Below are 56,122 nucleotides of genomic sequence, written 5' to 3' on the forward strand. Positions count from 1 at the left end.
AATAGAAAGCAATGAATTCATCAATAGTAAAAATTGGGTGAAAGGAAAATTCAATTGGCAGGAAGGATATGGCGTATTTTCTTATTCCCAATCTCATATTGATGCGGTCATCAAATATGTTTTAAATCAAGAAGCCCACCATCAGAAAAAAACATTCAAACAAGAATATCACGAATTGTTAGAGAAGTTCGAAATACCATTTGAAGAGAGATTTTTATTTGATTTTATTGAATAGTCGCTTGATTAAAGGAGGCACCTACCTTTGGTCTAATTAAGAGTATTTTTTATAAATATTGTTATTGTTTGAAACGGGGGGTCTGGGGGGTGTTAAAAACTAAAAACTTTGTGAATAACGTTATGATAAAGGGCAGGGTGAACTTGAGCTCCTACTAAGTTTACAGAACTATGCTCCGTATTAGTCCCTGCCCTTTATGATTGCCCAAGGCCCAACTAGAATACTAACCTTGCTACAACAAAGGTTTTTTCGGCAAAAGGCAATCTTTATAAACTTAAATTATAAACGTATGAGAAAGTGGAATGTTATTCTGGGGGTGGATGTGTCGAAGTTGACACTGGACGTAAGTAGTTACGAGCTTGGGCAGCACATCAAAATCGACAATTGTTCTGCGGGGTTCAAGGTATTTCAGAAGTGGTGTAAAACTCATAACATCGATTTGCAAGAAACCCTGATAGTGATGGAATACACGGGTGGTTATGAATACAGGTTCATTCAATTTTGCGAGGCTTTTTCTATTTCATATTGCAGGGTGCCTGGACTTGAAATAAAAAACTCCATGGGTATGACCAGGGGGAAAAGTGATGAGGCCGACTCCTTTCGTATCAGCAAATATGGTGAACAAAGGATAAAAGACATTGAGCCTTCAAGGCCGTTGGATAAAACCATCCTGATACTTAAACAGCTCTTATCTTTTCGTAAACGATTGGTACGGGAAAATGCGGGCTTGCAAAGCACATTAAGCGAGCGCCAGCACATGTACGAGATAAAGACAGCCGATACAATTACCCGTGTTAGTAAGGCAAAAATGAAATCAAACACGGTGTACATAAACCAGGTGGAGAAACAGATAATGGAAATAGTTAAAGCCAATGACGCTATGTTGTTAAACTACCGGATAATAACCAGCATCAAGGGCATCGGTAAAATAAATGCATGGATGACCATCGCTTATACCGAAAACTTTACCAGTTTCCCGGATGCAAGAACGTACGCAGTGTATGTGGGTGTGCTTCCATTTGGTCATAAATCGGGAACAAGTGTCAAAGGCCGCACAAGGGTCAGTAAACTTGCAAATAAGGAACTGAAACAGGAGTTGAATCAAGCTGCAAAAACAGCGATAGCGCATGACCTTGAACTCAAAGCATATGCCGAAAGAAAGTTCAAAAACAAATGCTATCCACTGGTATTAAACAATGTTAAATTCAAGCTGATCCTCCGAATGTTCTCCTTAGTAAAAAGAGGTGAAATGTATGTGGATAACTACAAACGATCAGCCTGAAAAAAAGCAATTTTAAATTAATTTGGATATATGGTAAACCTAGAATACGGAGTGGACTTGTATTACGCTTTAAAGACTTTAACTCCATAGGAGTTCCCTGTTTATAGAAAATGTTCGTGAATGTTTTTTGGGCTCCATAGGTGCCTCCTAAATTATTCGCCAAATAGATAATCACAAAAAAAGCCCGTCCTGAAATTCAGAACGGGCTTCGTTATATATGATGGATTTTAATTACTTAACTTCTTCGAAGTCAACATCAGTAACAGTATCAGAGCTTCCGCCTTGAGCATGTTCACCTGCTCCGGCGCCATCAGCACCTGGTTGTGCCTGACCTGAGTCTGCGGCAGCTTTGTACATCTCTTCAGATGCAGTGGCCCATGCAGCATTCAGTTCAGTTTGAGCAGTTTCAATTGCATCAAGATTCTTAGAGGCATAAGCTTCTTTCAGCTTCTTCAAACCTTCTTCAATAGGTGCTTTCTTATCAGCTGATATCTTGTCACCATATTCTTTCAGTTGCTTTTCAGTTGTAAAGATCAGGGCATCAGCAGAGTTCAGTTTTTCAACTTCTTCTTTTGCCTTTTTGTCAGCCTCAGCATTAGCTTCAGCTTCGTCCTTCATCTTCTTGATCTCAGCATCAGTTAAGCCTGATGAAGCTTCGATACGGATCTTCTGTTCCTTACCTGTAGCTTTATCTTTAGCAGCTACGTGTAATATACCGTTAGCGTCTATATCAAAAGTAACTTCAATTTGTGGTACTCCGCGTGGTGCTGGTGGTAAACCATCCAGGTGGAAACGACCTATAGTGCGGTTTTGTGCAGCCATCGGGCGTTCACCTTGCAAAATGTGTATCTCCACAGAAGGCTGACTATCAGATGCAGTAGAGAACACTTCCGATTTCTTGGTTGGGATAGTAGTGTTGGCCTCGATCAGCTTGGTCATTACACCACCCATAGTTTCAATACCTAATGAAAGCGGGGTAACATCCAGTAACAATACGTCTTTTACTTCGCCGGTTAATACACCACCTTGTATAGCAGCACCTATAGCAACTACCTCATCAGGGTTAACACCTTTTGACGGTGCTTTACCGAAGAATTTCTCAACAGCTTCCTGTATAGCAGGGATACGTGTAGAACCACCTACTAAGATGATCTCGTCGATATCAGAGATGCTTAAACCTGCACTTTTCAATGCTGATTTACAAGGCTCAATGGTACGTTTTATTAAACTGTCAGACAGTTGCTCAAATTTAGAACGGGTTAATGTTTTAACCAGGTGCTTAGGCATACCGTCAGCAGCAGTAATATATGGCAAATTGATCTCAGTTTGCGGACTGCTTGAAAGCTCGATTTTAGCTTTTTCAGCAGAATCTTTTAAACGTTGTAAAGCCATTGGGTCTTTACGCAGGTCAATGCCTTCATCACTCTTAAATTCGTCAGCTAACCAGTCGATAATTACGTGGTCAAAGTCGTCACCACCAAGGTGAGTATCACCATCGGTTGATTTTACTTCGAATACGCCATCACCTAATTCCAGTACTGACACGTCATGCGTACCACCACCGCAGTCAAACACAACGATCTTCATATCCTTGTGCGCTTTGTCCAGACCGTAAGCCAGGGCAGCAGCAGTAGGCTCGTTAATGATACGACGAACTTTTAAACCAGCAATTTCACCGGCCTCTTTAGTAGCCTGGCGTTGTGCATCGTTAAAATAAGCCGGAACGGTAATAACCGCTTCGGTAACTTCTGTACCTAAGAAATCCTCAGCAGTTTTCTTCATTTTCTGAAGGATCATCGCTGATATCTCTTGAGGAGTATATTTACGGTCATCAATTTCAACACGCGGTGTATTGTTATCACCTTTAACTACCTTGTAAGGTACGCGTGCCGCTTCCTTGCTAACCTCGCTAAACTGGTTGCCCATAAAGCGCTTGATAGAATAAATTGTTTTTGTAGGGTTGGTAATAGCCTGACGCTTGGCAGGGTCACCCACCTTACGCTCGCCGTTGTCAACAAACGCTACAACAGAGGGCGTAGTACGTTTACCCTCGCTGTTGGCAATAACTACAGGCTCGTTACCTTCCATTACTGCAACGCAAGAGTTCGTTGTTCCTAAGTCGATTCCAATTATTTTAGACATATATGATTGATTTTTCCTTTTTTAATATTTTAACCTACCCATTAATAACAAGGCTTATGCCAATATCAATTTGGCAGAAAAACGGGCTTTATGACATTCAAATTGGATATTATTTCGTCAGAAAAGTGAATAGTATTAGTGACAGGTTGGCAGAAAAGGAGGTGAGTGGTGAGGAGTGAATGGTGAGTAGCAGTGGCAGTTGATAGTAGCAATAAAAGGAAGGGGCTGTCACACTGAGGCACTCGAAGTGCGGTGCGCAGAGGCCAGTTAACGCTGAACTTGGTTTTGGGCGTTGCACCGTTTACCCTGCCCCAAGCCTACCACACACGGATGCCAGGCTTTCCACTCATACTACACAAGCATTAGCCACGAGGGCAGGTATCCGTTGCAATCCCTAACGCGAAGAGAAGTGCGTGTCATCCTGCGTTTAAAGCAACCAAAGCCTGAATTACAATAATAAGGCACAACGATCCATAAACAACAATGTCTTTTCTGACTATGGCGTTAGCGAGGATCACCAGGAAGAATATACCTGAAATTATAACGAAGAATAAATCATCGCAAGCTACTGCCTTGCCCATAGCAATCCTCCCCAGTCCATCGAGGTGGTCTTTTATTATCTTATGAAAGTGCACTCGTATTTTTAAAGTATCATAACATAGCCAGGTAAATAAGATATAACAAATGATAGATATCGGGTATTTCTTGAAAAACTGAAAAGTTGCTTTCATGTGAGGCTAATTGGTACCATTAATACAATTTATGAAGGAACGTAACCCTACTGTTCCGTCCGTCCGATATTTGAACTGCTAACTGATGGACGAAGTGGACAGGGATTGCTTATCCCCGTTTATAAACCTGATAGACCACCTCATGAAAAATAGGCATAGCCCGATGACCAGCATAACGAGCCCGTTGGCAAGGAAATACTCGGCATTTGATTTAAATAGCAGACCGAGTTTTAGGAAGATATGTTTTAAGTAATCCCATCCAAGTAAATCAAACCATTTCAGGAGTGCTATCAGTACAAAAGCAATCACCGAATTGAGCCAATACCACTTATGTTTTATTGACAGTACCAACGAGATGATAAACCCTGTTAAAAGTCCAGCATCCGCACTAAAACTAAACCAAATTGCATTATAAAATATTCTACGTTGAACTGCACTTGATCTAATATTTCTAACTTCCTTAAAAAATTCAGGATCGTGCAGTACGCTAAGTTGTTGAAACGCATAAATAAAAAACCAACAGGCTATAAAGTGTATCACCATCAGTCGCCAGTTTAGTTTGGATAGGATATTGGATAAGGCCATTGTGAGTGTTTGGTAAGGTAAATATAATCATTTTTCACACTCGCCTGTCACAAATGGTAACTTACAACAGGGAAACCGCTTTTAAAACTCCTATCAGCAGAAGGAGCCAAAGTTCACCCTGCCTTTTATAATAACGTTTTCCACAAAGTTTTTAGTTTTTAACACCCCCCAGACCCCCCATTTCAAACAATAATAATATTGCAGGATTGGCTTTATTAGACCAAAGATAGGAGCACCCTGTTTGTAGAATCAATTGAGAATAAGATTAGGCTCCATAGGTGCCTCCTGTTTAAAAGCGATTTCCCTGTAGCCGACAGGTGTTCGTTCGGTTTCTGAACCGCAACAGAATGAAACAAAGTGAAACACTTACATTATGTCATAGTAATCGGCATGACTTAGATATAGATACAAACAAAAACGCCCCATCCGACTCAGGCGGACAGGGCGTTTTTAATATTCTAACTGAAAAGGTTTAATTATTCGCCTTTTTCAGCGTTTTCTTCGTTAGCAGCTGGTGCTTCAGGAGTTTCTTTAACTTCTGGTGCAGCTTCAGCTTTTGGTTCTTCAACGGCTACTTCAGCAGCAGTTTCAGCTTTAGGTGCAGCAGCAGCTTTACCTTTAGCAGCAGAACCACCACGACGACGGGTTGCTTTCTTCTCAGTTTTAGCAGCTTCTTTACCGTAAACAGTATTGTAATCTACTAATTCTATCAGTGCCATTTCCGCGTTGTCACCTAAACGGTTTTCCATTTTGATGATACGGGTATAACCACCCGGACGGTTAGCAATCTTCTCAGCCACTTCGCGGAACAGGATGGTTACTGTTTCCTTGTCCTGTAAGTAACTGAATACTGTACGGCGTGAGTGAGTGGTATCGTTTTTAGCTTTGGTTAGTATAGGCTCAACATATACGCGTAAAGCTTTTGCTTTAGCCAAAGTGGTTGTAATACGCTTGTGTAAAATAAGCGATGAAGCCATGTTTGCCAGCATCGCCTTGCGGTGGCTGTCAGTACGGCCTAAATGGTTAATTTTTTTTCCGTGTCTCATTGTTTTTTAATTTTTGCACGTGCATACCGTCAGGCGACCTACCTCAGTCAAGCCCGGGAATTATGCCCTCGCTCATTTTTAATTATAGATTTGAGATGTGAGATATGAGATTTGAGATTAGTTCTCTTACTCATGCCTGGTTATCCCGGTTTGTTGTTTTTAAGATTTCAGATGTGATGATCGAAACACTGTCTCATATCTCACATCTAAAATCTCATATCTAATTTATTCTTCGTCTAACTTAAATTTCGACAGGTTCATACCAAAAGATAATCCTTTTGATTTAACCAGGTCCTGAATTTCAGTCAGTGATTTTTTACCGAAGTTTCTGAATTTTAGCATGTCTGCTACATCGTATGAAACCAGGTCGGCCAGGCTGCGGATATCAGCAGCTTTAAGGCAATTTAATGCACGTACAGAAAGATCAAGGTCAACCAGTTCAGTTTTCAGGATCTTACGCATGTGTAAGATTTCTTCGTCAACTTCTTTAGTTTCTTCCTTAGCCTGAGCTTCCAGCATCATGTTCTCATCGCTGAACAACATAAAGTGTTGGATTAAGATCTTGGCTGCTTCTTTCAAAGCATCTTCAGGGTGTATAGAACCATCAGTAGCAATATCCAGCACTAATTTTTCATAGTCGGTTTTTTGCTCAACACGATAGTTTTCTATAGTGTATTTTACGTTTTTGATAGGTGTGTAGATAGAATCGATAGCTATCACGCCTACATTAGCATCAGGGTTTTTGTTTTCTTCGCTTGCAATGTAGCCACGACCTTTGTTGATGGTGAGCTCAATTTCAAGTGTTACTGATGAATCCATATTGCAGATCACAAGATCTGGGTTCAAAACAGTAAAGTTATTTGAGAACTTGGTAATGTCGCCGGCAGTAAAAGCGTCCTGACCGTTAACGATCACGAATACTTTTTCTGAATCACCGGAATCACCTGATTTTTTCAAACGAACTTGCTTCAAGTTCAGAATGATCTCGGTAACGTCCTCAACAACACCCTTGATGGTTGAAAACTCATGATTTACTCCTGAAAAACGTACAGAAGTAATAGCATAACCCTCCAGGGATGAAAGTAAGATACGACGTAAAGCATTACCAATGGTTATACCGAAGCCTGGTTCTAATGGACGAAATTCGAACGTACCATCAAAATCGTTCGCTTTTTGCATGATAACCTTGTCTGGTTTTTGAAATGCTAAAATTGCCATTTATATCCTTTGTTTATTGTTTACTTGTTAATAGATTTGAGATGTGAGATATCAGATTTGAGACTTTACCGCCTCTTCTTCAAACCCTTATCTTAAACCATTTTTTTCTTGTGTATGTTTGAAAATGAGATGTGAGATTTTGACTTTCGTCTCAAATCTCACATCTAAAATCTCAAATCTTATTTAGAGTACAACTCGACGATCAGGTTTTCCTTGATGTTTTCAGGAATCTCATCGCGGTTTGGATAGTTCAGGAATTTGCCTGTTAAATTAGCAGCATCCCATTCTAACCAGCTGTATTTATTAATCTTTCTGCCTGCAACCGAATTGCTTATTGCTTCCAATGATTTTGATTTCTCACGAACTGAGATCACATCACCTGCTTTTAAGCTGTATGATGCAATGTTTACTACTTCTCCGTTTACATTGATGTGTTTGTGGCCTACTAACTGGCGTGCTGCTGAACGTGTTGGTGCAATACCTAAACGGAAAACTGCATTGTCTAAACGAGCTTCTAAGAATTTAAGCAAGTTTTCGCCGGTGATACCTTCTTTAGCTGATGCACGGTGAAACAGGTTTTCGAACTGACGTTCTAATACACCATAAGTGTATTTTACTTTTTGTTTCTCCATCAACTGAACCGCGTACTCTGATTGCTTGCCTCTTCTTTTTGAGACACCATGCATACCCGGTGGATAATTTTTTCTTTCTAACGCCTTATCCGGACCGAAGATCGGCTCGCGGAACCTACGCGCAATTTTTGATTTTGGACCTGTATATCTAGCCATTTTGTGTGTTTTAAAGTATCACGCAGCCTGTAGCTGATGAATCTTAGCTTTAAAAATTTGGGTTAATTAAACTCTTCTTCTTTTTGAAGGACGACAGCCATTGTGAGGAAGCGGTGTAATATCCTGAATGGTAGTCACTTCAATACCTGTAGTTTGTAAAGTACGGATAGCTGATTCACGACCAGCACCTGGACCTTTTACAAATACTTCAACTTTACGTAAGCCTAAATCATAAGCTACTTTGCCGCAATCGGCAGCAGCTTGTCCAGCAGCATACGGGGTGTTCTTTTTAGAACCTTTGAAACCCATTTTACCTGCTGAAGACCATGATATAGCCTGACCGTTTTTGTTGGTAAGGGTAATGATGATATTGTTAAAAGTAGCATTCACATGTGCTTCGCCAACCGACTCAACAACTACAACGCGCTTTTTGGTAACTTTTTTAGCTTTAGCCATCTTTTTTTGAGGTTTGAGATATGAGATTTGAGATGTGAGACTTAAGCCTCATTTCAAATACATCAATATCCTTTTTTATCTTCTTATCTTAATTGATTTAAGATGATCGACCGAATATGCTTCTCATATCTCAAATCTAACATCTCAAATCTATTTACTATTTAGTAGCTTTTTTCTTATTAGCAACAGTCTTACGTTTTCCTTTACGGGTACGTGAGTTGTTTTTAGTACGCTGACCACGCAAAGGCAATCCTTTACGGTGGCGGGTACCACGGTAGCAACCTATATCCATTAAACGTTTGATGTTCAACTGCACTTCTGAACGCAGCGCGCCCTCAACTTTGATCTGATCGTTAATGATACCACGAATAGCAGTTAACTGCTCATCGTTCCAATCCTGTACTTTGGTATTAAGATCAATTCCAGCCTGGTTCAATATATCCTGAGCTGTAGAGCGACCTATTCCGTAGATATAAGTAAGTCCGATCTCTCCGCGTTTGTTTTTTGGTAAATCAATACCTGAAATCCTTGCCATATTTTTCCTTTGTTTTTAAGTAACGTCGAACGGCGGCTACCGTTGTACGAATCGTTACAATATTTTTAATTACCCCTGACGTTGTTTATACTTAGGGTTCTTTTTGTTGATCACATAAAGTTTCCCTTTACGACGGATGATCTTGCAATCAGCGCTGCGTTTTTTAATGGATGCTCTAACTTTCATCTCTTTGTTATTTATATCTATAGGTTATTCTACCCTTACTTAAATCATACGGACTCATTTCCAGTTTTACTCTGTCGCCAGGTAAAATTTTGATATAATGCATGCGCATTTTACCGGATATGTGTGCAATAATCTCATGACCATTTTCCAGTTCAACCCTGAACATCGCATTTGATAATGCCTCCCGAATCGTTCCGTCCTGCTCAATCGAAGATTGTTTCGCCATATTTTACTGATTATTACTTTATTATCCGCTTTAAAACCGGGTTGCAAAATTAAATAAATTTTTTCTAATTATTTACTTTTTCTTTCAAAACTTCTTCAATATATGAAAACGTCGAAAGTATGTCTGCTTTGCCCTTGTTTATAGCTATAGTATGCTCATAATGTGCCGATGGTTTCTTATCAACAGTTGATACTGTCCAGCCATCGTTCCAAAACTTCACTCCCGCACGCCCTGCGTTGATCATTGGCTCAATAGCGATCACCATTCCTTCTTCCAGTTTAGTGCCCGATCCGCGTTTACCGTAGTTAGGTACTTCTGGCTTTTCGTGAAGGTGTAAACCAACACCATGTCCCACCAATTCCTTTACTACACCAAAACCATGCTTTTCAGCATGCTCCTGTACTGCAAAACCAATATCGCCAATACGCTGACCAGCTACTGCTTTCTCAATACCGAGGTAAAGGCATTCTTTAGTAACACGCATCAATGTTTGAGTCATCTCATCCACTTCGCCTATAGCAAAGGTATAAGCCGAGTCGCCGTAGTATTTGTTTAATACAACACCACAGTCAACCGATACGAGGTCACCTTCCACCAACACATGCTGTCCCGGAAATCCGTGTACGATCTGGTCATTTAAAGATATGCACAGTGAGTACGGAAACCCATTATAGTTTAGAAATGCCGGTATCCCTCCGTTATCACGGATAAAGGTTTCGGCAAGCTTATTTAATTCAATAGTTTTTACACCGGGCGCAATAACTTTTGCTATTTCAGCCAATGTTTCTGAAACAAGTAAAGAACTTTTTCTTATGAGTTCTATCTCTTCGACAGACTTATAGAGGATCTTTGACATGTTATTAAATTAGATAACCGGCGGTGTCGTCCCAGCCGACGCCGGTATGCCCGTACGTCCTGTTATACGACCAGTCTTCATCAAACCGTCGTAATGACGCATCAGCAAATGGCTTTCTATTTGTTGTAATGTATCTAAAACCACACCCACCAGGATGATCAGTGATGTACCACCAAAAAACCTTGCGAAAATATTGGTAACACCAACCATTGTTGCAAATGCGGGTATTATCGCAATTATTGCCAGGAATATCGATCCGGGTAAAGTAATTCTTGATATCACACCGTCTATGTATTCTGCAGTTGACTTGCCTGGTTTAACACCCGGTATAAAGCCACCGTTCTTTTTCATATCGTCAGCCATCTGGTTAGGATTAACCGTAATAGCTGTATAGAAATAAGTAAATACAATGATCAGTACCCCAAACAGTAAGTTATGTTCCCATGAATTGTAATTAGCCAAAGCCATTACTACGGGATTGGTTGCTGATGAAGGGAAAAACTGTGGGATAGTAGCCGGAATAAACATCAAAGCTTGTGCAAATATGATAGGCATTACACCTGCTGCATTCACTTTTAACGGAATATACTGACGAACACCACCGTATTGTTTATTACCTACTATACGTTTAGCATATTGTACAGCAATCTTCCTTGTACCCTGAACAATCAGGATAGTAAACATAACTACACCAATAAGTGCTAAAATTTCAACGATGAAAGTGATCAAACCACCTTGTCCACCATTACGTTTTTCAAATTCAGCTATAAACGCAGTGGGCAACTGAGCGATGATACCCACCATGATGATCAGTGAAATACCATTACCAATACCTTTGTCAGTGATTTTTTCACCCAGCCACATTACGAATAATGTACCTGCAGTTAATACAAAAATTGCTAATATGTTAAACGCAGCAACACCCATAACCGGGCTGATCTGCTCAGGAGTAATCTGTGAACGTACATAACCAATAGCCTGTAACGCTGTAATACCTATAGTCAGGTAGCGCGTCCATTGGTTTAGTTTGTTACGACCACTTTCACCTTCTTTTTGCAGTTTGGCAAAATAAGGTACCGCAATACCCAATAATTGCACAACGATGGAAGCCGAAATGTACGGCATTACACCTAACGCAAAAATAGAAGCACGTGAAAACGAACCCCCTGCAAACATATTCAACAACCCTACCAGCCCCTCTTTTCCCTGCGGCGTCTTTAGAGAAGCATAGTTTACACCGGGTAAAACCACGTATGATCCTACGCGATATATTAAAAGAAATAAGAGTGTGTTAGTAATACGCACTCTTAAATCATCAATTTTCCAAATATTGGAAAGTGTAGTGAATAATTTCTTCATTGAAATTTACAACTTTACGATAGTACCACCTGCTGCTTCAATAGCTTTTTGCGCAGTAGCAGAAAATGCATGTGCTTTAACTTCCAGTTTAGCTTTCAGTTCGCCACGGCCTAATATTTTTACCAGGTCGTTTCTTGAAACCAAACCATGTTCTTTCAAAGTTGCAAAATCTACCGCAGAAACTTTGTGTTCTTCGGCTAATTTTTGTAAAGCGTCAAGATTTACACTTACATACTCCACACGGTTAGGGTTTTTGAAACCTACCTTAGGAACACGACGCTGTAAAGGCATCTGACCGCCTTCAAAGCCGATCTTTGCACTTGTACCTGAACGTGAACCAGCGCCTTTGTGACCACGGGTTGACGTTCCACCACGGCCTGAACCAGTACCACGGCCAATTCTTTTTCTATTTTTAGTAGAACCTTCTGCAGGTTTAAGATTACTTAAATTCATGATATTAAATATTTTCTACCGCTACCAAATGATTAACTTTACGTACCATACCGATGATAGCAGGGGTAGCTTCTACCTCAACACTCTGGTTGATTCTCTTTAAGCCCAAAGCCTCAACAGTTTTTTTCTGGCGCTCACTTCTATCGATCACGCTCTTAATCTGGGTTATTTTGATTTTTGCCATGATGATTACCCGTTAAATACCTTTCCTAATTCAATTCCGCGGTGTTGTGCTACAGTAACAGCGTCACGCAGTTGCGCTAATGCTGATACAGTTGCTTTAACCACGTTGTGTGGGTTTGATGAACCTTTTGATTTTGCCAATACGTTGTGTACACCTGCTGACTCCAATACGGCACGCATTGCACCGCCGGCTATAACACCTGTACCATTTGCAGCTGGTTTAATGAAAACAAAACCACCTGAAAATTTACCTATTTGCTCGTGAGGTATAGTACCATTAATGATAGGCACTTTTACCAGGTTCTTCTTAGCATCATCGATACCTTTAGCAATTGCTTCAGTTACTTCTTTTGCTTTACCTAAACCGTAACCAACTACACCGTTCTCATCACCTACTACCACAATGGCAGAAAAGCTGAATGTACGGCCACCTTTGGTTACTTTGGCTACACGCTGTATGCTCACCAGGCGATCTTTTAATTCGATCTCGCTGGTTTTTACTCTTTTTATGTTGATTGTTGACATCTCTCTTTCCGATTAAAAGTTTAAACCGCCTTCACGTGCACCTTCAGCCAATGATTTAACACGGCCATGATATAAGTAACCGTTTCTATCAAAAACCACATCTTTGATACCTGCAGCAACTGCTTTTGCAGCAACCGCTTTGCCTACAGCAATTGATTGTTCTGATTTGTTGCCTGTAGCTGCAAAATCTTTTGATAAAGATGAAGCTGATACGATAGTTTTACCTGTTACATCGTCAATGATCTGGGCATAAATACCTTTGTTGCTCCTGTACACTGACAAGCGCGGACGCTCTGAAGATCCCGAAATACGTTTTCTGATCCCCTTTTTAATTCTGTCTCTTCTTGATAATTTACCTGTCATGACGATTATTTTTTAGATGCTGATTTACCTGCTTTTCTTCTCAATACTTCGCCAACAAACTTGATACCTTTACCTTTGTAAGGCTCCGGTGCACGTAACGAGCGTATTTTTGCTGCTACCTGGCCAATCAGTTGTTTATCTATAGATTCTAAGATAATGGTTGGGTTTTTACCCTTTTCAGCAGTGGTTGTAACTTTAATTTCTTTTGGCAGTTCAAACACGTAATGGTGTGAGTAACCTAAAACCAGGTCAAGTGTATTGCCGGTGTTGGTAGCGCGGTAACCCACACCAACTAATTCCTGCTCTAACTTGTAACCCTGGGTTACGCCAACTACCATGTTATTTAAAAGCGCACGGTATAAACCATGTAATGCTTTATGACGTTTTTGTTCGGAAGGACGTTTTACAACAAGATTTCCTTCTTCCTGTTCAACAATGATATCACTGTCAACAGCCTGGTGCAATTCGCCTTTAGGTCCTTTAACAGTAACAACATTTGCGTCGCTTACTGTAATAGTTACTCCCGAAGGTAATGCTATAGGTGCTTTTCCTATTCTTGACATTGGTTAATTTCTCCTTTACTGATTAATAAACGTAGCACAATACCTCACCGCCAATATTTTGCTGGCGTGCCTCTTTATCGGTCATTACACCTCTTGAGGTTGATAGGATAGCGATACCTAAACCATTTAATACACGTGGCAAATTTGCCGTACCTGCGTATTTTCTCAAACCTGGTTTACTGATGCGCGAAATGCTGCGGATAGCAGGGATTTTAGTTATCGGATGGTATTTCAAAGCTACCTTAATAGTACCTTGAGGACCATTGTCTTCAAACTTAAAATTGGCAATGTAACCTTTGTCGAAAAGCACTTTCGTGATTTCCTTTTTCAGATTTGATGCAGGAATTTCAACAACCCTATGGTTGGCTTTAATAGCATTCCTTACTCTTGTAAGATAATCTGCGATTGGATCTGTATTCATTATTTATTGTTTATGATGGTGGTATCCGTAGACCTGCCATCGGTTCGTATTCTTTGTTGTACGTAATACGTTTAACGTTATACGTTTCTCTCTCCTGATGAACGTATAACGTATCACGTCAAACGTTCAACGTAAATTACCAGCTTGCTTTCTTTACGCCCGGTATCTTGCCTGCCAACGCCATATCACGGAATGTTACACGTGAGATGCCGAACTGGCGCATATAACCACGGGGACGACCAGTTAATTTGCAACGGTTGTGCAATTTTACCGGTGATGAAGCTTTAGGCAATTTGTCTAATGCTTCGTAATCGCCAGCGGCTTTAAGGGCTGCTCTTTTTTCAGCGTATTTAGCTACTAATTTAGCGCGTTTTACTTCACGTGCTTTTACACCTTCTTTAGCCATTATTTATTCTGATTTTTAAATGGTAAACCAAATTCTTTCAGCAACTCCAATGCTTCAACATCATTTGTTGCAGAGGTTACAAAGGTAATATCCATACCTTGTATCTTGTTGATCTTATCAATGTTGATCTCAGGGAAAATGATCTGCTCGGTAATACCCAGCGTATAGTTTCCTCTTCCGTCAAAACCTTTATCGTTAATGCCTTTGAAATCACGGATACGTGGTAAAGCAACAGCAATTAAACGGTCAAGGAATTCATACATTGTATTATCACGTAAAGTTACACGTACACCTACCGGCATATTTTTACGCAATTTGAAGTTTGAAATATCCTTCTTTGATTTTGATGAAACTGCCTGCTGACCAGTAATAGTAGTTAACTCATTGATGGTGTTTTCGATCAATTTCTTGTCCGTAGTAGCACCGCCAACACCCTGGTTGATTGCAATTTTCTCAAGTTTAGGAACCTGCATTACACTTTTGTACTGAAATTTATCTTTCAGCGCAGTGCGTATCTCGTCCTTATATTTTGACTTTAGTCTTGGTATGTACGTTTTTGCAGTTGCCATTACTTAATTTCCTCCCCTGATTTTTTTGCTACTCTTACCAATTTGCCTGCAGCATTTTTAGCTCTGCCCACGCGGGTGGCTTTTCCTGATTTAGGATCAACCAGCATCAGGTTTGAAATGTGTATAGCAGCTTCTTGTTTTACGATACCGCCATTAGGGCTGGTAGCGTTTGGCTTTGTATGTTTTGATACCATATTGGCACCTTCAACAATAACGCGGCTCTTTTCAATTATTACTTCTAATACTTTACCCTGTGATCCTTTTGAATCACCTGCAATAACCTGTACCAGGTCGCCCTTGCGGATCTTTAATTTTGCAGGTTTTGCATTTTGTTTCTTTTCCATGTTACAATACCTCCGGAGCTAATGATACAATTTTCATAAATTGTTTCTCGCGCAACTCTCTTGCAACAGGGCCAAAGATACGTGTACCTCTTGGCTCGTCCTGGTTATTTAACAAAACGGCTGCGTTGTCGTCGAAACGGATATATGAACCGTCTTTTCTACGAATTTCTTTCTTGGTTCTAACCACTACGGCTTTTGATACAGTACCCTTTTTAATGTTGCCTGAAGGCAAAGCACTCTTTACGGTAACTACTATCTTATCACCGATAGAAGCATATCTTTTGCCGGTACCGCCTAACACACGGATCACTAAAACTTCTTTAGCACCGCTGTTGTCGGCTACGTTTAATCTTGATTCCTGTTGTACCATAGTTATTTAGCCCTTTCTACTATTTGAACTAATCTCCAATTTTTGTTTTTGCTCAACGGACGGGTTTCCATAATCAATACGGTATCGCCAACACCACAAGTGTTAGCTTCGTCATGAGCCATAAATTTGGTAGTTTTCTTAACGAACTTACCATAGATCGGGTGTTTCACTTTCCGCTCAACAGCAACCACAATAGATTTATCCATCTTATTGCTGACTACCAGGCCGGTACGTGTTTTTCTTAAATTTCTTTCCATTTCGATGCTTAAAAAATTTATTTACTTTCAGAAGCAGGCGCAGCTTTGCGCTTTGTTAATTCAGTATTTAAACGAGCAATATCCTTGCGTACTTTACTGATACGGGTTGGATTCTCAATGGCCGAAACTGCATGGGCAAATTTAAGCTTGGTAAGGTTAGCCCTCTCCTCGCCTACTCTTGCGGTCAACTCTTCAGTCGTTAGCTCTAAAATTTCTGAGTTCTTCATTTTCTTATATTAGTTTTTGAGTTTTTAGTTCCAAGCCCACTATATCAACTGATAACTGCAAACTCAAAACTGCTAACTTAATTTATGCCTCTACGTAATCTCTACGTGTTACAAACCGGGTCTGAACCGGTAATTTTTGAGCTGCCAGGCGTAATGCCTCTTTAGCAACTTCCAGTGGCACACCTTCGGCTTCAAAGATGATCCTTCCGGGGCGTACTACCGCAACCCAGTATTCCGGAGCACCTTTACCTTTACCCATACGTACTTCTGCTGGTTTTTTGGTTACAGGTTTGTCAGGGAATATCCTGATCCACACCTGGCCTTCACGTTTCATAAAACGTGTTACAGCAATACGTGCAGCCTCGATCTGGCGGCTGGTAATCCAGGCCGACTCGAGTGATTTTACACCGAAAGAACCAAATGATAGTTCAGCACCACGAGTGGCCATCCCTTTCATTCTGCCTTTTTGCATTTTTCTGAACTTCGTTCTTTTTGGCTGTAGCATTGTATTTTAAGCTTTGAGATTTGAGATTTGAGATTTGAGACCCGGAATATTTACCTACAATCTCCTATCAAAATCTTTTATCTTATTAATTTATCACTTAACTTTTTAAGTCGAGATGAAAAGACAGTTCTCATATCTCACATCTCAAATCTATTATCTATTAAATTATCTTCTGCCTGGTCCACCTGGACGATTAGCACCGCCGCCGCCACCACGATTTTGACCAGGACCGCCACCAGGACGATTTTGACCACCACCGCGATTTTGACCACCACCGGCACCACCTTGGTTACCACCTCTTCTGTCATTGCTTCTGCGCTCACCACCACGTTCGCCGCCTCTTTCGTTGCCACGACCGCCAAATGATGCAGAACCTTCCGGACGGCCACCTTTACCGCTTGCGCTGCTTGTACCACCAATGTTTGGAGATAAATCGCGTTTGCCATAAACTTCGCCTTTGCAGATCCATACTTTAACACCGATCTTACCATAAGTAGTAAGCGCTTCTGCTAATGCATAGTCAATATCTGCGCGGAATGTATGCAGAGGAATTCTTCCTTCTTTATATTGTTCTGTACGTGCCATTTCAGCACCGCCTAAACGGCCTGATGTCATTACTTTTATTCCTTCAGCACCCATTCTCATGGTTGAAGCAATAGTAGTTTTCATTGCACGACGGAAAGAGATACGAGCCTCAAGCTGTTTAGCTATACCTTCAGCAACTAATTGTGCATCCAGTTCAGGACGTTTGATCTCGAAGATGTTGATCTGAACATCTTTTTTGGTCAGTTTCTTTAACTCTTCTTTGATCTTATCAACTTCCTGGCCGCCTTTACCGATCACAATACCCGGACGGGCAGTGTGGATAGTTACGGTAATGCGTTTCAATGTACGCTCGATAACTACTTTAGATATACCGCCTTTAGCGATACGTACTGAAATATACTTGCGGATCTTCTCGTCTTCAACTAATTTATCGGCATAATGATTGCCACCGAACCAATTAGAATCCCAACCTCTGATGATTCCTAATCTGTTACCTATTGGATGTGCTTTCTGTCCCATTTAAATTAATTGTTATCGTTTTTACTATCCACAATAAGAGTTACATGGTTTGAGCGTTTGCGGATACGATATCCACGGCCCTGTGGAGCAGGACGCAGTCTTTTTAACTGACGGCCACCACCTACTGATACCTCTTTTACAAATAAAGCGCTGTCTTCAACACGTTTGCCTTCATTTTTTGCTTCCCAGTTTTTAATCGCTGATAGCAATAATTTTTCAACACGTATAGCAGCTTCCTTATTGGTATATTTCAAAATGTACAATGCTTTTTCAACATTCTCACCACGGATAAGGTCAACCACCAAACGCATTTTGCGCGGTGAAGTAGGGCAGTTTTGTAACTTAGCAGCAGAAGCTCCTCCTTGCTGAGCTTTTTCCTGCTCTTTGCGTTGTCTGATTAATACAGACTTTTTGATTTTTGTTGTTGCTTCCATTACTTGTTATTTTTTCTTCTCTGCGTGACCACGGAATGTACGGGTCGGCGCAAATTCGCCCAACTTATGACCAACCATGTTTTCTGTAACGTACACAGGAATAAACTTATTCCCATTATGTACTGCGAATGTATGACCAACGAAATCAGGAGAGATCATGGAACGACGTGACCACGTTTTTACTACTGATTTCTTATTAGAATCATTCAGCGTCACAACCTTTTTCTCAAGGTTATGATCTATATAAGGTCCTTTTTTAATTGAACGAGCCATTATTTCTTCCTTCTTTCAATGATGTAACGATCAGATGTTTTCTTTTTGTCACGGGTTTTGAAGCCTTTAGCTAAAATCCCTTTACGTGAACGTGGGTGACCACCTGAGGCCCTTCCCTCACCACCACCCATAGGGTGATCTACCGGGTTCATGGCAACACCACGAACTCTTGGGCGACGGCCTAACCAGCGTTTTCTACCAGCTTTACCTAATACCGCGTTAGCTCTTTCGCCATTTGAAACGGTACCGATAGTTGCCAAACAAGTTGACAGTATCATACGTGTTTCGCCTGATGGCAATTTGATGATAGCATATTTGCCATCACGTGCCGAAAGCTGGGCATAAGTACCTGCACTGCGTGCGATAGTACCACCCTGGCCAGGGTTCAATTCAATGTTATGAATGATAGAACCCAACGGGATATTCTTTAGTGGTAAAGTATTACCAACTTCAGGAGCTGCTGTTTCGCCTGATACCACAGTTTGTCCAACTGTTAAGCCTTCAGGAGCGATCATATATCTTTTCTCACCATCAGCAAAATGTAACAGTGCTATACGTGCTGAACGGTTAGGATCATACTCGATAGTAGCTACTTTTGCAGGGATATCAAATTTATTACGTTTGAAATCGATCAACCTGTATGCTTGTTTGTGACCACCACCCATGTAGCGCATGGTCATCTTACCGCTGTTGTTACGTCCGCCCGATCTTTTGTTGGATGAAACAACCAACGACTTTTCAGGGACGTTTGTTGTGATATCCGAACTATCAGTGTCAATCCTGAAGCGGGTACCCGGAGTAACCGGTTTAAATCTTTTAACTGCCATGTCTGTTTTTATATATTGCTATAAAAATCTATTGTTTCACCGTCTTTCAACGTAATGATCGCTTTCTTATAAGTAGCTGAGCGGCCAGAAACGGCGCCTGCCTTAGTATTGCGACTCTTAAGTTTTCCAACGTATCTCATGGTGTTTACTGCGGTAACATTAACACCATACATTTTCTCAATTGCACCCTTGATCTGGATCTTGTTGGCTCTGGGATCAACTTTGAAAGCATAACGGTTCAGCTTCTCGGTTAATTGAGTTACTTTTTCAGTAAGTAAGGGTTTCTTTAAAATTTCCATAATTACTTAGCTAATGCTTCCTCCAAAGTTTTAACAGCGCCTGTAGTTAATAACAATGTACCTGCGTTTAACACATCATAAGTGTTTAACTGGTCAACTGTGATCACCTTTGATTTCTTCAGGTTTCTGCTTGATAAATACACATTTTCATTTGCAGTGCCTAATACTAATAATGTTTTCACATCGGTAACATTCAGGTCTGCAACCAGCTTAATATAGTTTTTGGTTTTGATCGAGTCGAAACTGAAATCTTCCAATACCACAATGCTGTTATCTTTAGCTTTATATGATAAAGCTGATTTACGGGCCAGTGATTTAAGCTTCTTGTTTAACTTGAAGCTGTAATCGCGGGGCTGAGGACCGAAAACACGACCACCACCATTAAACAATGGTGATTTGATGCTACCGGCACGGGCGCCGCCTGTACCTTTTTGTTTATATAATTTGCGGGTAGAACCTGCAATTTCATTACGCTGTTTTGCTTTGTGTGTACCTTGACGCTGGTTAGCCAGGTATTGTTTCACATCAAGGTAGATAGCGTGATCATTGGGCTCGATACCGAATACGGAGTCAGAAAGCTGCACCTTGGCACCTGTTTCTTTACCTGATACGTTTAATACTTTAACTTCCATCTTATTTATCGACTATTACCAATGAACCCTTAGCTCCTGGGATGGAACCCTTAACTACCATCAGGTTTTGCTCCGGATAAACTTTCAAAACCTCTAAGTTTTGAACTTTAACACGAACATTACCCGTTTGACCGGCCATACGCATACCTTTAAATACACGTGAAGGCCATGATGAAGCACCCAATGAACCTGGTGCACGTAAACGATTGTGCTGACCGTGAGTTTGCATACCCACACCACCAAAACCGTGACGTTTTACCACACCCTGAAAACCTTTACCCTTTGAAGTACCTACCACATCAACAAAATCTCCGGCAGCGAAAATATCTACAGTGATGGTATCACCAAGTGTTTTTTCGTCAACGAAAGTTTTGAATTCAACCAACTTACGTTTTGGCGTAGTGTTAGCTTTTTGGAAGTGACCTTTTAAGGGAGCAGGGGTGTTCTTTTCTTTTTTCTCACCATACGCTAGCTGAACTGCAGCGTAGCCGTCTGTTTCGACAGAACGAACTTGTGTTACCACACAAGGGCCAGCTTCGATTACCGTGCAAGGAATGTTTTTCCCTGTTTCATCGAAAATGCTGGTCATTCCTACTTTTTTACCAATAATTCCTGACATTTTCTTATTTTGTTTGTGTCCATCGAAGCAGTAGGGCCTCGTTCAAGACATATTATTCCCCGTTAAGGGACGGCAAAGATAGATATTTTAGATTAATTCTCAAATAGATAACAAGTTATTTTTTTATAAATATTTTGGAGGAGGATTTTGGTTGATTGAGAGAGCGGTTGATTGGGTTGGATTGAGTTTAATAGCCCCTAATGCTCAATTAGGAGTATATTCTAAATTACCTTTAGCTAAATTATGTAGAGCACAAAGTATTTGTAAATTTTCTAATACTGTTTCTCCGCCCTTTGACCAAGGAATTATATGATCAAAATGTATATCATTACCAGTCACTGTAATTCCACAAAGCCTACATTTATTCCCATCCCTCATCAGTATCTGAACTTTTAACCTTTCATTTGGAACTCTTTTGGTTTTGTGTTTAAAAACAATTTCATTTTCTTGTACAGTTTCTAAGGCATCTTCGACATTAACCTTTTCCTGATCAGAACCCGTTTCGGAATTAACATATTCAACAAAAGCCTCAAGCGCCTTTCTCCAAGTTCCAAATTTAGCCTCATATTGATAAGTAGAATATCTTGAAATAGGACCTACCATATCTCTATGTTGGTTGCTTTCCAATCTTTGACCACACAGTTTCCATGTCTTTAAATAAGTCCTCTTCAGAAACTTCTCGCTGATGAACCAAATTTAGTCCGGCTTTTTCTATTGCCTTATTCCAACTTCCGAATCGAGCGCTTATTGTTGCTGATCTATATTTCCCCTCATTATTATCATATCCTCTTGATGAAAGCTTAGTAATTCCCAATTTTCCAGCAACCCTGGTTAAATCCTCTAACAATTCCTGATCTGGGATATTCCTATTGAAATCTTTTAGTTGATATTTCATCCGTAATAGATTGGGTTAAGCATTGGATAAATTTAGGCATTAAAAATACAAAGACTTCCGAAGTTTTGAAAACTTCGAAAGTCTGGTGATATAAAAAATTTCAGGTGTTTCTTATCTTGAAATTTTTTCTTCCTAATTGAGTATATTTGTCTTAGATAATAAGGATATAAATGGACACTTTGCTCATACAGATTACTAATCAAAATGCGTATAGCTTATTAAATGAGCTGGAAAAGTTGCATTTGATCAAAGTCCTGAAAAAAGAAAGCACTTCTACTCAAAAACTCTCCGAAAAATTTGCGGGCAAATTACCGGCAGACGCTGCAAAGAAATTACAGAATCATATAACGCAAAGCCGCGCCGAATGGGATATGTAATTGATCGTAATGCTAAGTCATTAAAAACTATTGATCTCTGGCTGATATAGTTTACTACAACTTATGGTTGGTATTATCCCCGATCATCCGCAAAGTGGTGCGGTAAAAAACATCCGCCACAAGCTAAAATTAGTTCATCTGTACAAAAACCTAATGTAATGTCCATTAAAAGTAAACTTGCCAGGTTCGAAAAAAAAGCGCTTATAGAAATTATTTCTGATCTGTACAAAAAAAACAAATCCGTACAAGAGTATCTTGACTTTTATATTAACCCCGACGAAGGCGGATTATTGGAAAAATACCGGGTTAAGGTCTATGAAGCATTTTATCCAAAGCGAGGATTTGATTACAGTCTTAGTAAAGGAAAACAGAGCATTAGCGATTTTAAAAAACTTGACCCCTCAACTGAATTATTGATCGATCTCATGCTTTTTTATGTTGAAACTGGTATAAAGTTTACAAATGAATTTGGTGATATGAATGAGACCTTTTATAATAGCATTGAAAGCACTTTTGCCAAGGCATTGAAAATCACATACGACGAAGGTTTGCCAGGTTTGTTTGAACAGCGTTGCCTGCAGATTCTTGAAGACACCCAACACATAGGCTGGGGATTAAATGATGGGCTGTCTGAAATATTTTACAAATTCTATTAATGCTTCGCGCCCATTCAAGTGTCCACCTTTGAATGCAAGCAATGGTGAGCGTCTACAATCAACGTCAATAAATAACTCACGCCTGTTTTAAAATAAAAAGACTTCGGAAGTTTTAAAAACTTTGGAAGTCTGGTAATCCCAATTAAAAATAAAATTACTGTCTAAAACTCATTCAGCAATTCCTGTATTGTTTTGCCTTTCACTTTATCTACCTGATGCAACTTAACCCATTTGATAGATTCCTCAAGGTCTTTTAATATTTGCTTTTCCTTGGAAGTAAAGGTTTTCTTTTTCATCTATACGCCAATCTATCTAAGAAGCATGGCCAATAGGATCAAACGGTATCCGACGAATACCATGTACCCGTCCGCTATGTTTTACCTTCCATATATCGTAGGCTTTCTGCATATCAAGCCAAAATTCGGCGCTTACCCCAAAAGCATCTTCCAGGCGTACTGCCATCTCTGCAGAAATTGCGGCCCCTTCGTTCACAACTTCCGATAGTTGTTTACGGCTTACCTGGAGATTCTCAGCCGTTTTGGTAATGGGCAGTTTCATCTCTTTTAAAATATCTTCCCTCAGAATTGCACCCGGATGAACCGGCGGCATATTACTTTCCATTTTCTTTTTCCTTCAGTGCCTTAACTATGCGGCGTATTTAGCCAGTGACTATACTATTTGATGCCTTTAATTCGAAATAATACTTCCTCTTCAGCTATGCTGCTCAATTCGGATTTATCATAGATTGATACAAGGAAAATCTCTTCATTAACAAATTTCACATAAGTAATAATCCTGGCGCCACCAGATTTGCCTTTGTTCTTTGCAGAAATGCTCATCCGGATTTTATAGCAATTATTGCCAATAGATTCACCTGACTGGGGATTCTCCTTTAGAACTTTGGTGACTTTATGAAAATCGTTTTGTAGTGAGATGTATTTTTTAAAGAGTTTTTTAAACTCTCTCTCAAAAAATGGTGTAGTAACAATACTATAGCTCATTTAAAAACTGGTCAATAGTTTTTGCTTTCACCTTTCCCCGCTGATGCAGGTTAACAAATTCAACCGCTTCCTCTAATCCTTTTAAATACTCTTTTTCTTTTCGGGATAACTTCTCCGGTTTCTTATCTAACTCTTTTGAATTTGTTTTGATCACTTTCCCACCCAATTGTTCAACCAGGTCAGTTAGCGTTTTTTGAACTTTTTCCGGTATTTCAATCGTGAGCGTTGTCATATAACAAAATTAAGTAATTAATTTCTTATATTCATCCATCATATTAACTGATCATGAAAGCAATCTTTAAACTCTCCGCGCTTGTTATTCTATTGTCCATATTTTTCAGTTGTAAACCCAAACCACATGATCCGCTTGCAGGTGCCAGTCGTAAGGATAAGAATGGTTGGATCTATGTCCACCTGGAAGGCTCACCGCATGATATTGGCTACCAGCATGGATATTTGGTAGCAAAAGAGATCGATACCTTAATAAAGGTGTTTCAATTTTACCTTCCACATACCACCAATAAAAACTGGGCATGGTACCGCGAGGCAGCAGGAAGGTTTATGTGGAATAAGATCGATACCGAATATCAGCAGGAGTTAATTGGTATGTCGCAAGGCTTGAGGGCGAAAGGTATGAATTATGATTCACTTGATCTGGTCGTGTTGAATGCGAATATCGACCTGTCCTCTTACTACTTGCCGCAATTGATGAACAAAACCAAACCGGGCAGCGGAGATAATCGTGCCCCGGGCAATTGCAGTGCCTTTATTGCAAACGGTCGCTATACCAAAGATGGCAAAATTGTAATTGCACATAACAATTGGACAGACTACATCGAAGGTGAGCGATGGAATGTAATCGCCGATATTAAACCTGCCAAAGGAAATCATATGCTGATGGATTGCGCACCCGGCTTTATTCACAGTGGCGACGATTTTGTGATCACCAGCAGCGGTATACTCATTACTGAAACTACTATAACACAATTTAAAGGATTCGATACTACTAAAACCCCCGAGTTTGTTCGCGCCCGCAAAGCGGCTCAGTATGCCAATAGTATTGATGATGTCGTAAAGATCATGACCGCAGACAATAACGGCGGTTATGCAAACGACTGGCTTATCGGCGACACCAAAACCAACGAGGTGGCAAAACTGGAACTGGGACTAAAAGATTATAAGGTATGGCGATCAAAGGATACCGCTATTATCGGTTCTAACTTCCCGATCGATCCTAAACTGATAAAAGAAGAGACAACATTCGATGTAAATGACAAAACCAGTTCACCCAATGCCCGCCGCTTGCGGATGGAAAAACTGGTAGCTGCTGATTACAAGGGCAAACTGGATGCAAATACCGGAAAGACCATTGAGGGTGATACGTACAGCGCTATAGATAACAAAAATGTGCTGGACCGTTGTGTAATAGACGGGCACATAGATCAGGACCCAAGGGGTGAACCTGCCTGGAACGAAGGCCCATACTGGCCAATGGGTGCTGTACAAGGTAAGGTAACCACAACCGATTTAGCCCAAAAAATGCAATTCTGGGCACATATGGGACATCCGTCAGGAGATGATTTTCTGGCTAAACCTTATTTTGCCAAACATCCTGAATATAATTGGATGAGCCCGTATTTGCGTGATATGAAAGCTTATCCGTGGACGTTGTTTAGCGCGAAATAGCCTATACTTATCTTTACTTTGGAGGAGTTTAATGAGAGCATTTAATGAAATAAGCATTTTTGATGCGGGTGACAGGCTCAAGACTAGCTTAAAAAGTGAAATTGAAACAAAATCCAAAGAATTTATACTAGGAGTAGACGAGCAAGAATTCAAAGACTTCTTATATGCAAAATATAAATTAGAACCATTAACAGTATATTTTGAAAGTGAAGCTACAGATAAACCTGTTATTTCGAAAGAATCACGTGAAGGTCGCTACCCCGGGGAAAAATATCAGGTAGATACTTATCAATTCAATATTAATTATTCGTTTTCTGGTTCGGCAGCAATTTTCAGAATACACCCGAGTAGATGGGAAATGACATCATATGATATCAGTGTAAATGAATCAACACAAAAGGTATCACTGAGCTTTAAATTATACAATCAAAGTCCTGAAGAATTTTTTAAGGAAAAGGAAGCAGCAAAAAATAAAGCTTTTGCAAATTTGGATAATGCAAATAGAGATGCCGAAGGCTGGAATTATGGACTTAATATTTTGATCAACGGTTATTTTTCAGATCAAAAACTCAAGTTCCAAAAAGAAAATGATTTTTTCGCTGCAATAAATATTCCGATCGACAAAGGAACTCAATCAATATTTACGCCGCCGCTAATTAAAAAAAGGGAGATACCTCAACCGATCGTTAGTAAAAGTCAACAATTCGCACCAGAGCCTACAATGAGTAATTCCATGTATGACGACATATTAAAAATCATATATGACTCGGGGAAAAGCATGGAACGTAAGCCGTCTTTGTATATTGGAAAGGATGAAGAAGGTTTAAGAGATCAATTCTTGTTTATATTAGAAACAAGATACGATGCTGTTACAGCTACTGGTGAAACTTTTAACAGGAGTGGTAAAACTGATATTATTCTTAAATATTCAAAAGATGGGTCTAATTTATTTGTAGCAGAGTGTAAATTTTGGCACGGCTTCAAATTGTTTCTTGATACAATTTCACAGCTTTTTGATAGATATTTAACTTGGCGAGATTCAAAGGTAGCGGTTATAATTTTCGTTCAAAATAACGATTTTACAAGTGTCCTTAAAAATATCGCTGCTGAAATCAGAAATCATCCATATTATTTAAAAAGTAACGGTCAGAAGGGTGAAAGTTCATTTAGCTATATTTTTAGACTACAACAAGATCCTGCTAAACATGTCTTGTTAGAAGTAATGGCATTTCATTACGACAAAATTCCTTAATCTCATTCACTCATCAGCCTTCTGATCAATTCAGCACTTTGCGTTTTGCCTTCTTCAAGCCTGTCTTTGAAAAAGGCTTGTACGTCATTAAAATGCTTTTTGTAGCCTTCCATATCACCGTAACCGATAATGGCCGACCATTCTCTTACTGCCGAATGAAATTCCAGATCATCACCACGGATGGTTTTATCGTACAAAGCGGCTTCGATAGATTCCTCTAACAGTTCCTCATTTTTAAATAAGTACTCAGCAATACCCAAACGTAAACGAAAAGGTGGGGTCTGTGCGATCAGGTTATCATAAGGGTTTACGCCCAAATGGTACCAGGCATCGACCATACTTAATATACTCAAATGTGAGTTTGGTTTTTGTAATTCATGATTCTGCGAAAGCGAAAACTCCTTCATCACCTTATCGCTCAACATAATCGGCTTACGGCTTTCATGAAAAACAAAATCACGTGCACGGTATAGCCGATCCCTAAAGGCTTTTCCTTCTTCCTTTATCATCAGCTTAAATAATTCGGATTCTGATACGGCATAACGCTTTACCTGCTGGCGCGCGTAAGGATTCAAAATAGCAAGTCCTGCATACACGTGTGCTTTATAACTGAATATACGTAGGGTAGTCAATATCTTCACATTGTCTATCCCACCTACATAAGAGCCGTTTTCCCAGGGAAAAAAACCTGCTTCTTTCCAGGCGGTTCCCATACTCTCGAAACCTACATGAGTTACAGCTTGTGTATCGGCAACTATCTTATCGTGCTCATGGTAATTAGGTATCTCTACAATATCGGTTTGCACAGCAGTAAACAGATCAAACATGCGCTGATAAGCTGCCTCATCTGCACGATGTTTAATCAGGATAAGCTTCTGCCCTTTTGGCTCAAAACCCGGTCCGTGCATGGCATGGAAGGTGATTATCTGTGCGTCTGCAGGAAGGTACTTTTCAAATAAGGCTATCTCAGGGTGTTTAACCGAAGTCTGGCCAGCCACTATGGCTCCATATTTGGTTGACGGGCCATAAGCAGCCACCACCTCTTCAAGACGGTCAGCCTCAACAGAATAAATAATAAGGTCATTGGCACGGGCTACATCACCCCCATTGTCCATTATCTTTATGCCGAGCGGGTCAAGTTCTTCTTCCAGCTTAGCCCTGTTTGACGGAAGATCGCAGCCACAAACCGTATAACCTGCTTTGGCAAAGGCCTTTGCGTATAGGCGTCCCATATCGCCCAATCCAATAATACCGATATTCATTCCGCTAATATAGGTATGAGGAGACAATTATAACTAAGGCTTGATATTCCATTAATCATATTCATTTACATTTTTCTTTAATTTAGCATATCCTTTATTCATCAAAATCAGTATAAAGACAATAAAAACATTTTTGCACAGGTTAATTAATTATTAATTAACTTAACAGTCTAATTTAATTACGAATGATGAAGCGTTTATTACCCGGTTATCTATTTTTCTTTTTATTAATTTTTTTGTGTGCAGTAACGCCTGCAAAAGCACAGGATTCTACAAAAACTGCTGCTTCAGAAAAACCGATCGAAAAAAAGGCCGAACCCGAAAAGGCAGCCGTTGTAAACACGGCTACACCACCGGTATCAAGACCAGTTATTCGCTATCATAAAGCTCAATCTACAATTCCACAACAAACTCCGGCGAACAATGATTCTGCAAGCTTGAAAGATCAAATAGACCCAACACAATTAAATGCTAAAAGCCTCAATGGTCAGTATCTATATTTATTGACCAAAACCTATCATTATCAGCAACCTCTTATCACTGCGTTCTGGAGGAGTGTAAGTGACTCGATAAAGCTGATACGCAGCCAGGCAAAGGGCACGCAAGCCGGCGCAAACCATACAGTAGATAGTCTAAAAGCATCTGTACGTGCAAAAGAGCGAACCTTAACAGAGGCTATTGCAAAAAATGATTCAATCAGCTTGCTTGGTATCGATATGTCTAAAGGTACTTACAGTTTGATAATGATTTGTATCATAGTAGGTTTAGCGGTTGCATTGGCAATTGTAATGGGAACAATTGCAAAGCACAAGTACGAAGCCAAACACCGCACTGAGTTGTATGAAGAAATTGAAGAGGATTATCGCAACTTCAAGGCCAAAGCAAACGAAAAAGAAAAGAAACTGGCTCGCGAACTGCAAACCGAACGCAATAAACTGGACGAGTTGCTAGGCCGAGGGTAACCGTTGATTTGTGGTGATTAGTGGATTTCGCTGATCTTATTAAACGATATAAATAACAAAAAACCATCTTTTAGGGATGGTTTTTTGTTATTTACACTTTACTCTGTACATTAAAAGAGTTACTCCGTTCTTAGGCTCTTTACTGGGTTAGCAATTGCCGCTTTTATAGCTTGTATACTCACTGTCATCAATGTGATCATCAAAGCCCCTATACATGATGCTACAAATATCCACCAGGAAACAGTTGTATGGTATTGATAACCTTTGAGCCATCCGCTCAGGAAATACCATGATAACGGCGTGGCAATAATACATGATATGATCACCAGTTTTACAAAATCTTTAGAAAGCATTCTCCATAAATTAAATACGGATGCGCCTAATACTTTGCGAACACCTATTTCTTTGGTACGTTGCTCAGCCACAAATGAAGCCAGTCCAAATAAACCTAATGACGAAATGAATATTGCAAGCACAGCAAATATCGATGCCAGCTTGCCAATGCGCTCTTCATCTGAGAATTTTTTGGCGTATTCTTCATCTGTGAAGCGATAGTCAAAAGGACTGGCGGGATTGTACTTTTTGAAAACTCCGCCTATTTTAGTCAGTGCTCCCTGCAACTGAGCAGTTGGCTTTATCTTTATCGTGATAATATTTGCCCAATTGTAGTCTACAAAAAAGATAGTAGGCTGCACCGGCATGTACGGGGATTGCATGACCATATTGTCGATTACACCAACAACAGTGTATGCTTTTTTATCTTTGCGAATTATCTTACCTATCGGATCCTTAAAACCTGTCAGTTGAACGGCACTCTGGTTCAGTACCATAGCGCTTGTATCGCTTGCGAAATCTCTTGAAAAGTCGCGCCCCTGTCGTATGTGCCAACCGATGGTCTTACCAAAATCCCTGGTGACAGCTATGGTCCCAAAAAGCGGGTTGGTTCCCGGTTCTTTTCCATCCCATTCATATCCAATCTGATTGCTATAAACCCCAGTGGTCGGGCTTGATGACTCGGCCATGTTCTCTACTACACCGGTATTGATCAGATCATTCCTTATCGCATCATAATGCCCGTATAGATCAGGCGTGCTCATATCAATCGAGATCAGCCCTTCACGCGAATATCCCACAGGGCGGTTTTTAGCATATTGTATCTGTCTGAAAACGATCAGCGTACCAATAATTAACGTTACCGATATCGTGAACTGCAATACCACAAGTACCTGGCGTGGCAAAGCAGCAAAACGTCCAACTCGAAAAGTGCCCTTTAAAACTTTTACCGTATTAAATCCTGACAAATAAAACGCAGGATAACTGCCCGATACAAAACCGGTGAAAGCCGTAAAGAGGATAATTACCAGCCAGAATATCCCGTTAGACCAAGGGATGGACATTGATTTATCGGCTATAACATTGAAGAAAGGCAATGTGGCAAGCACTATTACTACTGCAAATACCAGTGCCAGGCCAGCCATCAATACTGATTCGCTAAGGAATTGAACAATGAGCTGCTTCCGTACCGAGCCTATAGCTTTACGAATCCCTACCTCTTTGGCACGTTTTTCAGACCGCGCTGTGCTTAAATTCATAAAGTTGATGCAAGCCAGCAACAATACGAACACTCCGATAATACCAAAAAGCCAAACATACTGGATTCGTCCACCCTTGATTTTGCCGTTCTCAAAATCGCTGTACAGCCGCCATTTATCCATAGGGTGCAGCAATAGATGTTCATTACCTTCTTCCTTCTTCACATATTTCTGCGAGATGAGTTCGATCTTAGCAGATGTTTTGGTCATATCTACATTGTCATTCATCTGCAAAAAGATCTGAAAACTATGGTTATCCCACTGAGTTGAGGCACGCTTCAACCAGGTCTCAGTGCTCATGTATTTATCCCAGGACAAGAGAAAATGTGTGTCATTAAATGATGAGTTTTTAGGAATATCCCTGTAAACACCGGCCACCTTAAAATCATATTTATTGTTCATCCGAACCGTTTTACCAACCACCTCATCGTTGCCAAAAAGCGCGATGGCCAGTGAATGATCTATCAGCGCAGACGAGGGGTCGGCCAATCCTTTCAAATTACCGCTCAGTTGCTCCAGGCCCATCATTACAGGGAATTCGGGCTGAACCCACATACCGGATTTAGCCATTTTTTTTTCGCCTGTGCCAACAATGAACCCGAAGTTCCATGAGGTGAGGGTTACGTATTTAAAATCAGAGGCATATTTATTGCGAAGTTCCCACCCAAGCGGGATAGCCATGGCCTGACCCGTTCCCGTCTCGTTATTAAAAGTTTGGGTAATCATTACCTGTGCTATCTTTTTGTGGTTTGCATGATAATGATCAAATGTCAGTTCGTCGTACATCCAGAAACCTATCAGCATGGCTACTGCCATACCGCAAGCGAGCCCCAGCACATTAATAGAAGAATAAACTTTATTCTTAAGCAAATTGCGCCAGGCGATTTTGAAGTAATTTTTAAGCATCTTTTTATCCGGTTTAGATAAAAGACGCCTGGAATTTTTAATCGTTGCAGGAAAAATGCAAAAAAGGCCAATCTTTTTCAAACTGGCCGTTTACTAATAACTTATAAAATAGGCTGTTGCCTATTATCCTAAAAGAAGAGAATATCTATTCTTTGCTCTTTAATCTCATAAAACATCGAACAATTTTTGTGAACAACTGCTTTTCGTATGTTTTCATTATTGCTTACGGTTTGAAAAATCAAAGGAGACCTACTTATCACATCTACAACATCGTAAACACGCCTCCTAAAATTCAAAAGCTCGCGCTCACCCCACCTCTTTAAAATTTGATTTCCTATCGAATCAAACGTATCGTCCGCTTCATCAGTAAAGACTACATCAAATTGCATTGGTTATGCTGCGGGATATTTCTTTTTGAATTCTTCGAATGTTATAAATCGCCCTGTAGCAGCATCTTCCTGGCCACGCTTTATTCCTTCAAGAACCTGCTCGGGTAGAGATTCATCTTCTTTTTCGAAATGTATATCCAATGCTTCTAAAAAAGCTTTCACAACTTTTTCCTGTTCCGCCGTAGGATGTATCACATAAGTACTCATAACTCAAATATAAGTAATTTCAACAAAAAGGCCAATCTTTTCAGACTGGCCTCTTTAATATGATCTTCCGGTACTATCAGACTTTGATTTATCAATTTATGATACTCTTCTTTTGTTGTTCTGGACTTTCACTCGTCACATTTAGTTCAAATAAAAAGTTTTTGTAAAGGTCTTTATCAAAAGGCATAATTTTACTATCAGGCTTCCCATCAAAAAGTATAAAAAATTGCAGTCCAATTGTATATTCGCCAGAAGGCAATGATAATGCCTGAGAATAACTCCTTATTGCTTTCAAAACCTCTGAGTCACATTCGCTTGTAAGATGCCTAACAAAATGAATATCATCAATCATTTTATTTTTATTTAACTTAAAACAAATAATCATTCTACCTTGCGTATAAGCTTTGAGCTCAGTCGCGGGATATTTGATATTTTTTAATAAATAAGTCCGCAGAGACTCAATTGTGGAATCTATTTTTGGGGATTCTTTTTGTGAATATGCTTTTATAGAAAAAAATGATGCGACAATGATTATGTATACCGACTTCATATTGTCATAAAGGTTCAAGATAAAGGTTCAAGATACGGCTAGTAGTTTATAAAATTAAAAACATTTTACCGTATAACAAAAAAAGCCACTCTTTACAGAATGGCTTTTTGTAATATCTGATCTTCCGGTACTATCACACCTTGATCTCAACTTCAACACCGCTTGGCAATTCAAGCTTCATTAAAGCATCAACAGTTTTTGAGTTTGAACTGTAGATATCCAATAATCTCTTGTAAGAGCATAACTGGAATTGCTCACGTGCCTTTTTGTTTACGTGCGGTGAACGCAATACGGTAAACACTTTCTTTTCAGTTGGCAGCGGAAGCGGTCCGCTAACTACAGCGCCCGTAGGCTTTACTGTTTTTACGATCTTCTCAGCTGATTTATCAACCAGGTTGTAATCGTACGATTTTAATTTGATTCTGATTCTTTGGCTCATTTTGTTTGTTTTTATACCAACCCTAAGAGCTATTTGTTAGAGTTAGTGGTTTGTTAATTTATGTGCAGATGTGCGAATATGCAAATGTGCGGATGATATTTGCATATCTGCACATCTGCATATTTTCACATCAACTTATGCGTTTGCAGCAGCTTTTTTACCTTTTGCTTTAGCAACTACTTCTTCCTGTACGTTACGTGGGGCTTCAGCATAGTGATCAAACTCCATGGTTGAAGTAGCACGGCCAGAAGTAATGGTACGTAACTGAGTTACATAACCAAACATTTCTGAAAGTGGTACAGTTGCTTTAATTACTTGTGCACCTGCACGTGAATCCATACCTAAAAGCTGGCCACGACGACGGTTCATATCACCGATAACATCACCCATGTTTTCTTCAGGGGTTAATATCTCTATCTTCATGATTGGCTCAAGCAATACCGGTTTACATTTTGGCAATGCTTCGCGGTAACAGCTACGGGCTGCAATTTCAAATGATAAAGCGTCTGAATCGACTGCGTGGAATGATCCGTCAATTAAACGAACTTTCATACCTACCAGTGGGAAACCGGCTAATACACCGTTCACCATAGCAGCTTTAAAGCCCTTTTCAACAGATGGGATAAACTCACGCGGAATTGAACCGCCAGATATTTCGTTTACAAACTCCAGACCAGTTTTACCTTCGTCATTTGGAGATATGATAACTTGTATATCGGCGAATTTACCACGACCACCAGTTTGTTTCTTGTAAGTTTCGCGGTGTTGGGTTGTACCTGTAATTGCTTCTTTGTAAGCAACTTGCGGAGCACCCTGGTTTACTTCTACTTTAAACTCACGTTTTAAGCGGTCCATGATAATGTCCAGGTGAAGCTCGCCCATACCTGAAATTACAGTCTGGCCGGTTTCTTCATCTGTATTTACACGGAATGTTGGATCTTCTTCAGATAATTTACCTAAAGCCATACCTAATTTATCTACGTCTGCCTGTGTTTTAGGCTCAATGGCTAAACCGATAACCGGCTCAGGGAAGTTCATAGACTCCAACACAATCTGGTGTTTCTCGTCACAAAGTGTATCACCTGTTTTGATATCCTTAAAGCCTACTACCGCAGCAATATCACCAGCTCCAACATTAGGGATAGGATTTTGCTTGTTAGCATGCATCTGGAATATACGGCTGATACGTTCTTTATTTTCTGAACGCATATTATATACATACGAACCTGCTTCCAAATTACCTGAGTATACACGAATAAAGCACAAACGACCAACAAACGGGTCAGTTGCAATTTTAAATGCTAATGCTGCAAAAGGTTCTTTTTCTGATGGCTGGCGTAATATTTCTTCGCCTGTTTCAGGATCATGGCCCACGATACCCTTGTTATCCAAAGGTGAAGGCAATAATTCCATTACATAATCAAGCATGGTTTGTACACCTTTGTTTTTGAAAGATGAACCGCAAACCATAGGAACGATCTTGGCATCCAAAACAGCCTTACGTAAAGCGTCTAATACTTCGCGCTCCGTGATGGTTTCAGGAGCATCAAAGAATTTCTCCATCAGGCCTTCATCATATTCAGCTACTGATTCAAGCAGTTTTTCTCTCCACTCAGTTGCTTCCTCAATCATATCTTCAGGGATAGGCACTTCGGTAAAGGTCATACCTTTATCATGCTCATTCCAAACAATACCTCTCCAGTTGATCAGGTCGATAACACCTTTAAAGTGCTCTTCAGCACCGATAGGTAACTGAAGTGGAACAGCATTACTGCCCAACATGCTTTTTACTTGTTTTACAACATTTAAAAAGTCAGCACCAGAACGGTCCATTTTGTTTACGAAACCGATACGTGCTACGTTGTAGTTGTTGGCCAGGCGCCAGTTAGTTTCAGATTGAGGCTCAACACCGTCAACTGCTGAAAATAAGAAAACCAATCCATCCAATACACGTAACGAGCGGTTTACCTCAACGGTAAAATCCACGTGTCCCGGTGTATCGATGATGTTAATGTGGTAGTTATGGCCACGGTATTTCCAGCCTACAGTTGTAGCAGCAGAGGTAATTGTGATACCACGCTCCTGCTCTTGTGCCATCCAGTCCATTGTTGCTGCACCTTCGTGCACTTCACCAATTTTGTGGCTAACACCCGAGTAATAAAGTATACGTTCGGTTGTAGTGGTTTTACCGGCATCAATGTGAGCGGCAATACCTATATTTCTTGTGTATTTAAGATCTCTTGACATATTCAATGATTGATTGAGTGAATTAGTGAATTAGTGATTGAGCCTTAATATTCACTCATTCACTAACTCACTCATTCGCTAATTATTAGAATCTAAAGTGTGAGAACGCCTTGTTAGCCTCGGCCATCTTGTGCGTATCTTCTTTCTTCTTCACTGCAGCGCCTTCACCTTTAGAAGCTGAGATGATCTCGCCTGCTAATTTCTCCATCATGGTTTTTTCGCCACGACGACGTGCATAGCTGATCAGCCATTTCATACCCAAAGCAACTTTACGCTCCGGACGAACTTCTGTAGGCACCTGGAAGTTTGCACCACCAACACGGCGGCTTTTAACTTCAACAGCTGGCATTACATTATTTAACGCTTTTTTCCAGGTATCAAGGCCACTTTCGTTGGTTTTCTTTTCAACTATTTCAACAGCGTTATAGAATATTGCGTATGCGGTAGATTTCTTACCGTCAAACATCATGTTATTTACAAACCTGGTTACCAAAATATCATTGAATTTTGGATCAGGAAGAAGGATTCTTTTTTTAGGTTTTGACTTTCTCATTGCTTGCTATCCTCCTTTAATTATTTCTTTTTCTTAGCTGGTGCACCCTTTGTAGGAGCAGCTGCCTGTCCTGGTTTAGGGCGTTTAGTTCCATATTTAGAACGGCGTTGGTTACGTCCGGCTACACCTGATGTATCTAATGCACCACGGATGATGTGGTAACGTACACCTGGTAAATCCTTCACACGTCCGCCACGGATCAAAACAATAGAGTGTTCCTGTAAATTGTGACCTTCACCAGGGATATAAGCATTCACTTCTTTTCCATTGGTTAAGCGCACACGGGCCACTTTACGCATTGCTGAGTTTGGTTTTTTAGGGGTAGTGGTATACACGCGAGTGCATACTCCTCTTCGCTGTGGACAGCTGTCCAACGCTGGCGACTTACTCTTGTCAACCAGAGCTACTCTACCTTTTCTAACTAATTGTTGAATAGTAGGCATTTACTTGCTTTTTTGTCTTTTCTGTTTTATCCTTATTTTAAGGACTGCAAAAGTACGGACTTATTTTTTGATTTTCAAGAGGTTGGATGAAAAAGTTTTTTCGTTGCTGTACAGAGTTGGAAGGTTATAAAGTTGGAAGGTTGAAATGTTGTATTATCCTGCGGGTAAACCGAATTAAAAGAATTATTAAATCCTTAAATCATGGTTCAGACGATAACTAAAAAAGCCTTTAACCTGATTATACAGATTAAAGGCTTTCCCCTCAATTATTGTGGAGGTGCTGGTGCTCCCGGAGGAGGTGGTGGTGGTGGCGGTGCGCTATGCCTTGCCGCACAACCCACGCTTAGCATTCCGAGCATTGCTGCAAGCAATACCATGCTCATTATTTTCTTTTTCATAGTGGTAGTATGTTTATTGTATAATAACAATCTACCTGGTATTTGTTTTTAATTTATTGATTTTCAAACCTATATTAGTAAGTATAAACCCACATATTATGAAAAAAACCTTTCCTATTTTGATGCTCATCTTGTTGACAAGCCTGCTGCAAATCGCCAATGCCCAACCCATTACCAAATACAGCGACAATGTGAGCACACTAAACGGTATTATAAAAGCTTACTATGATGTGGTGACCGTTAAAAAAGGCGGCAAAGTGAGTTACGAACGCGATAGCCTGATCCACTGGCCCGATGTAAGTGTTGGCTCGGCAAGCATCAATAAAAATGGTAAACTGACATTTCATTATATGAGTTTGAAGGAGTATCATCGCCGCTCGGATGCGTATTTAGAGAAGGATGGCTTTTATGAAAAGGAGATATCCCGTAAGGTCGAAAACTTTGGCAGCATCTATCATGTATGGAGTACTTATGAGTCGCGCAACGAGCCTGGCGGACCAATCATCGAACGTGGCATTAACAGCATCGAGCTATTTTTTGATGGAACACGTTTTTGGATATTAGGATGGTTTTACGATGGCGAACGTAAGGATAACCCTATCCCGAAAAAGTATTTGAAGTAAAAAGAAGAAGTCTGATATCAGAGGTCTGAGGTCAGAAATTCAAAGTCGAAGGATCGATAAAGATTATAGTCCAAAATCCGAAATCTTATGATGGCATCGTAACTTTTGGTACCAGCCTTGCGGGTGTTGGTGTGCAGTAGCATTTGCGGGAACAGCTGGTGCAGATCATCCCGAGCAACGCTGAAAGCCATACCAAACTTATTATTTTCCTTTTCATGATAATTATTGTTGCCCGCTCAACTTTTGCAATTGGCGTTTGTCGGGCGGCAGTGCCTGGTATTTTTTGTAAGAATCATTAATATACACGGCCAGTGATTCACTATTATTACTGGTGATAAAATCATAAGTTGGGCGGTAAAGCGTCATGAAATTCTCCAGATCCTGTCCTTTCAATGGCACTATACTGCCTACATACACGCGGTTAAATACCTCGTCAACCTTTTTTTCCTGCTCTTCGTGTTCAAAATAATGTTTCAGTCTACGGGCATCGCGGGCGTCCTTACTAAACCAGCTTGACGGTGATAGCGGATACACCTTGCTTTTCGTGTACACGTCGGGGTATTCTTTATGTGGGTCAAACGGTAGCCGGGATGAGGTAATGTTTACTCCACTTAAGGCAATGGTTCTAGTTTTTAGTTCGACATGTTTTTGCGTCAGATCAACCACATACAGGGTATCATCAACATAACCCGGGGTTGTAAATACAAGGATATGCCCGGTTTCTGATCTGATCTCAAACTTACCCGATTTGTCTGTCAACGTGATCTGTTTATTGGTGATGTCTTTTACAAAAACGTCAGCAAGTTTGGTGTTGCTTCCCGCTTCAACCACGTTCCCTTTTATCAATGATTGGGCATAAAGGGCATTGCCCAGTAAAAGTGTAATTACCAGTAAGTAGAGCTGTCTCATAGATAAAAATAAATATAGTGTAATTATAGGTTAAAAACTCATTATATAAACCAATAGTTTTGGATTTAACATTTAATTTAACACTTAAGTGAGACAAAACATAAAACCCGGCGAAAAAGCCGGGTTCTATATTTTGGGTTGATTGGGTTGGATTAAGTTGATTATGTTGAATAGTTAACTTAATCAACCATTTAAACTAATCAACCAATCAACTACTTCTTTGTCCAAACGTTGTTATCTGGATTGTAATCTGGCAATACTTTATCGGGATCATAAGTAACCGATTGTATCTCTTCTGTTGAAGGATATTTGAAAGTCCAGGTGCTGTTACGCTCCCAAATTTCAACTGGTAATTTTACCCTGTCGGTTTTACCGCTTACTGTTTTAATTTCCAGTGTTACTGGCATAGCCATTTTCTCCAGGTTATCAATAGTGATCATCGCACCTTTAGTTGGATCATCATTAAAGTATTTAACGTCGCGTACAGCAACATCCAAGCGCCAGTTGTTCAGGAACCAACCTCTCCAGAACCATTGCAGACTCTCGCCTGATGCATTTTCCATTGTGCGGAAGAAATCATCTGGTGTAGGGTGTTTAAATGCCCATCTTGCAATGTAGGTTCTAAAAGCGAAATCAAAACGTTCAGGACCCAGTATCTGCTCGCGAAGCATCACTAAGCCTGCACTTGGTTTAGCATATAGTAATAAACCTGTATTGCGTTCTTTCAGGTTAGCCGGCTGGCTCAGTATGGTTTCAAGACCTGGTTTAGTAAATACGTCACCAATTTTGTGCATATCGCCTGGTTTGCGTGCATACTCTCCGTTGTTGAAATCAGTAGTAGATAAGGTATTGATAAAAGTGTTAAAGCCTTCATCCATCCAGCCGTACAGACGTTCGTTTGATCCAACGATCATCGGGAACCATGTATGGCCAAACTCGTGGTCATTCACACCCCAAAGGCTTCCTTTTTTAGCTTTATATCCGCAGAAAACAATACCCGGATATTCCATACCACCAACAATACCGGCAACGGCAGTAGCAGCAGGATAAGGAAATTCAAACCATGTTTTCGAGTTGAATTCGATAGATTTTTTTACATATTCAGTTGAACGTCCCCAGGCATCAACACCATCGCTTTCAACCGGGTAGGCTGATATCGCGATAGATTTTTTGCCGCTTGGCAGGTCCATTTTAGCAGCATCAATAATAAATGAAGCTGAAGATGCCCATGAAGCGTCACGTGCGTTCTTTATTTTAAAGTGCCAGGTCAGCTCTTTTTTACCTGCCGGACGGGAAGAAGCTTGTGTTACTTCATCAGCTGAGCGGATAACAACTGTTTTTTCGCTTTGTGCAGCTTGTGCCCAACGCTTTAATTGTTCAGGTGTATAAACATCCTGTGGGTTCAATAACTCACCAGATGCTACTACGATATGGTTAGCAGGTGCAGTAATGGTCAGGTCGAAATCTCCATACTCAAGGTAAAACTCGCCCGGACCAGTATAAGGGATGGTATTCCAGCCTTCCACATCATCATACACGCACATACGCGGGTACCATTGTGCCACCTGGAATATCTTACCATTTTTAGTATCCTGGATACCCATACGGTCTGAACCATAATCAGGCGAAATAAATGAATATTCTATTTTCAGTTTAACTTGTCCGCCGTTTGGAGTAACATCTTTTGGTAAAAACAACTGCATACGGGTGTCATTCACAAGGAACTTCACTTCAGTTTGAGCTCCTTTAAGATCGATCAATTCTACTGACTTGATTTTGAAACCCGCGTCAAATACCTGTCCACGGCCCCAGTTGCGGCTTTGCAATTGCGGTGGATCACCACGTAAAGGTACAATAGCTGAACCTCTTGAGTCTTGTTTGAACAGGTTTTGCTCTAAATTCATCCATAAAAAGCCAAGCTTTTGAGGACTGTTATTAGTATAGGTTAATATTTCAGAACCAGTAATTTCATTGGTTTGATCATCCAATTTGGCAGCCAATTGGTAATCAGCACGGTTTTGCCAGTATTTAGAACCGGGTGCACCATCAGCAGCACGGTATTCGTTACCATTTTTGGTAAAGAATGGAGGGCCAAAAGTTTCGTGATAATCGTAATTGGTACCGGGTGCTACCGGCTCGGGTGGAGGCGGCGTACGTTGTTGTGCACTCACTGCACTTGCAACGGTCAAAAAAGCCAGCGAAATACTGGCTAAAAGTTTAAATCTCATTTTAGCTTAGTTAATTATTGAAGCGCAAATTAATACAAATTTAAGTAACTGGATAAAGGGTAAATTAATTGTTACAAAACGGTTAATTTTTGAAGGAGAGAAGGCCCTATCTCTGCATAAACCATACTATATACCAAATACTTACTAATTAGTCATTTTTTAAAATTACCGTGAAAACACGGTGGCCTTTTATCGAAAAGTTATACTTAAATTGCATAAACCAATTTAAACCGAATTATTATGGCAATGGCTCCCGCATCCGCCAAATTGAGTCCACATCAAATTATTGGATCACAAACTATAATTGTCCAAGTTTTTAAAATCCTGATTTTCCTGGTAGCTCTGCTCCCACTGGAATGTTTCGCACAGTTTAATATTTCGGGCAGAGTGTTAAATCATGCTGACAAAAAACCGGTTGCCGATGCCACTGTGTTTTTAGATAATGCTTTGGTGGGCAACAAAACAGCTAATGATGGCACCTTCGAATTGCATAATGCACAGCCTGGTAAATATAAATTGGTCGTATCTATTGTAGGCTTTGAAACTTATAGTCAGACTATACAAGTGAGCAACAGCAATATCATTTTAAATGACATAGAACTAACTCCAAAAGCTATTGCCTTAAAAGAAGTAAGTATAAAGCCAAAAAAAGAAGATCCTGACAGGAAAAGAAATTACGAATGGTTCAAAACCGAATTCCTGGGTTCATCAGATCTTGCCGGCGAGTGCAAAATAAAGAATCCTGACGTTATCGACCTGGATTATGATGTAAAAACTAATACACTTACTGCATCATCTTACGATTTCATAGAGATCGAAAATAATGTCTTAGGATATAGGATAAAATACTTATTGAGCAATTTTACGCTTGAAAAAATTGATGCAAACACGAAAAAGGTCCATTATGAAGGCTCTGCTTTGTTCGAAAGCCTGAAAGGAACAATAACGCAGGAAAGAGATTGGCAAAAAATGCGGCAGGCGGTTTATAACAATTCGTCAATGCATTTCTTACGTGCTTTAATTAGCAACCGGCTGGGTGAAGAAGGATTTCGTGTACTTCAGTATGCAAATTATGGCAAGCCCAAGCAACACCCGGCATTGCTGGATATCCCTTTACAGCAAAAGGATATCATGGAGCCCACTGAACATAAAGGGATATATTCCTTAGGATGTGCTGGTGATGCATTACATATCACCTATAATAAAGATCATCATTTCCCCAAAAACGGCCAAACTGCACATTTAGATGATTCTTATAACACCGCAACAACTATTATAAGTTTCAATTCAACACATGCGCTGTTTGATGACAATGGCGGCATCATTAATCCTAACAGTTTATTATTTTCAGGTTATTGGGGCAGAAAACGCGTAGCTGAGCTTTTACCGGTGGACTATAAACCATCACAGAACAGCGCTTCAAATTATGCTATTTACTCCAAACTTAGCAATTATGCGGATCAGCACATCACCGAAAAAGCCTACTTACACTTTGATAAACCCTATTACGCCACAGGCGATACCATCTATTTTAAAGCTTATGTGACCATGGGTGAACGGCTTGACCTGTCGCAATTAAGCGGTATTTTACATGTCGATCTGATAGGTACTACTAATAAGACCGAACAAAGCCTCAAATTGCCATTGGCAAATGGTTTGGGTTGGGGTGATTTTGCGCTGCCTGATACTTTGCCGAAAGGAAATTACCGAATCCGGGCCTATACCCAATGGCAGCGTAATGAGGGTAATTATTTTGAACAAACTATACCTGTTGGCTCCGTGCATAATCAAAAAGTACCTGAAAGCAGTACAGCCAGGTCAAAAGCGGTAAATGCAAAGGCAGACATCCAGTTTTTTGCTGAAGGTGGCAATTTAATAAACGGTATCCGCTCAAAAATAGCTTTAAAAGCTGTTGGCATAAATGGTTTAGGAATTGGAGCAAAAGGTGTTGTGATAGATAATTCAGGGAGAGAAGTTACAAGCTTTGCTTCCACGCATTTAGGCATGGGCTATTTTTATCTTGAACCGGAAGCAAGTAAAACTTATAAGGCCAATATCACTTTTGCCGATGGTACCCAAAACACGATTGATCTGCCTTTAGCAGATGTAAAAGGAATTGACCTTTCTATCAATAACGATTCGTTACCAAAAGCAACGGTAAAGATTGAAGCGAGTCCGGTTTATTTTAAAGAGAACAAGGGAAAAGATTATGCCCTGCTGATCTATTCTGGTGGATTTGCCACAACTGTTACAGTCAAGTTGGATAGCATACTGACTACTTTAGAAATCCTGAAACGGCATCTGCATACCGGTATTACCCGGGTTACCCTGTTTTCCCAAACCAATGAGCCTTTATGTGAGCGGCTAATGTTCGTACAAAACTTCGATCAGTTGAATTTAAACTTAAATAGCGATAAACAGTTTTATTCTTCAAGGGGAAAAGTCAGCATGAAACTCAATGCAAAAAACAGGGCCGATTCAACGGTCATGGGACACTTCTCCGTTTCGGTGGTCGATGAAAATAAAGTACCGGTTGATGAGAATACGGAAACAACCATTTTGACTGACCTCCTGTTAACGTCGGACCTGAAAGGCACAGTAGAACAGCCAAACTATTATTTTACCAGTATCACTGAGGAGAAACTGAAAAACCTTGACCTGGTAATGCTGACGCATGGCTATAGAAAGTTTGAGTGGAAGCAAGTTATGGCTGATAGCTACCCTCCCCTTGCCTGGCAACCGGAAAAATCCTTGCAGATTAGTGGTACTGCCGAGAATTTATTCGGAAAGCCTTTAGCCAAGGCGCCGGTAGCCCTGATATCTTTTCAACCCAAGTCGTTAACCAATACCATAGCAGATGATAAAGGCCATTTCTTTTTTGACAACCTATTATTTACTGATAGCATCAAATTGATTTTGCAGGCAAGCAATGCCAAAGGAAAGAAATACACTAAACTCGTTTATAATGAGGATAAACCACTATCTATAACAAACCTTACTACTTCAACTCAAGCAGATATAAATGTTGTGATCCCATCCGGCTATCTTGAAAATAACGAAAAGCAACAGGAAGAATTAAATAAACTGGGGTTGGGAAAAGGGAAGATATTAAAAGAAGTGAAAATTAGGGGCATAAAAGCAGATGATAAATATGAAACGCAGAGCCTGGCTGGGGCAGGACATGCAGACCAGGTGTTGCATAGTAAGGATATAGGATACGGCCCATCGCTTTCAACGTTATTAAATGGCAAACTACATGGCATTGGCTTCAGTGGGGGTACTCCGTTCATACAGGGTATGGGCGCCTATAGCCGTGCGATGCTAATAGTGGTTGATGGCGTTGAATTAGTATCTAATCCTGGGGATCCCCCGCCAAATATTGATGGAATTAACCCCGGGGATGTAGAAACAGTAGAAGTGTTAAAATATGCCAGTGCAAGTATTTATGGCATGGCTGGTGGTAATGGGGTAATAATTATTACAACAAAAAAGGGAGGCGGGGTTAACCCAAAAAACATTGCGTCTGTTGGCATTTTGCCAATTACAGTGCAAGGTTATTATAAAGCCCGGGAATTTTACTCACCAAAATATGAAAGCAATATAACCAGCAATCACCCTGATCTGCGCAGCACCATTTACTGGCAACCAGAATTGGTAACTGATAAAGACGGCAACGCCTCATTTGATTATTATAATGCTGATGGAACTGGCAATTATCGTGTAGTAATAGAAGGCATTGATGAAAAAGGAAATATAGGCAGACAGGTGTATCGGTATAAAGTTAATTAAATAGTATTATCAATGAAAAGGTGTTCGATCATATTGCTACTTATCATTTTGCATGGTTTAGCTTATTGCCAAACAGTAAGTAAGGATGTATTTAATAAGCTTAAAACTTACTCTTCTACTCACATCACCGAAAAAGCCTACTTACACTTTGATAAACCCTATTACGCCACAGGCGATACCATCTATTTTAAAGCCTATGTGACCATGGGCGAGCGGCTTGATCTGTCACAGTTAAGCGGCATTTTGCATGTGGATCTGATCTGTATTGATAATAAGATTTCTCAAGGCATCAAACTACCATTGGTTAACGGCTTGGGATGGGGTGATTTTGCTTTGCCCGATACTTTGCCGAAAGGGAATTACCGCATACGTGCTTACACCCGATGGCAACGTAACGAGGGTAATTATTTTGAGCAAACTATCCCTATTGGTTCGGTCCATAATCAAAAAGTACCCGAAAGCAGTACGGCCAGATCAAAACCGATTAATGCCAAAGCTGATATCCAATTCTTTGCTGAAGGGGGTAATCTGATCAATGGTATCCGTTCAAAAATAGCTTTTAAAGCTATTGGGGTTAATGGTTTGGGAATTGGAGCGAAAGGGGTTGTAGTAGATAATACTGGTAAATCTGTTACAGAATTCGCATCTGCTTATTTAGGCATGGGCTGTTTTTATTTATCTCCCGAAGCCGGTAAAACCTATAAAGCTAATATCACTTTTGCTGACGGTACGCAGAACAGCATTGATCTGCCTTTAGTTGATACAAAAGGAATTGCTTTATCCATCAACAATGATTCTCTCCCCAAGGCAACGGTAAAAATTGAAGCGAATCCAGCTTATTTTAAAGAGAACAAAGGAAAAAATTATATCCTATTGATCTATTCAGCGGGATTTGCTACAACTGTGACAGTTAAGCTGGACAGTATGGCAACTACTTTAGAGATATTGAAAAGGCACCTGCATACAGGCATCACACGCGTCACCCTGTTTTCCCAAACCAATGAGCCTTTAGCCGAGCGATTAATGTTTGTGCAAAACTTCGATCAGTTGAATTTAAACTTGAAAGGCGATAAACCTAATTATAATATAAGGGGAAAAGTCAACATTAAACTCAATGCAAAAAACAGAGCTGATTCAGCGGTCATGGGACACTTCTCCGTTTCGGTGATCGATGAAAATAAAGTACCGGTTGATGAGAATACGGAAACAACCATTTTGACTGACCTCCTGTTAACGTCGGACCTGAAAGGCACAGTAGAGCAACCAAACTATTATTTTACTAGTATCACGGATGAGAAACTAAAAAATCTTGACCTGGTAATGCTGACACATGGCTATAGAAAGTTTGAGTGGAAGCAGGTTATGGCTGATGGCTACCCTCCCCTTGCCTGGCAACCGGAAAAATCCCTGCAGATAAGTGGTACCGCTGAAAACTTATTCGGGAAGCCATTAGCCAAAGCACCGGTAGCTTTAATCTCTTTTCAACCTAAATCGTTAATCAATACCGCAGCAGATGATAAGGGACATTTTCTATTTGACAACTTATTATTTACTGATAGTGCCAAACTCATACTGCAAGCAACCAATGCCAAAGGGAAGAAATACACCAAGCTTATTTATAATGCAGACCAAGCTTTACCAATGGATATCCGTAAATCTTTCGCACAAACGGATATAAATACAATAATACCAGCCAGTTATCTTGAAAATAACGAAAAACAGCAAGAAGAGCTGAATAAGCTGGGATTGGGAAAAGGGAGGATATTAAAGGAAGTAAAAATAAAAGCAAGGAAGAATCCTGTGGTCACTAATTCAAAATATGGCCTTCCTGATAAAGTAATTACTGATAAGCAAATAGGATATGGTGGCCCACTTAGTGTAAAATTATTAATACTGGTACATCGACCCGGATACCTTTCAAAACGTCCGCTGATTGTTCTCAATGGTGTTGAAATGCCTAAAGATTTCGATATTGACTTAATAAATACCGGGTCAATAAAAACGATAGAGGTCTTTCAAAATGAAATGGGGCCAGATTATGAAGGCGTTCTTTCTTTTACTACAACCTTTGGTTCACAACCAAAGGACATGATAGCAGTAGGCATACTGCCTATTACTATACAAGGCTATTACAAAGCCCGTGAGTTTTACTCACCGAAATATGAAAGCAATATAATCAGCACCCCCCCTGATCTACGGAGTACTATTTACTGGAAACCAGAACTAACAACAGATAAAGACGGCAACGCCTCATTTGACTATTATAATGCCGATGGAGCCGGCAACTACCGTGTGGTAATAGAAGGTATTAATGATAAGGGCAATATAGGACGACAGGTGTACCGGTATAGGGTTGATTGAGTTAAGTAGTTGACTAAGTTGATTAGGTTAAGGCGAACTTATTCAACCCAATCAACTTAGTCTAACTCAATCAACTCTCACTTCAAAAAATGCTTTTTATACACTTCCTCATCAAAGCCGAAGAAAAGGAAATTGCCATCCTCAATAACCGGTCTCTTGATCATGCTGGTTTTTTGTTGCAGCAATTTTAATGCATCGGCTGATGTTTTTACACTTTCTTTTACTTCCGGGTCGAGTTGTTTCCAGGTGAGGCCCTGTTTGTTCAGGAATTTTTCATAACCGGCCTTATCGTTCCATTCCTGTAACTTTTCAGGCGTGACACCCAGTTTTTTAAAATCCTGGAACTCGTAATCTACATGGTTTGCTTTAAGCCAGTCTAATGCTTTTTTTACTGTATTGCAATTGGTAATTCCGTACGTTTTTATCATATTAATTGTTTTTTAAAGGAGATAAAGCTATCATGTGCAATGATATTTTTTGTAGCCCATGATGGTCATGCCGCTAAGTTACATTTACCCGAGTCAAGAGCAAAGAGTCAGGAATCAGGATATTAAAGAAAACTGGCTTCTGGTTCTTACACCCTGATTCTTGGCTCCTGATTCTTACATCTTGATTCTTAATTACTGATTTCCGCCTGAACTTTTACCACCACCTTTGGTATCATCATTCTGTATGCCATGCTCGTTCTTTTTAATGTCGCCATTTAGCTTGCCAAACTTAAAGTTGATACGGAATGCAAAAGAGCGGTAATAATTTTGGTTGTAAGACGTCTGGTAGAAATCAGCTCCAGTAGTGGTCGACCTGAAAGTATTGTACTTGCTGTAAGGATTGTTAGCTACAAGTACCAGGGTCAGCTTCTTATTCAGGAACTCTTTCGAAAACAGATACTGGTTAAAAATAAATGGGCTCGAGCTACCCTGCAGCGTCACATTACCGCTGAAATACCCGGCGTTGAATGCAATTGCATAGCCATTGTTAAATTTATAACGCAAATTAGCAAAAGCGTTGCCGGTAAATCCATCGTTACGATATGCTTTATCATCCAATACACCACTCAGCCATATATGGTTTACCTGTCCGTTAAGGCTAAAGGTAAATTGTTTGGTTATGTTCATATTGGTATGCACATTCAACCCCAAAGTTTTATTGGTTCCTAAATTCTCAAAAGTGGTATAAGTAACAGTTTTTAATGTGTCGTTTACAAGTTCCTGGTGCAGTGTGGATACATTTTGTATCGAATTGTTAGAGAAAGCATAACTCAACCCAACATTGATCGCGTTTTTAGTGAAATTGCTGTAGGTCAGCTCAAAGGTATTATCCAATTCGGGTTTCAGAGCAGGGTTACCAGAGCTTACAAAATTGGGATTTGAACGATCGACGAAAGGATTAAGCTGAAATATACCCGGGCGCTGTATACGCTGCGTAAAGCCGAAATTAAGGCTACTGGTTTTAAAATTTCGTTGTATAGATACAGAAGGAATCAGATTATTATAACTTGGCGCGGTAGTAACACCTGCAGAAGTAAAATCAGCGCTGATAGCCGTATGCTCTAAACGCAGCCCTGCCTTGCCGGTCCACTTATCCAGCTTTAACTGATAGGAGTTGTACAGACTGTAAATATTCTGGTGATAAGTGAAATTATTGGTAAGCGTGTCGTTGGTCATGTACTGTTGCGTAAGGCTATCGCGGTCGTCTACATGGTAATTGCTGTAGTTATCCCGCAGGATAGCTTTAGCACCTGCCTCAATTGATATCGTTTTTGTAAGCGGACTGGCGTAATCTACCTGTATGGTATGATCTTTATCACCAGCATCATTATATTGCTGATAATCAGGATATTGGTAATTGAACCTGTCACTAAATACGTTATCATTAAATTGTTTATTAGGGGCGTAGCTGTATTTATAAGAGAAAGTCAGTAATTCGTCTTTCGATTTTTTGAAACCCAACTGGTAATTAATTGAAGCGTCAAAACCGGTAAAGGTACCGTGATTGATGTTCTGCAAAGTATAACCTTCTACAGGTATATACCCCTGTGCTGGTGTTCCCAATGTTTCCGTTTTTGAAACCTGGTTACTGTTTTGATGCTGATCGTTTCCAAAAAGGTCTACTGATGCCGTAATCAGGTTTAGGGTATCTATTTCATAGCTTAATTCTGTACCGCCGTAATGGAAGTTACCTTTCTGCCTGTTAGTGCCGGTTTGCTCAATGGTAGTTTTACCATTTGATATATTTTGTGAATTCCCAAAACCGGTAGTCAGGTCTCCGTTACTGCCAAAACCAGCGAATAATGACATACCAAATTTCCCCTGTTTAAGTGTACCGTTGATATTATAACCAGCCCCGAATACCGAATTAAAACGGCTATTGAACCCTATGTTGTACCCTTGGTCAGCATTTTTTTTGGTGATAATATTAATGATCCCTGACAATCCCTCGGCATCATATTTCGCTGGTGGCGTTGTTATAACTTCTATCTTTTCGATATTAGTAGAGGGCATTGCTTTTAACACATCCGAAGGGTTTTTAGCCACCAGGGCAGATTCCTTGCCATTGATCAGTATCTTATAATTACTATTGCCCTTAAGCTGGATGTTATCATTGCCATCTACTGTTAAAAGTGGCACCTTACGCATCATATCCAAAACAGATAATGCTTTACTATCAGGATCAGCCTGTACATCATAAGCAATACGGTCAACCTCTTGTTTCATCAATGGCCTTGCAGCTGTAACCGATACTTCTTTTAATTGGCTTGATGATGGAGATAACGATACTTTACCGATATCAATTGTGTTGCCTGCACTGTTAACAGGTATTGTTTTATTCTTATAACCAACAAATACCAAAACGATTTCATAAGAATTGTTTGCAGGCGGTTTCAATGCGAATGTACCATCATCTTTGGTCAAGCCGCTTTTTACTCCATTATGGGTTTTGGCGTCTTGCAGGGCAACAGTCACAAATCCCATCGGCTTGTTGTCGGCCGAGTCAATCACTGTTCCTTGTATAGTAATAGTTTGAGGTGCATTTTGAGCTATCGCCAATGTTGACAATAAGCAGAAGGATAAGGCAAGTAAAAAAATTCTCATGAAAGAGGGTTTAGGCTAAATGACGTGTAAGGTATAAAACCGTTACAGCCAAATTAATATTTTAACATTTTTTAACGTATGGAAGCATAAAATCACCCTTTAGGGGGGATAGGTTTAGGCATGTATTACAAGCTTTTATTTATTGTAACGAGTCATGGTAAGTTCTGTGCCGATAGTGGCAAAGCTTTTTACCATTTCAATAGAGCGCTCTATCAGAGCGGGCAATTCCGGCAGTTCGTCATCATCAAAGCCACTAAGTACATAGTCTACCTGTTTGCCTTTCGGAAAATTGTCGCTAACGCCAAAACGAAGGCGGGCATAATTATTATGACCTAAAGTATATTCGATATTCTTCAATCCATTATGGCCTGCGGCACTTCCTTTTGGTTTCAGCCGCAGAGTGCCTAAAGGCAATGCGATATCATCAACTATCACCAGCACATTTTCAATAGGGATCTTTAGGTCCTTCATCCAGTAATTTAAAGCCTTTCCGCTTAAATTCATGTAAGTAGTTGGCTTAACTAAATAAAGCATACGCCCTTTGTAGGATACTTCGGTGTAATTAGCCAGACGCATGTTGTAAAACTTCGCATTCTCTTGCTTCGCCAGTTCATCAAGCACCATAAAACCGACATTATGCCGTGTATCAGCATATTCCGGACCTATATTACCCAAACCAACTATTAAATATTTCATAACTACCGGCTTTTGCCAAAGGCGAAGAAAATGTTTGTTGTTCAATTTAAAATTGCGAAGATATTGTTTTCAAGCAAAAACAGCGATAAGTATAAACTCATCGCTGTTTAATCTGTGTAATCACACCCTAATCGGTGCAATCATAGTTTATTTTTTGCCTGCAACAGCATCCTGTTCAGCCTGGCGTAATGCACGTGAAGTAGTTACCGATACAATAGTATCTTCAATAGCATTGGTAATAGTTAGCTTAGCTAATTTAAGGTCAGCAACACGTACTGATTTACCAACTTCCAAACCTTCAATGCTCACGTCGATATTATCTAAGTGATCTTTAGGTAAAGCTTTGATACGCAGTTTACGCAATTTCTGAACTAGTTTACCACCCATTTTAACACCCGGAGAAGTTCCGGTTAAACGGATTGGAATTTCGATAGTGATAGGTTTTTTCTCATCCAATAACAAAAAGTCTACGTGCAGGATCTGCTCGGTTAACGGATGGAATTGGATATCCTTAATAATAGCCTGTGATTTAACACCAGCAACTGTAATGTCGATGAAATGAACAACCGGAGTATAGACAACGGGTTTCAAATCAGCTGCGGACACTGCAAAGTGGGTTTGGGTTGTCCCACCGTAAAGTACTGCAGGCACTAAGCCTTGATAACGCAGTTCCTTAGCGTCGCGTTTCCCTACGTTCTCTCTTGGAGAACCGCTAATAGCAATTGATTTCATTTGTTTATATTTATTTGTTAGCCTCACCCCAACCCCTCTCCAGAGGAGAGGGGCTTAAGCAAGAAATTATTAATTCAATGTACGTGCCCTATTCAAGTCCTCTCCTTTGGAGAGGATTTAGGTGAGGCTTAATCCACCTTAAACAACTGGCTGATCGATCCGTGCTCGTTCACGTTCTCTATTGCTTTTGCAAACAATTCAGCAGTTGATAATACTCTTATTTTGCTGCTCTGATGTTTAAGCGGTATAGTATCCGTAACGATCAGTTCAGTTAATACTGAATTCTCAATAGTCTCGTATGCTTTACCTGATAATACAGGATGTGTGCAAACAGCCCTTACACTACGTGCCCCGCGCTCCATAATCAGCGCTGCCGCTTTAGCTAATGTACCGGCCGTATCACAGATATCATCTATTAACACAATGTCCTGGTCGGTTACATCACCTATCAAAGTCATTGATTCTATTTCATTTGCGCGTTTACGGCGTTTATCACAGATCACCACTTCAGCATTAAAAAACTTAGCGAAGCTGCGCGCTCTGTATGATCCGCCCATATCCGGCGAGGCAATGGTTAAGCTACCCAACCCTAAACTTTTGATATAAGGCACAAAAATGATAGATGCATCTAAATGATCAACCGGGATATCAAAAAAGCCCTGTATCTGAGCTGCGTGCAGGTCCATTGTCATAATGCGGTTGATGCCTGCTGCTACCAATAAATTAGCAACCAGTTTAGAGCCTATCGCCACGCGTGGCTTATCTTTCCTGTCCTGGCGGGCTAATCCAAAATATGGAATAACTGCGGTTACATAATGTGCTGATGCACGGCGTGCGGCATCGATCATCATTAGCAACTCCATCAGGTTATCCGTAGGCGGATTGGTTGATTGTATTAAAAATACATCGCATCCGCGTACTGTCTCATTAAAATGCGGTTGAAATTCGCCATCACTAAAACGTGTAAGAACAACCTCTCCTAATTCCTTGCCATAAGCATTTGCAATTTTATTTGCCAATTCCGGGCTTTCGGAACCTGAAAATAATTTAATGGGGTTGAATTGTAATGGCATTTTTCTTTATTTCGGATTTTTCGCCTATTGTTTATCTTTTAAGGATGCTCAAGAGGGCTTTGCCGTTTCGAAATTTCGATTTCGGAATTATCTATACACCTTATTAAAAAATAAATTCGGATTTCGACTCATCAACCGGAAAAATCCGAAATTGAAAATCCGAAATCCGAAATCTTTTTGTTGCCCGACCAGGATTCGAACCTAGACAAACGGTACCAAAAACCGTCGTACTACCATTATACTATCAGGCAATCTTTATCGGTTTGTTATCCATTCCGAAAAGGAATGCAAATATAGGATGATTTTTTTGTTATCAAAAGCTTTTTGTAAAAAGTGTAAAACAACGTTTTTTTTAACAAAAATTTAATCAACCAAATAAAACCATCAAAAATAAATGTTGTTTTTAACTGTAATTAACATTGGATATTAACACATAAATTTTAAAGCTATGAGTACTCAAGTGGAAACAATGAATGCACAAGAAGTTGCAAACAGGCTTGTACAGCTATGCCGCGAAGGCAAAGATATGGATGCAATCAATGAATTGTACGATGATAACAGCATCAGTATTGAACCAGAAGGTTCGCCAATGACGGGGAAAACAGTTGGCAAAAAGGCCGTTTTAGAAAGTACAAATCGCTGGTACAGTTCTGTTGAACAATTGCACAGCGTTCATATTTCGGACCCTATTGTAAGCGGTAATTTTTTTGCCTGCACTATGAATTTTGATATAACTTTTAAGGACCAGGGCAGAAATGCAATGGACGAATTGTGCGTATATGAGGTCAAAGACGGGAAAATTGTAACCGCACAATTCTTTTATAATACGGGTAAGTAATATTGACTAAAAATAAAACCATAAAAAAAGGGGCAATGCCCCTTTTTTTATGCAGGAGGACCTGGAAAAACCTTTGCCTTTATCCTTTTACCTCTACTAATCCTCAACAACTACACCCATCGAGCAGAACTTGTCTATTCTTTCGGTTACCAGTTCATCCACATTACGTGTTTTAAGCTCTTTTAGGTCTTTCAGAAGGTGCTTTTTTAATGTAGTCGCCATTGCAACCGGATCTTGATGTGCCCCGCCAAGAGGCTCTTTTATAATTCCGTCAATCAGCTTATTTTTAAACATTTCATTGGATGTCAGCTTCAAAACTTCGGCTGCTCTTTCCTTATTTTCCCATGTCTTCCAAAGAATAGTGGAGCAGTTTTCAGGAGATATTACCGAATACCATGAGTTTTCGAGCATAAATACTCTATCACCAATTGCCAATCCTAATGCACCGCCAGAGGCACCTTCACCAATCACTACACAAATAACCGGCACACGCAGTACTGACATTTCAAGTAAGTTGCGAGCGATAGCTTCGCCTTGTCCGCGTTCCTCAGCCTCAAGACCGGGAAATGCTCCGGGTGTATCAATCAGCGTAATAACGGGCTTATTAAATTTCTCGGCAAGTTTCATCAGGCGCAAAGCTTTGCGGTAGCCTTCCGGATTTGCCATACCGAAGTTACGGTATTGACGTTCCTTAGTATTACGGCCTTTCTGGTGACCAATAAACATAGCAGTTTCGCCACCTATGGAGCCAAAGCCACCGATTATCGCTTTATCATCGCCAACGGTACGGTCACCGTGCAGCTCGATAAAATCATCACACATCAGCTCTAAATATTGTAAAGTATAGGGCCTTTCCGGATGACGCGATATCTGTACTTTTTGCCAGCCGCTTAGATGAGAATATATCTGGTGTTTAGTGGTTTCAAATTTTTCCTGCAGCTCATTTACTGTTGCAGACATATCCACCTTGGTCTTTTCTTCAACCTGTTTTACTTTATCTATCTGCAGTTGCAGATCAGCTAAAGGCTTTTCGAAATCAAAAGTGATCTTCATACGTTTTGTTACGGGCTGCAAATTTATACAAATCAAATGGCAATATTATCAATTTGAAAATTTTGATGGGATCAGCTCTCTCTTCAAATTCCCGGATCAATGACCTTTTCGCGCAGCCTCAAGCCTTTTGATCTGGTCATCACTCAAAATATTTTCGGTTTTATAACAAGCCTGTAAAACTGCATTACGTATTTCGCCGAGATACAATCCGTAACGGTTTGAATAAAAAATGATGGTACCATCTATTACCCGTTTGCTGTGAAACAAACTATCCAACATTTTTTCATTTTTAATAATATTCTGTCCCATCTCTACCTTTTTACGATGAAGTTCCTCTGCTATATCTTTTAACTTCGTGATCTGACCGGGATTCAAACCGATCTGTACTTTATATTTTAGTGCTTCATCAGGTAAGGGGTAATGGTTCATGGCACCAACCAATGCCATATCATCAAAATCACTCCCATTCAGTAAAATATTATATCTTTCATCGCTTAGGGTTTTTATGGGGGAGTGTTTAATAACAACTGTATTAACGGCGGGAAGTTTAGCTGCCTTTTTAACGGGGGGCTGTTTTGCACTACTATCAACTAACGGATGTTTAATTACGCTGTCAACCGTCGATTGTTTGCTTATGCGACCAGCATGGGGATGTTTAACTTTAGTATTAATTTTTGAATTTTTAACTGCACTGTCAGTGGGTGAATGTTTGACCACAGTATCAACAGTCGGATGGCTGTTCACGCTGTCTGTCTGAGTTTGCGCAAAAGCTGAAGTCAAAAACAATGAAAAAATTACAAAAACAAAAAGATGTCTTAACATTAGGCACTATATTTCACTTCAAAAGTGTGGATTATTATTAAATAATCCTTTTCAAAGTGAAATAAAATCTGCTGCCCTCACCTAATTCGCTCTCAACACCTATTTTACCGGATTGTGCCTCGATAAAATCCTTTGCTATAGCTAAACCAAGCCCTGTTCCTGTTTGATCTACCGTAGCGCCGGGTACTTTAAAGTACCGTTCAAAAATGCGCGATAGATACTTGTTTTCGATCCCCTGTCCATGGTCTTTTACTGAGAATTCGATCTCGTCAAGTTTTGATTTTTTTACTTCCAGGTCAACAACAGATTTTTCGTGACTGTATTTGATCGCGTTGGAAAGGAGGTTGATCAAAACCCAGGTGGTTTTGTCCAGATCGGCCCTTACATCAGAAAGATCCTGATCATATTTTACATTAATGGCTACTTGTTTTTGATCGGCTGTGAATTTTACAGCTTTTACAGCGTAATCCACAATATTTTGAGGATGTGTGCTGCCAAAATTCAGGTTTATTTTTCCTGTTTCAACCTGCGCCATATCAAGCAACTCGCCTGTGATCTGCAATAAACGACGGGCATCGTCGTCAATATTTCCCAATAATTGCTTTTGTTCGGTATTTACCTCTCCTATTCGCTTGTCTTCCAGTAATTTTAGACTCATTTTGATAGATGAGATGGGGGTCTTCAACTCATGTGATATTGTGGCAATAAAGTTTGTTTTTGCTTCATCAAGTTGTTGAAATTCAGTGATATTTTTCAGAATAATAACTTTACCTATCACCTTCTCTTTACTCGTGACCGATAACACCTCTTTAGAATAATAGCTTTCACGGTTATCGGCAAATATCTTCATCTTGTTTTGATCTGTTACCAGTAGGTTCCTCAGAAGGTCATTCTCCAGCGCTACATCTGGCGCATATTTACCTATCAGATTACTTTCTGTCATGCCTATCAGTGTGCAGGCCACTTCATTAACAAATATGATAAATGACTTTTCATCAAACCCGATAATGCCATCGTGCATCGAGTTGATTATTGTCTCTATCCGTTTCTTTTCAAACAGGATGCTGGCCAGATTACTATTTTCATACTCAGCCAGCTTAAAGGTCATGGT

The 56,122-nt window shown here is 40.1% G+C and carries 68 protein-coding genes and 1 tRNA gene (2 of these 69 only partly in view); 12 read left to right on the plus strand and 57 right to left on the minus strand.

Going from position 1 to position 56,122, the window contains the following annotated elements; all coding sequences use genetic code 11:
* Positions 1-235, plus strand: the 3' portion of a protein-coding gene (gene tnpA / locus ACPPVU_RS21635; protein ID WP_426668821.1) for an IS200/IS605 family transposase. Its footprint begins 227 nt before the window's first position; the window shows 235 of its 462 coding nt (coding positions 228-462); the start codon falls outside the window, past its left edge; it ends in the stop codon at positions 233-235.
* A 289-nt stretch (positions 236-524) separates the two neighbouring features.
* Positions 525-1,517 carry an IS110 family transposase gene (locus ACPPVU_RS21640; RefSeq protein WP_426668270.1) on the plus strand — a complete coding sequence of 331 codons (993 nt, stop codon included), beginning with the start codon at positions 525-527 and terminating at the stop codon, positions 1,515-1,517.
* 231 nt (positions 1,518-1,748) lie between these two features.
* On the opposite strand, the gene dnaK is transcribed toward ACPPVU_RS21640, so the two are convergent.
* From dnaK to ACPPVU_RS21810, 34 genes are all read right to left on the minus strand, one after another.
* Positions 1,749-3,659 (minus strand): molecular chaperone DnaK, encoded by a 1,911-nt coding sequence (dnaK, locus tag ACPPVU_RS21645; RefSeq protein ID WP_426668822.1) that lies wholly within the window; start codon positions 3,657-3,659, stop codon positions 1,749-1,751.
* A 416-nt stretch (positions 3,660-4,075) separates the two neighbouring features.
* Positions 4,076-4,390, minus strand: a complete 315-nt coding sequence (locus ACPPVU_RS21650; RefSeq protein ID WP_426668823.1) for a hypothetical protein — start codon at positions 4,388-4,390, stop codon at positions 4,076-4,078.
* A 78-nt stretch (positions 4,391-4,468) separates the two neighbouring features.
* Entirely contained in the window at positions 4,469-4,975 is a 507-nt protein-coding gene (locus ACPPVU_RS21655) for a hypothetical protein (protein WP_426668824.1), read from the minus strand.
* Between the two features lie 476 nt (positions 4,976-5,451).
* Positions 5,452-6,021, minus strand: a complete 570-nt coding sequence (rplQ, locus tag ACPPVU_RS21660; RefSeq protein WP_426668825.1) for a 50S ribosomal protein L17 — start codon at positions 6,019-6,021, stop codon at positions 5,452-5,454.
* A gap of 225 nt (positions 6,022-6,246) precedes the next feature.
* Positions 6,247-7,239: a DNA-directed RNA polymerase subunit alpha gene (locus ACPPVU_RS21665; protein WP_426668826.1), complete on the minus strand. Its 993-nt coding sequence runs from the start codon at positions 7,237-7,239 to the stop codon at positions 6,247-6,249.
* A gap of 179 nt (positions 7,240-7,418) precedes the next feature.
* Positions 7,419-8,027, minus strand: coding sequence for a 30S ribosomal protein S4 (gene rpsD, locus ACPPVU_RS21670; RefSeq protein ID WP_426668827.1), 609 nt, complete (start codon positions 8,025-8,027; stop codon positions 7,419-7,421).
* Between the two features lie 66 nt (positions 8,028-8,093).
* A complete protein-coding gene (rpsK, locus tag ACPPVU_RS21675) occupies positions 8,094-8,483 on the minus strand; it encodes a 30S ribosomal protein S11 (protein ID WP_426668828.1) in 390 nt (129 codons plus the stop codon).
* 157 nt (positions 8,484-8,640) lie between these two features.
* On the minus strand, positions 8,641-9,018 hold the full coding sequence (rpsM, locus tag ACPPVU_RS21680; RefSeq protein WP_426668829.1) for a 30S ribosomal protein S13: 378 nt from the start codon (positions 9,016-9,018) through the stop codon (positions 8,641-8,643).
* Between the two features lie 69 nt (positions 9,019-9,087).
* Positions 9,088-9,204, minus strand: coding sequence for a 50S ribosomal protein L36 (gene rpmJ / locus ACPPVU_RS21685; protein ID WP_008506259.1), 117 nt, complete (start codon positions 9,202-9,204; stop codon positions 9,088-9,090).
* 7 nt (positions 9,205-9,211) lie between these two features.
* Positions 9,212-9,430 (minus strand): translation initiation factor IF-1, encoded by a 219-nt coding sequence (infA, locus tag ACPPVU_RS21690; protein WP_090643449.1) that lies wholly within the window; start codon positions 9,428-9,430, stop codon positions 9,212-9,214.
* 64 nt (positions 9,431-9,494) lie between these two features.
* A complete protein-coding gene (map, locus tag ACPPVU_RS21695; protein WP_426668830.1) occupies positions 9,495-10,286 on the minus strand; it encodes a type I methionyl aminopeptidase in 792 nt (263 codons plus the stop codon).
* A 9-nt stretch (positions 10,287-10,295) separates the two neighbouring features.
* Positions 10,296-11,645, minus strand: a complete 1,350-nt coding sequence (gene secY, locus ACPPVU_RS21700) for a preprotein translocase subunit SecY (protein ID WP_426668831.1) — start codon at positions 11,643-11,645, stop codon at positions 10,296-10,298.
* A 6-nt stretch (positions 11,646-11,651) separates the two neighbouring features.
* A complete protein-coding gene (gene rplO / locus ACPPVU_RS21705; protein ID WP_426668832.1) occupies positions 11,652-12,098 on the minus strand; it encodes a 50S ribosomal protein L15 in 447 nt (148 codons plus the stop codon).
* A gap of 4 nt (positions 12,099-12,102) precedes the next feature.
* A complete protein-coding gene (gene rpmD, locus ACPPVU_RS21710; protein WP_426668833.1) occupies positions 12,103-12,282 on the minus strand; it encodes a 50S ribosomal protein L30 in 180 nt (59 codons plus the stop codon).
* A 5-nt stretch (positions 12,283-12,287) separates the two neighbouring features.
* Positions 12,288-12,806 carry a 30S ribosomal protein S5 gene (gene rpsE / locus ACPPVU_RS21715; protein ID WP_426668834.1) on the minus strand — a complete coding sequence of 173 codons (519 nt, stop codon included), beginning with the start codon at positions 12,804-12,806 and terminating at the stop codon, positions 12,288-12,290.
* Positions 12,807-12,818: 12 nt separating this feature from the next.
* Complete coding sequence (rplR, locus tag ACPPVU_RS21720) at positions 12,819-13,169, minus strand: 50S ribosomal protein L18 (protein WP_426668835.1); 351 nt, start codon at positions 13,167-13,169, stop codon at positions 12,819-12,821.
* Positions 13,170-13,174: 5 nt separating this feature from the next.
* A complete protein-coding gene (rplF, locus tag ACPPVU_RS21725; protein WP_426668836.1) occupies positions 13,175-13,732 on the minus strand; it encodes a 50S ribosomal protein L6 in 558 nt (185 codons plus the stop codon).
* A gap of 22 nt (positions 13,733-13,754) precedes the next feature.
* Entirely contained in the window at positions 13,755-14,153 is a 399-nt protein-coding gene (rpsH, locus tag ACPPVU_RS21730) for a 30S ribosomal protein S8 (RefSeq protein WP_426668837.1), read from the minus strand.
* Positions 14,154-14,289: 136 nt separating this feature from the next.
* Positions 14,290-14,559 (minus strand): 30S ribosomal protein S14, encoded by a 270-nt coding sequence (gene rpsN / locus ACPPVU_RS21735; RefSeq protein WP_426668838.1) that lies wholly within the window; start codon positions 14,557-14,559, stop codon positions 14,290-14,292.
* Positions 14,559-15,128, minus strand: coding sequence for a 50S ribosomal protein L5 (rplE, locus tag ACPPVU_RS21740; protein WP_426668839.1), 570 nt, complete (start codon positions 15,126-15,128; stop codon positions 14,559-14,561). Before rplE ends, rpsN begins: the two co-directional genes overlap by 1 nt.
* On the minus strand, positions 15,128-15,472 hold the full coding sequence (gene rplX / locus ACPPVU_RS21745) for a 50S ribosomal protein L24 (protein WP_426668840.1): 345 nt from the start codon (positions 15,470-15,472) through the stop codon (positions 15,128-15,130). The genes rplE and rplX overlap by 1 nt, the downstream gene beginning before the upstream one ends.
* Position 15,473: 1 nt before the next feature.
* Complete coding sequence (gene rplN, locus ACPPVU_RS21750; RefSeq protein ID WP_066006038.1) at positions 15,474-15,842, minus strand: 50S ribosomal protein L14; 369 nt, start codon at positions 15,840-15,842, stop codon at positions 15,474-15,476.
* 2 nt (positions 15,843-15,844) lie between these two features.
* On the minus strand, positions 15,845-16,099 hold the full coding sequence (gene rpsQ, locus ACPPVU_RS21755) for a 30S ribosomal protein S17 (protein ID WP_426668841.1): 255 nt from the start codon (positions 16,097-16,099) through the stop codon (positions 15,845-15,847).
* Between the two features lie 17 nt (positions 16,100-16,116).
* Positions 16,117-16,326: a 50S ribosomal protein L29 gene (gene rpmC / locus ACPPVU_RS21760; protein ID WP_426668842.1), complete on the minus strand. Its 210-nt coding sequence runs from the start codon at positions 16,324-16,326 to the stop codon at positions 16,117-16,119.
* Positions 16,327-16,408: 82 nt separating this feature from the next.
* Positions 16,409-16,831, minus strand: a complete 423-nt coding sequence (rplP, locus tag ACPPVU_RS21765) for a 50S ribosomal protein L16 (RefSeq protein ID WP_426668843.1) — start codon at positions 16,829-16,831, stop codon at positions 16,409-16,411.
* Between the two features lie 165 nt (positions 16,832-16,996).
* Complete coding sequence (gene rpsC, locus ACPPVU_RS21770; protein WP_426668844.1) at positions 16,997-17,896, minus strand: 30S ribosomal protein S3; 900 nt, start codon at positions 17,894-17,896, stop codon at positions 16,997-16,999.
* A gap of 5 nt (positions 17,897-17,901) precedes the next feature.
* Positions 17,902-18,330 carry a 50S ribosomal protein L22 gene (gene rplV, locus ACPPVU_RS21775; protein WP_426668845.1) on the minus strand — a complete coding sequence of 143 codons (429 nt, stop codon included), beginning with the start codon at positions 18,328-18,330 and terminating at the stop codon, positions 17,902-17,904.
* 6 nt (positions 18,331-18,336) lie between these two features.
* Positions 18,337-18,603 carry a 30S ribosomal protein S19 gene (gene rpsS / locus ACPPVU_RS21780; RefSeq protein WP_147034189.1) on the minus strand — a complete coding sequence of 89 codons (267 nt, stop codon included), beginning with the start codon at positions 18,601-18,603 and terminating at the stop codon, positions 18,337-18,339.
* Positions 18,603-19,430, minus strand: coding sequence for a 50S ribosomal protein L2 (gene rplB / locus ACPPVU_RS21785; protein ID WP_426668846.1), 828 nt, complete (start codon positions 19,428-19,430; stop codon positions 18,603-18,605). Before rplB ends, rpsS begins: the two co-directional genes overlap by 1 nt.
* A gap of 8 nt (positions 19,431-19,438) precedes the next feature.
* Positions 19,439-19,729 carry a 50S ribosomal protein L23 gene (gene rplW / locus ACPPVU_RS21790; RefSeq protein WP_426668847.1) on the minus strand — a complete coding sequence of 97 codons (291 nt, stop codon included), beginning with the start codon at positions 19,727-19,729 and terminating at the stop codon, positions 19,439-19,441.
* A gap of 2 nt (positions 19,730-19,731) precedes the next feature.
* Entirely contained in the window at positions 19,732-20,361 is a 630-nt protein-coding gene (gene rplD, locus ACPPVU_RS21795) for a 50S ribosomal protein L4 (protein ID WP_426668848.1), read from the minus strand.
* 1 nt (position 20,362) lies between these two features.
* Positions 20,363-20,980: a 50S ribosomal protein L3 gene (gene rplC, locus ACPPVU_RS21800; protein ID WP_426668849.1), complete on the minus strand. Its 618-nt coding sequence runs from the start codon at positions 20,978-20,980 to the stop codon at positions 20,363-20,365.
* Between the two features lie 204 nt (positions 20,981-21,184).
* Positions 21,185-21,607, minus strand: coding sequence for an HNH endonuclease (locus ACPPVU_RS21805; protein WP_426668850.1), 423 nt, complete (start codon positions 21,605-21,607; stop codon positions 21,185-21,187).
* A complete protein-coding gene (locus ACPPVU_RS21810; RefSeq protein WP_426668851.1) occupies positions 21,588-21,875 on the minus strand; it encodes a homing endonuclease associated repeat-containing protein in 288 nt (95 codons plus the stop codon). Before ACPPVU_RS21810 ends, ACPPVU_RS21805 begins: the two co-directional genes overlap by 20 nt.
* A gap of 170 nt (positions 21,876-22,045) precedes the next feature.
* Between ACPPVU_RS21810 and ACPPVU_RS21815 the strand changes: the two genes are divergently transcribed.
* Complete coding sequence (locus ACPPVU_RS21815) at positions 22,046-22,252, plus strand: hypothetical protein (protein ID WP_426668852.1); 207 nt, start codon at positions 22,046-22,048, stop codon at positions 22,250-22,252.
* Positions 22,253-22,410: 158 nt separating this feature from the next.
* Positions 22,411-22,908 carry a DUF6155 family protein gene (locus tag ACPPVU_RS21820; RefSeq protein WP_426668853.1) on the plus strand — a complete coding sequence of 166 codons (498 nt, stop codon included), beginning with the start codon at positions 22,411-22,413 and terminating at the stop codon, positions 22,906-22,908.
* A gap of 161 nt (positions 22,909-23,069) precedes the next feature.
* Here the strand turns inward: ACPPVU_RS21820 and ACPPVU_RS21825 are convergent, their stop codons facing one another.
* The 4 genes from ACPPVU_RS21825 to ACPPVU_RS21840 are packed head-to-tail and all read right to left on the minus strand — an operon-like array spanning position 23,070 to position 24,141.
* A complete protein-coding gene (locus ACPPVU_RS21825) occupies positions 23,070-23,204 on the minus strand; it encodes a hypothetical protein (RefSeq protein ID WP_426668854.1) in 135 nt (44 codons plus the stop codon).
* 16 nt (positions 23,205-23,220) lie between these two features.
* Positions 23,221-23,529: a HigA family addiction module antitoxin gene (locus tag ACPPVU_RS21830; RefSeq protein ID WP_426668855.1), complete on the minus strand. Its 309-nt coding sequence runs from the start codon at positions 23,527-23,529 to the stop codon at positions 23,221-23,223.
* A gap of 53 nt (positions 23,530-23,582) precedes the next feature.
* Positions 23,583-23,909, minus strand: a complete 327-nt coding sequence (locus ACPPVU_RS21835; protein WP_426668856.1) for a hypothetical protein — start codon at positions 23,907-23,909, stop codon at positions 23,583-23,585.
* Entirely contained in the window at positions 23,899-24,141 is a 243-nt protein-coding gene (locus ACPPVU_RS21840; protein WP_426668857.1) for a hypothetical protein, read from the minus strand. Before ACPPVU_RS21840 ends, ACPPVU_RS21835 begins: the two co-directional genes overlap by 11 nt.
* Positions 24,142-24,194: 53 nt before the next feature.
* Here ACPPVU_RS21840 and ACPPVU_RS21845 point away from each other — a divergent pair, with 53 nt between their 5' ends.
* Together ACPPVU_RS21845 and ACPPVU_RS21850 are read left to right on the plus strand one after the other, a co-directional pair.
* Positions 24,195-25,595, plus strand: coding sequence for a C45 family autoproteolytic acyltransferase/hydolase (locus ACPPVU_RS21845; protein ID WP_426668858.1), 1,401 nt, complete (start codon positions 24,195-24,197; stop codon positions 25,593-25,595).
* A 31-nt stretch (positions 25,596-25,626) separates the two neighbouring features.
* Positions 25,627-26,847, plus strand: a complete 1,221-nt coding sequence (locus tag ACPPVU_RS21850) for a hypothetical protein (RefSeq protein WP_426668859.1) — start codon at positions 25,627-25,629, stop codon at positions 26,845-26,847.
* 2 nt (positions 26,848-26,849) lie between these two features.
* Here ACPPVU_RS21850 and ACPPVU_RS21855 read toward each other — a convergent pair whose 3' ends face one another.
* Complete coding sequence (locus ACPPVU_RS21855) at positions 26,850-28,109, minus strand: NAD(P)-binding domain-containing protein (RefSeq protein ID WP_426668860.1); 1,260 nt, start codon at positions 28,107-28,109, stop codon at positions 26,850-26,852.
* A gap of 185 nt (positions 28,110-28,294) precedes the next feature.
* Between ACPPVU_RS21855 and ACPPVU_RS21860 the strand changes: the two genes are divergently transcribed.
* Complete coding sequence (locus ACPPVU_RS21860) at positions 28,295-29,071, plus strand: hypothetical protein (protein WP_426668861.1); 777 nt, start codon at positions 28,295-28,297, stop codon at positions 29,069-29,071.
* Positions 29,072-29,190: 119 nt separating this feature from the next.
* On the opposite strand, the gene ACPPVU_RS21865 is transcribed toward ACPPVU_RS21860, so the two are convergent.
* The 7 genes from ACPPVU_RS21865 to rpsL all read right to left on the minus strand — a co-directional run bounded on the left by ACPPVU_RS21865 (position 29,191) and on the right by rpsL (position 36,397).
* Entirely contained in the window at positions 29,191-31,569 is a 2,379-nt protein-coding gene (locus ACPPVU_RS21865) for an ABC transporter permease (protein WP_426668862.1), read from the minus strand.
* Positions 31,570-31,961: 392 nt separating this feature from the next.
* Positions 31,962-32,165, minus strand: coding sequence for a DUF2683 family protein (locus tag ACPPVU_RS21870; protein WP_426668863.1), 204 nt, complete (start codon positions 32,163-32,165; stop codon positions 31,962-31,964).
* A 91-nt stretch (positions 32,166-32,256) separates the two neighbouring features.
* Positions 32,257-32,715, minus strand: a complete 459-nt coding sequence (locus ACPPVU_RS21875; RefSeq protein WP_426668864.1) for a hypothetical protein — start codon at positions 32,713-32,715, stop codon at positions 32,257-32,259.
* A 133-nt stretch (positions 32,716-32,848) separates the two neighbouring features.
* Positions 32,849-33,154, minus strand: coding sequence for a 30S ribosomal protein S10 (rpsJ, locus tag ACPPVU_RS21880; RefSeq protein WP_078347761.1), 306 nt, complete (start codon positions 33,152-33,154; stop codon positions 32,849-32,851).
* 135 nt (positions 33,155-33,289) lie between these two features.
* Positions 33,290-35,401, minus strand: coding sequence for an elongation factor G (gene fusA, locus ACPPVU_RS21885; RefSeq protein WP_426668865.1), 2,112 nt, complete (start codon positions 35,399-35,401; stop codon positions 33,290-33,292).
* 85 nt (positions 35,402-35,486) lie between these two features.
* Complete coding sequence (rpsG, locus tag ACPPVU_RS21890) at positions 35,487-35,954, minus strand: 30S ribosomal protein S7 (RefSeq protein WP_426668866.1); 468 nt, start codon at positions 35,952-35,954, stop codon at positions 35,487-35,489.
* Between the two features lie 20 nt (positions 35,955-35,974).
* Complete coding sequence (rpsL, locus tag ACPPVU_RS21895; protein ID WP_067190071.1) at positions 35,975-36,397, minus strand: 30S ribosomal protein S12; 423 nt, start codon at positions 36,395-36,397, stop codon at positions 35,975-35,977.
* Positions 36,398-36,598: 201 nt separating this feature from the next.
* Here rpsL and ACPPVU_RS21900 point away from each other — a divergent pair, with 201 nt between their 5' ends.
* Both ACPPVU_RS21900 and ACPPVU_RS21905 read left to right on the plus strand, forming a co-directional pair.
* Positions 36,599-36,847 carry a hypothetical protein gene (locus ACPPVU_RS21900; RefSeq protein ID WP_426668867.1) on the plus strand — a complete coding sequence of 83 codons (249 nt, stop codon included), beginning with the start codon at positions 36,599-36,601 and terminating at the stop codon, positions 36,845-36,847.
* 46 nt (positions 36,848-36,893) lie between these two features.
* Positions 36,894-37,418, plus strand: a complete 525-nt coding sequence (locus ACPPVU_RS21905; protein ID WP_426668868.1) for a hypothetical protein — start codon at positions 36,894-36,896, stop codon at positions 37,416-37,418.
* 222 nt (positions 37,419-37,640) lie between these two features.
* On the opposite strand, the gene ACPPVU_RS21910 is transcribed toward ACPPVU_RS21905, so the two are convergent.
* Together ACPPVU_RS21910 and ACPPVU_RS21915 are read right to left on the minus strand one after the other, a co-directional pair.
* A complete protein-coding gene (locus tag ACPPVU_RS21910) occupies positions 37,641-38,327 on the minus strand; it encodes a hypothetical protein (RefSeq protein ID WP_426668869.1) in 687 nt (228 codons plus the stop codon).
* 212 nt (positions 38,328-38,539) lie between these two features.
* Complete coding sequence (locus ACPPVU_RS21915; protein WP_426668870.1) at positions 38,540-40,555, minus strand: M1 family metallopeptidase; 2,016 nt, start codon at positions 40,553-40,555, stop codon at positions 38,540-38,542.
* A 240-nt stretch (positions 40,556-40,795) separates the two neighbouring features.
* On the opposite strand from ACPPVU_RS21915, the gene ACPPVU_RS21920 reads away from it, so the two are divergent.
* A complete protein-coding gene (locus tag ACPPVU_RS21920; protein ID WP_426668871.1) occupies positions 40,796-44,344 on the plus strand; it encodes a carboxypeptidase-like regulatory domain-containing protein in 3,549 nt (1,182 codons plus the stop codon).
* A 12-nt stretch (positions 44,345-44,356) separates the two neighbouring features.
* Positions 44,357-46,705 carry a hypothetical protein gene (locus ACPPVU_RS21925; RefSeq protein ID WP_426668872.1) on the plus strand — a complete coding sequence of 783 codons (2,349 nt, stop codon included), beginning with the start codon at positions 44,357-44,359 and terminating at the stop codon, positions 46,703-46,705.
* A 77-nt stretch (positions 46,706-46,782) separates the two neighbouring features.
* Here ACPPVU_RS21925 and ACPPVU_RS21930 read toward each other — a convergent pair whose 3' ends face one another.
* From ACPPVU_RS21930 to ACPPVU_RS21955, 6 genes are all read right to left on the minus strand, one after another.
* A complete protein-coding gene (locus tag ACPPVU_RS21930; protein WP_426668873.1) occupies positions 46,783-47,133 on the minus strand; it encodes a Spx/MgsR family RNA polymerase-binding regulatory protein in 351 nt (116 codons plus the stop codon).
* A 192-nt stretch (positions 47,134-47,325) separates the two neighbouring features.
* The gene (locus tag ACPPVU_RS21935) at positions 47,326-49,797 is read right to left on the minus strand and encodes an outer membrane beta-barrel protein (protein WP_426668874.1); all 2,472 of its coding nucleotides are present in this window, start codon (positions 49,795-49,797) and stop codon (positions 47,326-47,328) included.
* Between the two features lie 135 nt (positions 49,798-49,932).
* Positions 49,933-50,493, minus strand: a complete 561-nt coding sequence (gene pth, locus ACPPVU_RS21940) for an aminoacyl-tRNA hydrolase (protein WP_426668875.1) — start codon at positions 50,491-50,493, stop codon at positions 49,933-49,935.
* A 147-nt stretch (positions 50,494-50,640) separates the two neighbouring features.
* Positions 50,641-51,225: a 50S ribosomal protein L25/general stress protein Ctc gene (locus ACPPVU_RS21945; protein ID WP_426668876.1), complete on the minus strand. Its 585-nt coding sequence runs from the start codon at positions 51,223-51,225 to the stop codon at positions 50,641-50,643.
* Between the two features lie 128 nt (positions 51,226-51,353).
* Complete coding sequence (locus ACPPVU_RS21950; protein ID WP_426668877.1) at positions 51,354-52,298, minus strand: ribose-phosphate pyrophosphokinase; 945 nt, start codon at positions 52,296-52,298, stop codon at positions 51,354-51,356.
* A 180-nt stretch (positions 52,299-52,478) separates the two neighbouring features.
* Positions 52,479-52,549 (minus strand) — tRNA-Gln (locus tag ACPPVU_RS21955).
* A gap of 197 nt (positions 52,550-52,746) precedes the next feature.
* On the opposite strand from ACPPVU_RS21955, the gene ACPPVU_RS21960 reads away from it, so the two are divergent.
* A complete protein-coding gene (locus ACPPVU_RS21960; protein WP_426668878.1) occupies positions 52,747-53,136 on the plus strand; it encodes a SnoaL-like domain-containing protein in 390 nt (129 codons plus the stop codon).
* A gap of 96 nt (positions 53,137-53,232) precedes the next feature.
* Here ACPPVU_RS21960 and ACPPVU_RS21965 read toward each other — a convergent pair whose 3' ends face one another.
* From ACPPVU_RS21965 to ACPPVU_RS21975, 3 genes are all read right to left on the minus strand, one after another.
* Positions 53,233-54,189: an acetyl-CoA carboxylase carboxyltransferase subunit alpha gene (locus tag ACPPVU_RS21965; RefSeq protein WP_426668879.1), complete on the minus strand. Its 957-nt coding sequence runs from the start codon at positions 54,187-54,189 to the stop codon at positions 53,233-53,235.
* 96 nt (positions 54,190-54,285) lie between these two features.
* Positions 54,286-55,011, minus strand: coding sequence for a hypothetical protein (locus ACPPVU_RS21970; protein ID WP_426668880.1), 726 nt, complete (start codon positions 55,009-55,011; stop codon positions 54,286-54,288).
* A 37-nt stretch (positions 55,012-55,048) separates the two neighbouring features.
* Positions 55,049-56,122 carry the 3' portion of an ATP-binding protein gene (locus ACPPVU_RS21975; protein WP_426668881.1) on the minus strand. The gene runs 639 nt beyond the window's last position, so 1,074 of the gene's 1,713 nt are visible here — the last part of the coding sequence; its start codon lies off the right edge, out of view — the gene reads right to left on this strand; it ends in the stop codon at positions 55,049-55,051.

The sequence above is a fragment of the Mucilaginibacter sp. McL0603 genome, from assembly GCF_049992945.1.
GTDB lineage: Bacteria > Bacteroidota > Bacteroidia > Sphingobacteriales > Sphingobacteriaceae > Mucilaginibacter.

Bases quoted from the DNA above. Each gene is read 5' to 3' on its own strand.
- ACPPVU_RS21810 (WP_426668851.1), bottom strand. From the start codon at position 21,875: ATGAAATATCAACTAAAAGATTTCAATAGGAATATCCCAGATCAGGAA.
- ACPPVU_RS21935 (WP_426668874.1), bottom strand. From the start codon at position 49,797: ATGAGAATTTTTTTACTTGCCTTATCCTTCTGCTTATTGTCAACATTG.
- fusA (WP_426668865.1), bottom strand. From the start codon at position 35,401: ATGTCAAGAGATCTTAAATACACAAGAAATATAGGTATTGCCGCTCAC.
- ACPPVU_RS21865 (WP_426668862.1), bottom strand. From the start codon at position 31,569: ATGCTTAAAAATTACTTCAAAATCGCCTGGCGCAATTTGCTTAAGAAT.
- pth (WP_426668875.1), bottom strand. From the start codon at position 50,493: ATGAAATATTTAATAGTTGGTTTGGGTAATATAGGTCCGGAATATGCT.
- ACPPVU_RS21960 (WP_426668878.1), top strand. From the start codon at position 52,747: ATGAGTACTCAAGTGGAAACAATGAATGCACAAGAAGTTGCAAACAGG.
- rpsQ (WP_426668841.1), bottom strand. From the start codon at position 16,099: ATGGAAAGAAATTTAAGAAAAACACGTACCGGCCTGGTAGTCAGCAAT.
- rplO (WP_426668832.1), bottom strand. From the start codon at position 12,098: ATGAATTTAAGTAATCTTAAACCTGCAGAAGGTTCTACTAAAAATAGA.
- ACPPVU_RS21845 (WP_426668858.1), top strand. From the start codon at position 24,195: ATGAAAGCAATCTTTAAACTCTCCGCGCTTGTTATTCTATTGTCCATA.
- ACPPVU_RS21900 (WP_426668867.1), top strand. From the start codon at position 36,599: ATGGTTCAGACGATAACTAAAAAAGCCTTTAACCTGATTATACAGATT.
- ACPPVU_RS21655 (WP_426668824.1), bottom strand. From the start codon at position 4,975: ATGGCCTTATCCAATATCCTATCCAAACTAAACTGGCGACTGATGGTG.
- rpmJ (WP_008506259.1), bottom strand. From the start codon at position 9,204: ATGAAAGTTAGAGCATCCATTAAAAAACGCAGCGCTGATTGCAAGATC.
- rplR (WP_426668835.1), bottom strand. From the start codon at position 13,169: ATGACAGGTAAATTATCAAGAAGAGACAGAATTAAAAAGGGGATCAGA.
- ACPPVU_RS21850 (WP_426668859.1), top strand. From the start codon at position 25,627: ATGAGAGCATTTAATGAAATAAGCATTTTTGATGCGGGTGACAGGCTC.
- rpsG (WP_426668866.1), bottom strand. From the start codon at position 35,954: ATGAGAAAGTCAAAACCTAAAAAAAGAATCCTTCTTCCTGATCCAAAA.
- ACPPVU_RS21905 (WP_426668868.1), top strand. From the start codon at position 36,894: ATGAAAAAAACCTTTCCTATTTTGATGCTCATCTTGTTGACAAGCCTG.
- rplW (WP_426668847.1), bottom strand. From the start codon at position 19,729: ATGGAAATTTTAAAGAAACCCTTACTTACTGAAAAAGTAACTCAATTA.
- ACPPVU_RS21965 (WP_426668879.1), bottom strand. From the start codon at position 54,189: ATGAAGATCACTTTTGATTTCGAAAAGCCTTTAGCTGATCTGCAACTG.
- dnaK (WP_426668822.1), bottom strand. From the start codon at position 3,659: ATGTCTAAAATAATTGGAATCGACTTAGGAACAACGAACTCTTGCGTT.
- rpmC (WP_426668842.1), bottom strand. From the start codon at position 16,326: ATGAAGAACTCAGAAATTTTAGAGCTAACGACTGAAGAGTTGACCGCA.
- ACPPVU_RS21920 (WP_426668871.1), top strand. From the start codon at position 40,796: ATGGCAATGGCTCCCGCATCCGCCAAATTGAGTCCACATCAAATTATT.
- ACPPVU_RS21665 (WP_426668826.1), bottom strand. From the start codon at position 7,239: ATGGCAATTTTAGCATTTCAAAAACCAGACAAGGTTATCATGCAAAAA.
- rpsN (WP_426668838.1), bottom strand. From the start codon at position 14,559: ATGGCTAAAGAAGGTGTAAAAGCACGTGAAGTAAAACGCGCTAAATTA.
- ACPPVU_RS21925 (WP_426668872.1), top strand. From the start codon at position 44,357: ATGAAAAGGTGTTCGATCATATTGCTACTTATCATTTTGCATGGTTTA.
- ACPPVU_RS21650 (WP_426668823.1), bottom strand. From the start codon at position 4,390: ATGAAAGCAACTTTTCAGTTTTTCAAGAAATACCCGATATCTATCATT.
- rpsM (WP_426668829.1), bottom strand. From the start codon at position 9,018: ATGGCAAGGATTTCAGGTATTGATTTACCAAAAAACAAACGCGGAGAG.
- ACPPVU_RS21820 (WP_426668853.1), top strand. From the start codon at position 22,411: ATGTCCATTAAAAGTAAACTTGCCAGGTTCGAAAAAAAAGCGCTTATA.
- ACPPVU_RS21825 (WP_426668854.1), bottom strand. From the start codon at position 23,204: ATGAAAAAGAAAACCTTTACTTCCAAGGAAAAGCAAATATTAAAAGAC.
- ACPPVU_RS21840 (WP_426668857.1), bottom strand. From the start codon at position 24,141: ATGACAACGCTCACGATTGAAATACCGGAAAAAGTTCAAAAAACGCTA.
- map (WP_426668830.1), bottom strand. From the start codon at position 10,286: ATGTCAAAGATCCTCTATAAGTCTGTCGAAGAGATAGAACTCATAAGA.
- ACPPVU_RS21875 (WP_426668864.1), bottom strand. From the start codon at position 32,715: ATGAAGTCGGTATACATAATCATTGTCGCATCATTTTTTTCTATAAAA.
- rpmD (WP_426668833.1), bottom strand. From the start codon at position 12,282: ATGGCAAAAATCAAAATAACCCAGATTAAGAGCGTGATCGATAGAAGT.
- ACPPVU_RS21640 (WP_426668270.1), top strand. From the start codon at position 525: ATGAGAAAGTGGAATGTTATTCTGGGGGTGGATGTGTCGAAGTTGACA.
- rplE (WP_426668839.1), bottom strand. From the start codon at position 15,128: ATGGCAACTGCAAAAACGTACATACCAAGACTAAAGTCAAAATATAAG.
- rpsS (WP_147034189.1), bottom strand. From the start codon at position 18,603: ATGGCTCGTTCAATTAAAAAAGGACCTTATATAGATCATAACCTTGAG.
- rplX (WP_426668840.1), bottom strand. From the start codon at position 15,472: ATGGAAAAGAAACAAAATGCAAAACCTGCAAAATTAAAGATCCGCAAG.
- secY (WP_426668831.1), bottom strand. From the start codon at position 11,645: ATGAAGAAATTATTCACTACACTTTCCAATATTTGGAAAATTGATGAT.
- infA (WP_090643449.1), bottom strand. From the start codon at position 9,430: ATGGCGAAACAATCTTCGATTGAGCAGGACGGAACGATTCGGGAGGCA.
- rpsE (WP_426668834.1), bottom strand. From the start codon at position 12,806: ATGTCAACAATCAACATAAAAAGAGTAAAAACCAGCGAGATCGAATTA.
- ACPPVU_RS21830 (WP_426668855.1), bottom strand. From the start codon at position 23,529: ATGGAAAGTAATATGCCGCCGGTTCATCCGGGTGCAATTCTGAGGGAA.
- rpsD (WP_426668827.1), bottom strand. From the start codon at position 8,027: ATGGCTAGATATACAGGTCCAAAATCAAAAATTGCGCGTAGGTTCCGC.
- rplB (WP_426668846.1), bottom strand. From the start codon at position 19,430: ATGGCAGTTAAAAGATTTAAACCGGTTACTCCGGGTACCCGCTTCAGG.
- rplD (WP_426668848.1), bottom strand. From the start codon at position 20,361: ATGGAAGTTAAAGTATTAAACGTATCAGGTAAAGAAACAGGTGCCAAG.
- ACPPVU_RS21815 (WP_426668852.1), top strand. From the start codon at position 22,046: ATGGACACTTTGCTCATACAGATTACTAATCAAAATGCGTATAGCTTA.
- ACPPVU_RS21930 (WP_426668873.1), bottom strand. From the start codon at position 47,133: ATGATAAAAACGTACGGAATTACCAATTGCAATACAGTAAAAAAAGCA.
- rpsC (WP_426668844.1), bottom strand. From the start codon at position 17,896: ATGGGACAGAAAGCACATCCAATAGGTAACAGATTAGGAATCATCAGA.
- rplC (WP_426668849.1), bottom strand. From the start codon at position 20,980: ATGTCAGGAATTATTGGTAAAAAAGTAGGAATGACCAGCATTTTCGAT.
- ACPPVU_RS21945 (WP_426668876.1), bottom strand. From the start codon at position 51,225: ATGAAATCAATTGCTATTAGCGGTTCTCCAAGAGAGAACGTAGGGAAA.
- ACPPVU_RS21910 (WP_426668869.1), bottom strand. From the start codon at position 38,327: ATGAGACAGCTCTACTTACTGGTAATTACACTTTTACTGGGCAATGCC.
- rpsL (WP_067190071.1), bottom strand. From the start codon at position 36,397: ATGCCTACTATTCAACAATTAGTTAGAAAAGGTAGAGTAGCTCTGGTT.
- rplN (WP_066006038.1), bottom strand. From the start codon at position 15,842: ATGGTACAACAGGAATCAAGATTAAACGTAGCCGACAACAGCGGTGCT.
- ACPPVU_RS21970 (WP_426668880.1), bottom strand. From the start codon at position 55,011: ATGTTAAGACATCTTTTTGTTTTTGTAATTTTTTCATTGTTTTTGACT.
- ACPPVU_RS21915 (WP_426668870.1), bottom strand. From the start codon at position 40,555: ATGAGATTTAAACTTTTAGCCAGTATTTCGCTGGCTTTTTTGACCGTT.
- rplQ (WP_426668825.1), bottom strand. From the start codon at position 6,021: ATGAGACACGGAAAAAAAATTAACCATTTAGGCCGTACTGACAGCCAC.
- rpsJ (WP_078347761.1), bottom strand. From the start codon at position 33,154: ATGAGCCAAAGAATCAGAATCAAATTAAAATCGTACGATTACAACCTG.
- ACPPVU_RS21860 (WP_426668861.1), top strand. From the start codon at position 28,295: ATGATGAAGCGTTTATTACCCGGTTATCTATTTTTCTTTTTATTAATT.
- ACPPVU_RS21870 (WP_426668863.1), bottom strand. From the start codon at position 32,165: ATGAGTACTTATGTGATACATCCTACGGCGGAACAGGAAAAAGTTGTG.
- rplV (WP_426668845.1), bottom strand. From the start codon at position 18,330: ATGGAAGCAACAACAAAAATCAAAAAGTCTGTATTAATCAGACAACGC.
- ACPPVU_RS21855 (WP_426668860.1), bottom strand. From the start codon at position 28,109: ATGAATATCGGTATTATTGGATTGGGCGATATGGGACGCCTATACGCA.
- rplF (WP_426668836.1), bottom strand. From the start codon at position 13,732: ATGTCAAGAATAGGAAAAGCACCTATAGCATTACCTTCGGGAGTAACT.
- ACPPVU_RS21950 (WP_426668877.1), bottom strand. From the start codon at position 52,298: ATGCCATTACAATTCAACCCCATTAAATTATTTTCAGGTTCCGAAAGC.
- rplP (WP_426668843.1), bottom strand. From the start codon at position 16,831: ATGCTACAGCCAAAAAGAACGAAGTTCAGAAAAATGCAAAAAGGCAGA.
- rpsH (WP_426668837.1), bottom strand. From the start codon at position 14,153: ATGAATACAGATCCAATCGCAGATTATCTTACAAGAGTAAGGAATGCT.
- ACPPVU_RS21835 (WP_426668856.1), bottom strand. From the start codon at position 23,909: ATGAGCTATAGTATTGTTACTACACCATTTTTTGAGAGAGAGTTTAAA.
- rpsK (WP_426668828.1), bottom strand. From the start codon at position 8,483: ATGGCTAAAGCTAAAAAAGTTACCAAAAAGCGCGTTGTAGTTGTTGAG.